This is a genomic window from Flexivirga endophytica (assembly GCF_014640635.1).
GTDB classification, from domain to species: domain Bacteria; phylum Actinomycetota; class Actinomycetes; order Actinomycetales; family Dermatophilaceae; genus Flexivirga; species Flexivirga endophytica.
Window position 1 is genome coordinate 169,879 of record NZ_BMHI01000006.1, and the last position, 56,478, is coordinate 226,356.

The following is a 56,478-nucleotide window of genomic DNA, read 5'->3' on the forward strand; positions in this document are numbered from 1 at the left end:
CCGGCACTGTTCGGCGCGGTCGCCGCTGCGGTCGCCGCTGGTGCGGACGCCGTCGTCCCCGGCCTACCGGTCAGCGACACCATCAAGCAGATCGACGGCACGGCAAGGGTCGTGCGGACACCGGACCGCTCGTCCCTGCGCGCGGTGCAGACCCCGCAGGGCTTCCGGCGGGCAGCACTGCAAGCGGCGCACACCCGCGGCGGTGACGCCACCGACGACGCGATGCTGATCGAGCGCGCCGGCGGCACCGTCCAGGTCATCGACGGTGACCCGCTCGCGATGAAGGTCACCCTGCCGCCCGACATCGAAGCCGCCGAGCGGATGCTGGCACGCGCTAGCGGGTTGAGTAGGTCGGGGGAGCGCAGGCGGGGCCCCCGCGAAGTATTCGGAGGAGCGGAGCGGGGGAGAAACTTCGTGGGGTGCCGGAGCGGAGGGGACCGTATCGAAACCGCGCGGCCGACCCTTGTCATCCTCGGCGGTCTGCCCGGCACCGGCAAGACCACGCTGGCACGAGCACTCGCCCGACGGATCCCCTTGGCGCACATACGTGTCGACACGATCGAGGCCACCCTGGTGCACACCGGGCTGGCCGACAAGATCACCGGGCCCGAGGGGTATGCCGTGGCCTTCCGGATGGCGGGTGACCAGCTGGCCCTTGGCCTGTCCGTCGTCGCCGACACCGTCAACCCGATGCCCGAGACCCGCGACTGGTGGCGTGACGTCGCCACCACCCACCACGCCCGAGTCGTCGAGGTCGAGCTGCACTGCTCGGACAGCGCGCTGCACGAGCGACGGGTCGGCGAGCGGGAGTCCGACATACCGGGCCTGCAGGTCCCGACCTGGCAGCACGTGCTGGATCGCGAATACCACCCATGGTCCCCCGACCTGCGTCTCGATGCCGCGACGTCCACGCCGGACGAGCTCGCCGACACTGTGATCGACTGGATGAGGAGTCACCCATGATGTTGCCGCGCACCGGGATCGGTGTCGACGTCCATGGCTTTGCCGAGGACGATAGGTCGCTGTGGCTCGCCGGGCTGGAATGGCCGGGGGAGCGCGGCGTCGAGGGGCACAGCGACGGGGACGTGGCCGCCCACGCGATGTGTGACGCGCTGTTCTCGGCCGCCGGGATCGGTGACCTCGGCGCACATTTCGGCGTCGACCGCCCGGAGCTGGCCGGTGCCTCGGGCGCCCGCCTGCTGGCCGAAGCCCGAAATATCCTGGCAGACAACGGTTTCCAGATCGGCAACGTCGCCGTGCAGGTCATCGCCAATCGCCCGAAGATCGGCAAGCGTCGCGCCGAGGCGCAGGCGGCTCTGTCCAATGCGCTGGGCGGTGTGCCGGTGTCGGTCGCCGGCACCACGACGGAAGGCCTCGGGCTGACAGGTCGCGGTGAAGGGGTCGCGGCCATCGCGACCGCTCTCGTCATACGCGCCGACTGATCAGCCGTTCAACGACGGCATCGAGCCGTGGTGGACGCTGCGTATGACGTGCGGCGTCGTGGAGCGGTAACGGAGTGCGCTCGACTCGTAGATGAGGTGCAAGCGCCCGGCCGCATATGCGAGGCCCTCGGAGCGCGGAGGGCAGGTGATCCAGTTCCCGATGCGTGCGTCACCGTTGTAGCGCGTATGGCGGGGCCAGACGACCAGCCGGCTGTCGGCCGTTCCCCAGGACGTGGACCAGACGATCCGGTTGCCGACGACCGCGACACCTTGGACCTTCGGCGGTGTCGGCAGCACTTCGCGGCGAGTCAGTGCGCCGCTGCTGGCCACCGCGTAGCGATACATCGAAGAGCGGTGGTAGTGGTCGCAGGTGCCGACCCAGACGTTCTCACCCTGGCCGAACGCGTATGACGCGTCGCTCGCGATGTCGGCGGTGTGGTCCGCACGGATCAGGCTTCCGCTCGGCTTGCTGAGCCTGGAGACGGGGTAGCGGAGCAACCTTCCGTCCATCGCCACCCAGAAGAAGTGACCTGTGGTGGCGATGCCGCCGACGTGCCGCTGGGTGTCCAGGATCAGCGTCTTGATCGGCCTGAGGGTCGCACGGTGCAGGATCACGATCCTGCTGTTGGCCCGCTTCTTCCAGTCGTCGCCCTCGTAGCGCGAGTCGTAGTAACTGATGATCAGCAGATCGCGGCCCCAGTTGGTCAGGCCCTGCGCGGCCCAGTGGGTGTCGTGCATGGGGAAGCCACGGGGTCCCACATCGAAGTAGCGGTAGTACTCCGAGTACTTCGCCGGGTGCGTCGCCGCGAACGACGGCTGCGCTGTCAACGCCGTTGCAGTGGTCGCCGCGGCTGCCGCGAGGCCGCCGCCGAGGAGGGTGCGTCTGGTCAAGCCGGTCATCATGAGTTCCTTCGCCGAGCGTCACGCATCTGCCCGTGGCGCGTTGTTCAGTCGACGGTGAGCGGACGGTGCCGGTTCCCTGGACGGATGGCGGTTAGGCTGCTCGGAACGTCCGAAACGAGAGGAATCCCGGTGAGCGACATACGGATCGACAAGGTGGTCACCTCAGGCACGTTCAGCCTGGACGGCGGCACGTGGGACGTCGACAACAACGTCTGGATCGTCGGCGACGATGAATCATGCGTGGTGATCGACGCGGCGCACGACGCCGACGCGATCAACAAGGCGATCGGTGAGCGGCGCCTCACCCAGATCCTGTGCACCCACGGACACGACGACCACATCGACGCGGTCAGTGACCTGGTCGCGTTGCGTCCGGAGGCGAAGGTGTCGATCCACGACGCCGACCGGATGCTGTGGGACCGGGTGATCAGCGATGCGCCGGACGGTGCGCTGTCCGACGGTCAGACGATCGACATCGGCGGTGCGCAGCTGACCGTGCTCCACACGCCCGGACACTCGCCGGGTGCGTGTTGCTTCCTGCTGGCCGGTGAGGGTCAGCTCTTCAGCGGGGACACCCTCTTCCAGGGCGGGCCCGGGGCGACGGGTCGTTCGTTCAGTGACTTCGACACGATCATCGACTCGATCCGCGCCAAGTTGCTGACGCTGCCGCCGGAGACCGTGGTGCACACGGGGCACGGCGACGACACCTCGATCGGCGCGGAGGCGCCGCACCTGCAGGAGTGGATCGACCGGGGCGAGTGATGCGGGTGGCGGGAGGACCGGCCCACGGCCGTTAAACTCGCCAGGTGACTTTGCAGATATTCGACACCGCCACCGGTAGCCAGCGGCCCTTCGAGCCGCTGCGTGAGGGACATGTCGGCATCTACATCTGTGGGCTCACCACGCAGGGAGCCCCGCACATCGGCCACGTGCGCTTCGCCGTCGCCTTCGACATCCTGCGTCGCTGGCTCACCACCGGTCACGGGTATGACGTGACGCTGGTGCGCAACGTCACCGACATCGACGACAAGATCCTGGCGAAGTCCGCCGAGGCGGACGTGCCGTGGAACCAGTGGTCCTACAACTTCGAGCGCGCCACCAACGACGCACTCGACCTGCTGGGCGTGCTGCGGCCGAGCTACGAGCCGCGGGCCACCGGTCACATCACCGACATGGTGGACCTGGTCCGGATGCTCATCGACAAGGGTCACGCCTACCCGGCGGAGGACGGGTCCGGCGACGTCTACTTCGACGTGAAGTCCTGGCCCGAGTACGGCCAGCTGACCCGGCAGCGCATCGACGACATGGAGCCTGCCGCCGATGCGGACCCGCGCGGCAAGCGCGACCCGCGCGACTTCGCCCTCTGGAAGGGCAGCAAGTCGGGTGAGCCGGCGAACGCCTCCTGGCCGACGCCGTGGGGTGACGGGCGCCCGGGTTGGCACCTGGAGTGCTCGGCGATGGTGCGCCGCTGGTTGGGGGACACCTTCGACATACACGGCGGCGGCATCGACCTGCGCTTCCCGCACCACGAGAACGAGCAGGCCCAATCTCGTGGCGCCGGACTCGGTTTCGCGCGCTACTGGATGCACAACGGCTGGGTCACCATCTCCGGCGAGAAGATGAGCAAGTCGCTGGGCAACAGCCTCGCGGTGCTCGAACTGACCAAGACGGTGCGGCCGCTGGTGTTGCGCTACTACCTCGGCGCGGTGCACTACCGGTCCACCATCGAATATCAGCCCGGTTCGCTCGACGAGGCGGCTGCGGCGGTGGAGCGGATCGAAGGTTTCCTCGACCGTGCGCTGCCGTCCGGCTTGGCCGAGAGTGGCGCCATACCAACGGCTTTCGCGGAGGCGATGGACGACGACCTCAACGTCTCCGGCGCGCTCGCGGTGGTCTTCGACCACATCCGGCAGGGCAACATCGCACTCGACGACGGCGACACCGGCAAGGCCGCCGAGATCGCCGGTCAGGTCGTTGCGATGACCGAGGTGCTGGGCGTCAATCCGCTTGCCAAGCAATGGAATTCCAGTGGTGACGGTGCGACGACGGCAGCCCTCGGCTCCTTGGTCGAGTCGTTGATCGACGCGCGAGCGCGAGCCCGCAAGGACCGAGACTTCACCACCGCGGACCAGATCCGCGACCAACTGACCGCCGCCGGCATCGCCGTCGAAGACTCGCCGGACGGCGCCCGCTGGACGGTCACCGGCAAACCGACGAAGGACGACTGAAGTGCCTGGAAATTCAAGCCGCCGCGGAGCGGTCCGCAAGGGCAACTCACGCAAGGGACCGCAGGTCGGCACCGGCGGCCACAAGCGCCGCTCGCTGGAGGGGAAGGGACCGACGCCGAAGGCCGGCGATCGCCCGAACCACAAGGCCTACAAGGCAGCTCGCAAGTCCGACCCGGGCAAGCAGGGTGCCGCGCGACGTCCGCAGCGGTCCGCCAAACAGTCCGGTGAGCTGATCGTCGGCCGCAACTCGGTGCTCGAAGCGCTGCGCATGGGGGTCCCCGCCACTGCCCTGTATGTCGCAGGGCGCATCGACTCGGACGACCGAGTCAAGGAGGCGCTGAAGATCGCCGCCGATGACGTCATCCCGATCATGGAGGCGCAGCGCACCGAGTTGGATCGTCTGGCCGACGGCACACCGCACCAGGGGCTGGCGTTGCAGGTGCCGGCATACGAATATGCCCACCCCGAGGACCTGGTCAACCCCGAGGCTCCCGGCACGCAACTCGTCGTCGCGCTCGACGGCATCACCGACCCGCGCAACCTCGGCGCGATCGTGCGCTCGGTCGCGGCCTTCGGCGGGCACGGCGTGATCGTGCCCGAGCGCCGATCGGCCGGTATGACGGCCGCCGCCTGGAAGACCTCCGCCGGCGCCGCCGCGCGGATCCCGGTGGCCCTTGCCGGCAACCTGACCAGGACGCTTACCGACTTCCGTAAGGCCGGGTTCTTCGTCATCGGCCTCGACATGGACGGTGACGTCGAGCTGCCCGGACTCGAGCTCGCGACCGAACCGCTCGTGGTCGTGGTGGGTTCGGAGGGCAAGGGCCTGTCCCGGCTGGTGCGGGAGACCTGCGACCAGATCGTGTCGGTCCCGATGAGCTCGTCGGTCGAGTCGCTCAATGCCGGCATCGCCGCGTCGGTCACGCTCTACGAAGTGGCCCGGCTGCGCGCACAGGGCTGACCACGATCCGGTCCGTTCTCGCGGGATGGAACCGCAGGTGCTTCTGCGTGGTCTGACGTATGGTTTCGGGCACATCGCAACGATCGAGAGCAGGACATGAGCAACTACAACGACAATTCCGGCGGCTACGGCGGCAGTTACCCGGGCAACGGTGAGTCGTCGGGCGGACAGTCGTCCGACCCGCAATACGGCAGCCAGCCGCCGCAGGGCAATTACGACCAGCAGGGTGGTTACGGGCAGCAGGCCTACGGTCAGCCCACTTACGGGCAACCGCAGTATGCCGGTCAGGGTGGTTCCGAGCCGATGTTCTTCATCCTGAACATGGGACAGGAGCAGGGGCCGGTCCCCTACTCGCAACTCGGTCAGATGGCCGCGGCGGGGGCGCTCAAGGGTGAGACTCCGGTCCGCGATGCGAACACCGGCGCGGTGTTGCCGGCCAAGCAGCTGCCCGGCGTGTTCTCCAGCAAGGACTGGCTGACCGCGGTGCTGCTGTCGTTCTTCCTCGGCGGCCTGGGCGTGGACCGGTTCTACCTGGGTCAGATCGGTCTCGGCATCCTCAAGCTGGTCACGCTCGGCGCTTGCGGCATCTGGTCGCTCATCGACTTCATCATGCTGCTGATGCACAAGATCAACGACTCCGAGGGCAAGCCACTGGCCTGACCCTCGAACTTCGTGAGATGAAGACGCCCCGCCGGTGTGCAACCGGCGGGGCGTTCGTCATACGGGAGCAGATCACCGCTCGGCGCGGACCGGCATCTCGTCGGTGTCGACGCCCACGACCGTGCTGTCGTCGGGCTTGTCCGGCAGGACCTTGGTGATGTAGTCGGCCACGGCGTCCTCGATCGGGAAGTCGCGCTGGGCGGCTTCGGACATGTACCAGCGGTGCTCGAGGACCTCGTGGAACAGCTCGGCGGGTTCGATCTTGCGCCGCATCTCCGGGGGAGCAGCGCGGGTGACCGGCTCGTAGACCTGCATCAGCCAGTCGTGTGCGACCTGCTCCTCGTCGTCGTTCTGCCGCTCCTTTGAGGCTCGGTAGGAGTCCAGGTCGTTGAGCAGCCGGCGGGCCTGGTTGTCCTCGACATCGAGCCCGGTCAGGCGCAGCAGCCGGCGGCAATGGTGGCCCGCGTCGACGATCTTCGGCTGGATCTGGATCGTGGCGCCGTCGAAGTCAGTGGTGATGTCGAGTTCGCCGACGTCGAAGCCGAGGGAGTTGAGCCGCCTGATGCGCTCGTCGACGCGCCAGCGCTCGCCGACGTCGAACTTCTCGATCTCGGTGAGCTCGCGCCACAGCACCTCGTAGCGGTCGATGATGCGGTCCGAGATCTCCACCGGGTCGTGCTCCTCGCCGAGGAAGCCGCCGGCCTGCAGGTCCATCAACTCACCGGCGATGTTGACGCGGGCGATGTCCAGGTCGTGCTCGCGCTGGCCGTCGGTCAGCCGGTCGTGCAGCTCGCCGGTCTCGGCGTCCACGAGGTATGCCGCGAATTCACCTGCGCTGCGCTTGAAGAGCGTGTTGGACAGCGACACGTCGCCCCACCAGAAGCCGACCAGATGCAGGCGCACCAGCAGTACGGCGAGGGCATCGATCAGCCGGGTCGCGGTCTCCGGGCGCAGGCTCTGGCTGAGCATCGCGCGATAGGGCAGCGAGAACTGCAGGTGGCGGGTGAGCAGGCACGCGTCGAGCGGTTCACCGTCCTTGGTCAGCCGCCCCTTGACCACACCGATCGGCTCGACGACGGGCTGACCGAGCCGGCGCAGCAAGCGAAGCATGTTGTATTCGCGGATCGCGATCTCGGCCTTGATCTCCTTGACCGCCACCACGCGTCCCTCGACGCGCACGAAGCGCACGATGTGCCGGGAGAGGCCGCGGGGCAGCGCAGCGAGTCGGTCCTCCGGCCAGTCCACCAGCCGTTGCCGCCACGGGAGATCGAGCAGCGCGGGCCAGGGCCGGGCCGTGGTCATGTCGAGTGCCACGTCCCCATTCTGCCCGCACCCGCGCCGACAGGCTCAGATACATACCGAGAGGCTCAGCAATTTCGCCCGGAATTCGGGGATTTGCTGAGCCTCTCGGCGAAGGGAACGCGGCGGTGTATGCCGCCGGACGCCGCCTTCGAGGCGGGGTCAACCCGCCATACGGGTCAGGACTCGATGCGCTCGCCGGTCTTGGGGTGGAAGAGGTGCAGGTGGTCACCCTCGCCCTTGGGTGCGAAGTGGATGGTCTGGCCCTTCTCGGGCACCTGGCGGCCGTCGACGCGTGCCACGATCTGCTTCTCGTCCTCGGAGCCGCCGAGCTGCTTCTCGCCGGGCTGCTCGCCGATGGTGGTGCGGCCGTAGATGTAGGCGTCTGCGCCGAGCTCCTCGACCACGTCGACCTCGACCGGGATGCCGCCCTCGGCCGTTGGGACGAGGTCCTCGGGACGGATCCCGACGGTGACGGTCGTCTCGGCCTTGGCCAGCGTGGCCCGGTCGACCGGGTGGACGAGCGAACCCAGCTTGACCCCTGCGTCGGTGACCGGCACCTCCAGCAGGTTCATGGCCGGCGAGCCGATGAAGCCGGCGACGAAGACGTTGTTGGGGTGGTCGTACATCCTGCGCGGTGTGTCCAGCTGCTGTAGGACGCCGTCCTTGAGGACTGCGACGCGGTCACCCATCGTCATCGCCTCGACCTGGTCGTGGGTGACGTAGACCGTGGTGACGCCCAATCGCCTTTGCAGAGAAGCGATCTGGGTGCGGGTCTGGACGCGCAGCTTGGCGTCCAGGTTGGACAGCGGCTCGTCCATCAGGAAGACCTGCGGGGAACGCACGATCGCCCGGCCCATCGCGACGCGCTGTCGCTGACCACCCGAGAGTGCCTTCGGCTTGCGGTCGAGATAAGCCTCCAGGTCCAGGATCTTGGCGGCTTCCTCGACGCGGCTGCGGATCTCGGTCTTGGACACACCCGCGATCTTCAGGGCGAAGCCCATGTTGTCGGCGACCGACATGTGCGGATAGAGCGCGTAGTTCTGGAAGACCATGGCCACGTCGCGGTCCTTGGGGGACAGGTTGGTGACGTCGCGGTCACCGATCATGATGCGCCCCTCGTTGACTTCTTCGAGGCCGGCGAGCATGCGCAGCGCGGTGGACTTTCCGGAGCCGGAGGGGCCGACGAGGACGAGGAACTCGCCGTCCTCGATGTCGATGTTCAGCTTGTCCACCGACGCGGTGTCAGCTCCGGGATAAACGCGGGTCGCTTGGTCATAGGTGACTGTCGCCATGGTGATGCAACTCCTTCACCGGCAGGAACGTGCCGGACGATCCGTTGTGAATGGGATGCGACGCCTGTCCCGCACTACACGGGTGTGACGCCAGCCACACTCTAGCCCGGCCGGCGTTGGGTGCGGCGCGGAGCTGCGAACAGAGTCCGTGAACCCGACGTGAGCCCTGCAAGCCTGCTGCAATGTCGTGAAAGATCTTGCACAAGTATTGCAAGATCGCGTACGGTACGGCGTCGTTGTATGACGCACGTCACATCGCCCAAGGAGTTCCCATGATCAAGCGCACTCTCGCCGTTGCCCTCGCGAGCGCGACAGCCGTCACTCTCGCTGGATGCGGCGGCGGTTCGTCCTCCGGGAAGAACTCGGCCGACGGAACCAAGGCCGGGTCGTCGGCTCCGGCCAAGAGCGGGAAATCGTCTGCGGCCGCTGCACCGACCGCGGTCAGCACCAAGAACCCCTCGCGCGACAAGAACGCCGACCTGGTGATCTGGGCGGATGCGACGTCCGCGCCGTACATCAAGCAGCTCGCGACGCAGTTCGGCAAGGCCAACGGTGTGAAGGTGGCCGTGCAGATCTCCAGCGACGTGCGTGGCCAGTACGGAACCGCCTTCAAGGCCGGCCAGGCGCCGGACGTGATCGTCGGCGCGCACGACTGGCTGGGCGAGCTCGTCACCAACGGCTCCGTTGCGCCGGTCCAGCTCCCCGCCAAGGTCGCCTCCGGCTTCAATCCGAAGGCGATCGCCGCCACGAAGTACAACAACCAGACGTATGCCGTGCCGTATGGCGTGGAGAACCTCGCGCTCGTGCGCAACACGAAGCTCGCTCCGAACGCGCCGAAGACCCTGGACGAGCTGGTGGCGAACGGAAAGAAGCTCGTCGCCGGCAAGAAGGCCACCACGGTCCTGTCCAACCAGGTCGGCAAGACGGGAAACCCGTACAACGGTTACCCGTGGCTGTCCGCCTGCGGTGGTGGCATCTTCGGCACCAAGTCCAACGGGCAATACGACCCGAACAAGCTGATCGTCGACAGCGCCGGATCGGTCAAGGGCGCAAGTTCCTGGGCCGCCATGGGCAAGCAGCATGCACTGTCGACCAACATCGACGACAAGAATGCCGACACCCTCTTCGCCTCGGGCAAGACGGCGTACGAGATCACCGGCCCGTGGTCGATCCCGGCGTTCAAGAAGGCCGGGATCAAGTACGCCATCGACCCGCTGCCGAGCATTGCCGGCTGCGGCGCGATGAAGCCCTTCCTGGGCGTGCAGATGTTCTACGTCTCGTCCAAGGCGAAGAACGCCACGGTGGCGCAGACCTTCGTCACGAGCTTCCTGACGACCAAGTCGGCACAGGAGACGCTCTTCAAGGTCGGGCAGCGTCCGCCGGCGTTGACCGCGGCGTATGACGCGGTCGCCAAGACCGACCCCGACGTTGCCAAGTGGGCAGCCGCCGGCAAGGGCGGTCAGCTCATGCCGAACATTCCGGCGATGAACTCCGTGTGGGGCCCGCTCGGGCAGGCGGAGGCCGACATCGTCTCCGGTAAGTCAGCGCCGAAGGCGCGGATGACCGCAGCACAGAAGGAAATAGCCGCCAACATCGCCAAGGGCTGACACCTGCGGTTCGTCATACCTGCGCCGTAGCCGTCTGGGAGTTTCCATGGCCGTCTCGACCGAGACCAGTTCGTCCGTCATCGGCTCGTCACCGGCTCGCACGCCGGTGTGGGCCCTCGCGCTGAAATGGGTGGCGATAGCCGCCGCGCTGTTGCTCGCGCTGTATGTCGCGAGCAAACTGGCCGACCACGGTCACACCCTCGCAGTGGTCGGCACCGCATTCGTCGCAATGTGCGTGCTGGTGATCTACGGCACGCGCCGCGCGGTGCCGATGAAGTACCTCTTCGTGGGGCTCGCGCTGCTCATCGGCTTGCAGGTGTGGCCGATCGTCTACACGGCGATGACCGCGTTCACCAACTACGGCCAGGGACACCTGGCCTCGAAGGAGGACGCGACCGCACAGGACATCGCGTACTCGGTTCGACAGGTCCCCGGTTCGCCGACCTACACGCTGACCGTGGCTGTCAAGGACGGCACGAGCACCGTTGCCGGCCCGCTCTACTTCCTGCTGGTCGATGAGAAGGGGCACACGTTCGTCGGTGACGCGAAGGGGCTGAACCAGCTCGGCAAGAACGGCCTCACCATCGATGCCGGGAAGATCACGAAGGCGGAGGGTTACACCACCCTCAACCTGCTTCAGGCCAACAAGCGCAAGGACCTGAGCAGCTTCGCCGTCCCGACCGACGGTGGCGGTGGGATCAAAGCGAGCGGGTTCGCTGCGGCATACAACGGCAAGCCGACGTTGGTGTGGGACAAGAAGGCCGACACCATCACCGACACCACCACCAAGCAGGTGTATGTCGCCGAGGGCGCTCAATGGGTGCCCCAGAGCGGCAAGGGCGACGCGTTGCCCGTGGGATGGAAGGAGAACGTCGGCCTCGCCAACTTCCGCACGCTGTTCACCAACTCGACCATCCGTGACGGCTTCCTGGGGATCTTCGCCTGGAACATCGCCTTCTCGGTGCTGTCGGTGCTGACGACATTCGTCCTGGGAATGTTGTTGGCGTTGTTGCTGAACGATTCCCGGATCAAGGGGCGCGGGATCTACCGGTCGTTGTTGATCCTGCCGTATGCGATCCCGGTGTTCGTGTCAGCGCTGGTCTGGGCGTCGATGTTCAACCAACAGTTCGGCCTCATCAACAACCTGACACATCTGAACATCGACTGGTTCGGAAGTCCCTGGGCGGCACGTGCGGCAGTCCTGATCACCAACCTGTGGCTCGGTTTCCCCTACATGTTCGTCGTCTGCACCGGGGCGCTGCAGTCATTGCCGGGCGACGTGATGGAGGCTGCCAAGATCGACGGCGCGGGGGCCTGGCGGACCTTGCGATCGATCACCACGCCGTTGCTGCTGGTCGCCGTCGGACCACTGCTGATCGCGTCATTCGCCTTCAACTTCAACAACTTCGGGCTCATCTACCTGCTCACCAAGGGCGGCCCGTTCACCGGTGGCAACTCGCAACTGGGTTCGACCGACCTGTTGATCACCTACGCCTACCGACTCGCGCTCGGTGGCACGAACCCCAACTACGGGCTCGCGGGCGCAGTCGCCATCATCATCTTCATCATCGTCGGGCTGCTCAGCTTCCCCGGTTTCCTGCGTAGCAAAGCACTCGAGGAGGTCAACTGATGGCTGTCATCGACCCACCCGCTGCGACCGGTCAGACCGCTGCCACCGCAGCCGGAGCCGCACGCCAGACGAGTTCCGGAGGTTCTGCTTTTCGGGCCGTTTGGTGGCGGCACGTGCTGGTCTGGATCGCGATCGCCTTCGCATTGTTCCCGATCCTCTTCGTGCTCTCGGCTGCGCTGAATCCGGCCGGCACACTGTCGACCACCTCGCTGTTGCCCAAGAACGTGTCGGTCAACAACTTCGATGCGCTCTTCAGCGACGGGGCGCGGCCCTACCTGAGTTGGTACAAGAATTCGCTCATCATCGCGTTCGTCGGCTCGGCGATCGCGGTGTTCATCGGAGCATGTGCGGCATACGCCTTCTCGCGGTTGCGGTTTCGCGGCCGTCGCGTCGGCCTGCTGGCGCTGCTCCTGCTGCAGATGTTCCCGGCGCTCCTGGCGTTCGTCGGCCTCTACATCACGTTCAGCAACGTCGGTGAAGTTCTTCCGAAGATCGGGCTCAACACGATCAGCGGATTGGTACTGGCATACCTCGGCGGTGCGATGGGCGCGAACGTGTGGCTGCTGAAGGGCTACTTCGACACCGTGCCGAGAGAACTCGACGAGGCCGCCCGTGTGGACGGCGCCTCGCACGCCCGCATCTTCTTCACGGTGATCATGCGACTGGTGACCCCGATTCTGGTCACCGTCTTCATGATCTCGTTCGTGGGCCTGTTCGGAGAGTTCCTGCTGGCGAGCATCTTCCTGACGGACGTCAACGCACAGACGCTCGGTGTCGGCCTCTACGGCATGACATTGGGCAACGAATCGAACTCTCTGTATGGCGAATTCGCCGCTGGATCGGTGTTGGCGGCCTTGCCGATCATGGTGCTCTACCTCGTGTTCCAACGTCAGCTGGTCAGCGGCCTGACGCAGGGTTCGGTCAAGTGAGTGACATCGACCTGCTCGCCAGGCCGCACCACGACGGTTCGCCGCTCTATGTCGAGAACCAGGCGCCGCAGCTCGGCGAGACCGTGACTGTGCGTGTGCGCGTCCCCCACGCGGCGAACGTCACCGAGCTGCACGTTCGCCAGTTGTGGGACGCCGAGCCGACTTTCGCTGCCGCGACGGTCGAGCGACACACCGACATCGAGGCCTGGTGGACGGCCGATGTCACCTGCCACAACCCCGTCACGCCCTATCGGTTCCTGCTGCAGGGCGCCGACGGCGAGTACCTCTGGCTCAACGGCAACGGGCTGCACCGCCGTGACGTGCCGGACCACAGCGATTTCCGGCTCGTCACCTATCCGGCGCCACCGGCATGGGCGGTGGATTCGATTGTCTATCAAGTGTTCCCGGATCGTTTCGCCCGATCGAAGGCTGCGCCACCCATTGCGGAGGCAGCCCCGGACTGGGCGACGCCTGCCGCCTGGGAGGACCCGGTCGACACGCGCAGTCCGTATGTCGTCGGCACTCAACTCTTCGGCGGTGACCTCGACGGGATCCGTGAGCACCTCGACCACCTGGAAAGGCTCGGGGTGACGGTCCTCTACCTGACACCGTTCTTCCCGGCCCGCTCCAACCATCGGTATGACGCAGCCACCTTCGACGCAGTGGATCCGTTGCTCGGGGGCGACGCCGCGCTGGACCGCTTGGTCGCCGAAGCTCACCGACGAGGACTGCGCGTGCTCGGTGACCTGACGACCAATCACACCGGAGACCAGCACGACTGGTTCCGGGCAGCACGCTCGGACGCAGCTGCCCCCGAGCGTGACTTCTACTTCTTCCACGACGACGGCGACTACGACAGTTGGCTCGGCGTGCACACGTTGCCGAAGCTGAACCACTCTTCGGAGCTCTTGCGGGAAAGACTCTTCGACCGTCCGGATGCGCCGGTCCGTCGTTGGCTGTCCGGAGCGAATCCACTGGACGGATGGCGCGTCGACGTGGCCAACATGACGGGGCGGCACAACGCGGAGGACGTCAACCACGCGGTTGCGGGCCACATGCGGCGTACCCTCGACGATCTCGACGATCCCGACGGCGACAAGCTGCTGGTCGGCGAACACGTCCACGATCACTCCGCGGACGCCCAGGGATCCGGGTGGCACGGTGTCATGAACTACTCCGGCTTCACTCGCCCGCTGTGGACCTGGTTGCGGGACAAGGAGTTTGCGCCGAACTTCCTGGGTTCCCCGCTGGCTGTGCCGCGACTCGACGGAGGGTCCGTCGCCGAGACGATCGACGAGTTCGGCTCGTTGGACCCGTGGCGCTCGCGGATCCACAGTTTCACGCTCGCCGGCTCGCATGACACCACACGCATCAGGACTCTGGTGGGCGAGGACCCGGCGATGGTCGAGGTGGCGGCCGCCCTCTTGCTCACGATGCCGGGCATTCCGATGATCACGTACGGCGACGAGATCGGGATGGAAGGCACGTCCGGTGAGGACGGGCGCCGGCCGATGCCGTGGGACGAAAATTACTGGGACGCAAGAATTTTCGCGACATACCAAGCGCTCGTCGATGCCCGTCGCGAGCTCGACCCGCTACGGACCGGCGGACTGCGATGGGTCTCGGTGACTGGCGATAGCCTGACCTTCGTGAGAGAGAGCCGATCCGGAGCCGTGTTGGTGCACTGTGCTCGGGCTGCTCACGAAGCGCTGACCGTGCCGACCGCGCATCTCGCCGGCATCAATGAGGGGCACTCGGTGGTGTCGTCGGCGGCGCGCATCACGCCGGTCGGTGCCTCGGCGACGCTTCACGCGGATGGTCCGGGTTACGCCCTGTGGTCCTGGGAGCGACAGGTGCCCACGTGACCGGGAGGCTTGCACGCATCGCCGAGCACGCGGGCGTCAGCGAAGCGACGGTGTCGCGTGTGCTGAACAACAAGAGCAACGTCGCCGAGGAAACACGCGCAGCGGTGCTGACGTCGATCGACGTGCTCGGGTTCGAGCGTCCGACGCACTTGCGCAGCCAGATGCGTGGCGGCCCGGTCGGCCTGATCGTCCCGGAGCTGACCAACCCGGTATTCCCAATGTTCGCCCAGGTGATCCAACAGCGGCTGGCCGCAAAGGGATTCACGGCGGTCCTGTGCACTCAGGCGCCCGGTGGTGTCGCAGAGGATGACTACTTGCCTCTGCTGCTCGCGCACGATGTCTGCGGCATCATCTTCGTCAGCGGCAAGCACGCCGACAGCAGTTCGGACGTCTCTGCCTACCAGGGCCTGGTCGCTCAGGGCCTGCCGATCGTCATGATCAACGGGCATCGCCCGGAGATCGATGCGCCGTCGTTGTCCACCGACGAGCGGTCAGCCGTCGCACTGGCCTTCGACCACTTGGCGCAGCTTGGTCACGAGAAGATCGGCCTGGCGACCGGCCAGCCGCGCTACGTGCCGTCGTTCCGCAAGGTCGCTGAGTTCGAGCGGCAAACCGCGGCGGCGGGGATGGAGACGCTGATCGAGCAGACCTGGTTCACGGTGGAGGGCGGCGAACTCGCCGGCCGCACGCTGATCGAGCGTGGCGTGACCGGGATCATCTGCGGCTCGGACCTCATGGCGCTCGGAGTGATGCGCGCCGCAACGCAACTCGGCCTCACAGTGCCGACGGACGTGTCGGTCATCGGCTACGACGGCTCGGACATCACGAAATACACCGGGCCACCGTTGACGACGATCCGGCAGGACGTCTCCACCATGTCGGCCGCAGCCGCGGACGCATTGGCCGAGCAGGTGAAGGGCCACCCGCAGCCGAGCGGCGATGCGCTCTTCGCTCCGGAATTGCTCGTCCGCGGGTCGACCGGGCGCGCACCGAAGCGAAGCCTCAGGTAGTAGACAACAGTCGGCGGGTGTCACGCAGTGACTCGAAGACCGACGGGACGTCCAGCGGATGGTCGATCCGGAAGGCAGCTGCCGTCTCGCCGTCGCCGACCTTGATCGTGATGTTCGCGGGGTCGCCCGCCAAGGCGGCGAAGGCGCGTTCGTCAGTGACGTCGTCGCCGAGGTAGAGGCTCGCCTGAGTGTCGAATTCGTTTGCCATTGCTTGCAATGCGCTGCCCTTCGTGACAGGCAGTGCGCTCAGCTCGACGATCTGCTTGCCGTCCATGACGTCCACGCCGGGTATGTCGATGGCCAGTGCCGCCCGGGTCGCGGCAGCGGCGACATTGGGCGCGACGTTGCGGGTGTGCAGCACCACTCCGGCCGGCTTGCGTTCGATCCGGGTCGGGGGATGGGCGGCGGCAACGGCTTCCAACGCAGTGGACGCCGCGCGCAATCGCTGCCGCGCCGCGTCGTCGAAGCCGACGTCCAGTGGTAACGGGCGGTCCGACTCCGCGCCGTGCGAGCCGACCAGCACGATGGCGTCCTCGGCGCTCACGCCCGTCAGTACCTGCAGTGCCGCCAGGTGGCGGCCCGACACGATGGCGACGAAAGTGCCTGGCAGTTGGGCGAGTTCGCGCAGAAGGTCCATCGAGCCGGCGATGGGTGTCGATGTGGACGGGTCCGCGACGATCGGCGCCAGCACCCCGTCGAAATCGGTGGCGACCAGGATCGGCCCGGAGCCGGCGAACGCGCTGAGCGCACCCTGCAGTCGAGGATCGAGACTCACGGCTGCCTCGGAGCCGCCGCGAGGTTGCTGAGGAAGCGCTCCGCCCAGTGCTGGACGTCGTGTCGCTGCACCTGCCGGTGCATCGCCCGCATGCGTCGGGCCCGCTCCTCCGGCGATGCCTCGATGGCCCGCGTGATCGTCCGCTTGGTGCGTGCGATGTCATGCGGGTTGCACAAGTAGGACTGCTTGAGTTCGTTTGCGGCACCGGTGAATTCGCTCAGGACCAGTGCACCGCTGTGGTCGTGCGCGGCGACATACTCCTTGGCGACGAGATTCATCCCGTCGCGGAGCGGCGTCACCAGCATGACGTCCGCGGCGACGAACATCGCGGCCATCTCCTCCCGTGGGAACGACCGGTGCAAGTAGGTGACAGGCGGCGCTCCGAAGATGGCGTGCTCACCGTTGATCCGGCCGACGGTCTGCTCGACCTCACTCTTGATGTGCTGGTATGCGTCGAGCCGCTCGCGGCTCGGCGTGGCCACCTGGATGAACTTCGTCTCGGTCGGATCCAGCGTTCCCTCCCGGTACATCTCCTCCAGTGCTTTCAGGCGGTGCCGGATGCCCTTGGTGTAGTCGAGCCGGTCGATTCCGAGGAGCAGGTGCTCGGGGTTGCCGAGCTGTTTGCGGATCTCGGCCGCGCGCTCCTGCACCCCGGACGTCTCCGCAAGCTCTGCCATCCCGGCCGTGTCGATCGAGATCGGGACGGCTGCAGCCCGGCACTCATGCCCGTCCGGGGCGTGCACGACGTCGGCCTTCACCGATATGTCGTCGTCCACGAGAAGCTGACGGCAGGCACGCAGGAAGTTCTGTGCATCCGTGCGGCGTTGAAAACCAAGGAAATCGGCGCCGAGCAGACCCCGCAGCATTGCGTCGCGCGCCGGCAGCTGCATGAAGAGCTCGACCGGCGGGAACGGGATGTGGTTGAACCAGCCGATCCGCAGGTCCGGCCGCAACTCGCGCAGGAGCTGCGGCACCTGCTGCAGCTGGTAGTCGTGCACCCAGACCGTGGCGTTCTTCGCCGCGAGACCGGCCGCGGTCTCCGCGAAACGCCGGTTGACGCCGTCATACGCCGACTGCCAGCGGCGTCGGAAGGTCGGGGGCACGATCACGTCGTGGTAGAGCGGCCACAGCGAGGCGTTGCTGAAGCCCTCGTAGTAGTCGCGGACCTCCTCGGCGCTCAGTGCGACCGGGTGCAGTGACATGCCGCCCTGCTCGAACGCGGCCGGAGCCTTGCCGGGGACACCGGACCAACCGATCCATGCGCCGTCCCGGCCGCTCATGACCGACTCCATCGCGGTGACCAGGCCGCCGGGGCTGCGGCGCCATACCGAACGGCCACCCTCACGGACCCGGTCGACCGGAAGTCGGTTGGCGGCGATCACCAGATCGAACGTGTCCTGTGGCAACTGGCACAACCCTTCTGAGTTGATGCGGCGTCGATGCGGCACGGCGCCGCCGTCGCCCACACTGTATGACGACGAGGTAGCCACCTACCCCGCCGGCAGTCCGCCGCCAAGGGCGCCTGGAACTCGGTGTGAACGCAGGAGGGCGACATACCGCGGCAGCCTGATCATGGCCACTTCACCGTCGGGGGCGTTACCGTGGAACATGCGCATCCAAGAGTTGCTCAAGGGCAAGGGATCGGACGTCGTCACCGTCACGTCCGACACGACCGTCGGCCAGCTGGTGCGGACGCTCGCCGATCACCGGATAGGTGCCGTCCTCGTGATGGACGGTGACACCATCGCCGGCATCATCAGCGAGCGCGACGTGGTGCGTGCGCTGCCTGATGGTGTCGAAGGACTGCTGGAGCGGCCTGTGTCGACCCTCATGACCAGTGATGTCGTCACGTGCTCGCCGGGCGACGAGGTCAGCTCGCTGGCTGCCTCGATGACCGAGCACCGCTTCCGGCACCTGCCGGTCGTGCAGGGCGACAAACTGGTCGGCATCGTCAGCATCGGCGACATCGTCAAGTTCCGGCTCGAGGAGCTGCAGGGCGAGCGCGACCAGCTGGAGTCCTACATCACCTCCTGAGGAACCCACTGACACCGGGACTGATCAGGACGTGGGCCCGGTCACTCCGGGCGGTCCGGGGCGTCATACACGGGGTCTCGTTCGTTGTCGCATACCGTGGACTTCATGACTGCAGATCGCCACTCGGACCCCGGCATACCCGGGGACAGTGGCACGCACCGACTGCCGGTCATCCAGAGCACGGATGACAACGACCGACGGGTCGACCAGGGCCGCATCGGCGACTACGAGCTGATCCGCAAGATCGGCGAGGGCGGCATGGGTGTCGTCTACAAGGCGCTCGATGCCGACGGGCAGGCCGTCGCGCTGAAGGTGCTGCGAGCGCACATCGCACACGACCGTGGCGCCCGCGAGCGGCTGCGCCGCGAGGTCAGCACACTGGTGCGGGTGCGGTCGCCGCACGTCGCGGCCTTCCTCGACGCGGATGTCGACGGGGACAACCCCTATCTGGTCACCAGTTTCGTGCCCGGCGCCGCACTCGACGAGGTCGTCGAGGGCGACGGGCCGTTCGGCGCCGCCCGGTTGGCCCGGCTGGGTCGAGGGTTGGCCGACGCGCTCGGTGAGATCCACGACGCCGGCATCGTGCACCGCGACCTCAAACCCGGCAACGTGCTGATGGTCGGTGACGACCCGGTGCTGATCGACTTCGGCATCGCGCACGTCGCCGACGACTCCCGACTGACCTCGACGGGCCTGGTCATGGGCACGCCCGGTTATCTCTCCCCGGAGATCGTCGAAGGTGACGCGGTCACCGAGGCGACCGACTGGTGGGGTTGGGCGGCCACTCTCGCGTATGCCGCCAGCGGCCGTGCGCCCTTCGGTCGTGGCCCGATGCCGGTGGTGCTCGATCGCGTATGCCGCGGCGAATACGACCTCAGCGGAGTCGACCCGCGCCTGCGGCCGTTGCTCGAAGCGGCTCTGGATCCTGACGCGTCACGACGGCCGGCGGCGCGGGACGTGTTGTCCGCGCTCGACCTCTTCGCGACCGGCGGTCACACCGGCGAGCTGCCGGTCCTCGGACAACGTCGACCACCCGCCGAGCGTCGCGACCGGCGCGCGCCGTCGACGGAGCGACTGGCCAACGCACGGCCGCTCACGGATCACTCGAAAGCGCCCGTGCAACCGGATCCGACCGAGCGATTCGGTCCGCAGGTCGGTCCGCATGCGCGCGGACACGTGGTCCGCCCGGCCGACGATCGGCCGGTCCCCTCGGTAGCGCCGGGGCGCTTCGTGCCGCCGCGGGACCCGCGCATCGGTCAGCCCTCACGCACCGGGACGCTCGCCGCACTGCTGGTGGCGGTCACCGGCATCAGCGCGGTGTTGCCGACGGTCGGCATCACGCTGCTGGTGCTCTGGGCGATCGCGGCGCGCTGGTGCGACAAGTCGATCACCTCGATGGTGCTGCGGCGCTACAGCTCCGGGCCGCGCAGGTCCGACACGTTCGTCGCGGCCGTCGCGTCGCCGTGGCACGGCGTGATCGCGGCGCTCGCGACCTTGCTGACCGTGCTCATCCCGGCCTTCGTCGGAGGATGTACGGCGGCGGCCGTCGCGCTGATCTATTCGATGGTCGAGGACGACTCGGTCTACCTCGGCCGGCCCCTGCCTCTTGCCGTCGGCGTGCTGATCGGTGCAGTGGTGATGTGGTGGGGACCTGGCGGCATACCCCTGCGACGTGGGTCGCGCAGCATCGTGCGTGGGGTCGTGCGCGGTCAGCCGTTGACCCAGATCATCATCGGGCTCTGCGTCGTGCTTGCCCTGGCGGGAACCGTCTTCGCGCTGACCCACCTGACGTCAGGCGCCGCCTGGTGGCCGATCAGCAGCGATTCGAGCCTGCAGTTGCAACTCGCCCTCGGCCGGCCGATCGGCAACTAGCCGATATCAGGCCACGCTCAGCTGACACATACCGCGCACCGGCCGTCGGTCCTACGCTGAGCGGGTGGACGAGGTTCAGGACACCGACCCCGGCGGGCTGCCGGTCACCGGTCGCCGCATGCGCTTCCTGCAGGGCGAGCCGGTCACCGAGCCGTTGCCGATCGCGGACAGCCTGCGGCACACGCCATACCGGGACCCTCGCACGATGGAGGCGCCCGAGCAGGAGGCGTCGGTCCGTGGCGCCCTCGAGTTGTCGGTCCGGGTCGGTGAACTACTGCTCCGCTGCGGTGCCGGCACCCGCGATGTCGAGGCGGCCGTGGTGGCCGTCGCCGCTGCGGCCGGGCTGCGGCGACTGGAGGTCGACATCACGAACCAGTCGCTGCTCGTGCAGGCACCGACACCTGCCGGGGTGCCGGTCACGCTCCTTCGCGTGGTGCGCTCCAACACCCGAGATTTCGCACGCCTGACCGCCATACACGGTTTGGTCGAGGAACTGGTCGCCGGCGGCATCGACGACGTGGATGCCGCGACGCGCAAACTGCGCCGGATCCAGCGCACCGCCCGGTTGTACCCGCGCTGGTTGGTCGGCCTCGGGTATGCCGGGCTGGCCGGATCCGTCTGCGCGCTGCTCGGCGGGCACGTTATGGCGATCGTTGTCGCCGTCATCTCGGCACTCGTCGTCGACCGCATCGGGCGTGCGTTGGGCAAGCGCGGGGTGCCGTCGTTCTACTCAGCGGCGGCGGGTGCCGCTGCGTCGGTGTTGCTGGCGTGGCTCGGTTACCTGGTGGCCATCCACGGCTGGCTCGGACTGAGCATGCCCCCAACGGATTTCGCGTATGCCGTCGCAGCGGGAATCGTCGTCCTGTTGCCGGGGCGCGCGATGGCGTCGGCGGTCGAGGACGCGATCACCGGCTATCCGGTGACCGGTGCGGGACGACTCCTCACGGTGCTGCTCTCGACGTCGGGCATCATCGTCGGCATCGCAGCCGGGCTGTCCTTCACACTCCGACTGGACCGGGCTCTGGATCTCGATCTCACCGCGCCGAAGGCGCTGTCCTTCGGCTCCGAGCCGGCCGTGCTGTGGCTGCGGGTGATGTGTGGCGCCATCGGTGCCACCTGCAGTGCGGTGACGGCGCGGGTGCAGCCGCGGCACCTGTTGCCGGCCGGGCTGCTCGGCGCGATCGGGCTCTTCTTGTCGGGAGGGCTGTCGAGCTCGCTCGGGCTGGGCGGCTTCCGGCTGGGGGCGACGACCTCGATCGCGGTGGCGGCGATCGCGATCGGTATCGCCGGCCGACTGATCGGCCTGCGTCTCGGTGCGCCGGCGCTCGTGCTGGTCGTCCCGGCCGTCTCGCCGCTGCTGCCCGGCCTGCGCATCTTCCGGGGCATGTATGACGCCGTGACCGGCAGCATCGTCGGTAACTCGGTCGCCACTCAGGGGCAGGCGGTCAGCACGCTGATGGGCGCCGCCGCGGTGGCCCTGGCGATCAGCACCGGCGTGGTGATGGGCGACGTGCTCTCGGCGCCGTTGGATCGCCAGGCGTTGCACCGGCGACGGGTCCGGCGGCGCTGAGTTGCGCCGGCCGCGTCCACAAGTCTCAACGATTGCGGGCCGGGCACGTGACTTCACCGATTCGGGTGCACAAGCCTCGACGGTCGCGGGAAGAGGCCCGTATGGCGCCGTCCGGCGTACTTTTTCGCGCGCAGTCGCGCAGCAACAGCTCAAAGGCATCGCATGCCGCGCCAACAGCGGGAACTACACGCTTGTAATTTTACCTTTCCACCCGGCGTGTCGGCTTGAGTTTTCCACCGAAGCTTCACTCGTACCTTGTGTCACATGCGTCATTCCCGTAACGTGCGTGACGCTTCGGGGCCCGAGAACCGACCGCCAGGTTCGTCAGGAAAGGACACGACCTTGCCTTACACACCGCGTCACAAGACGGATCGACCGTCCGTCGCAGGCCGGCGCGCCATGGGTGCCGTCATGGCGTCCGCGACCACTGTCGGAGCCGGATTGGCAACGGCTGCGCATGCCAAGGCGGACGCACCGTGGAACGTCTGGGACCGGGTCGCGAGCTGCGAGTCCGGCAACAACTGGTCCATCAACACCGGCAACGGTTTCTACGGTGGTCTGCAGTTCACCAAGTCCACCTGGCAGGCGTTCGGCGGCGCGAAGTACGCCTCCAGCGCGCAGTACGCCACCCGCGATCAGCAGATCTATGTCGCCCAGGCGACGCTGCGGGTCCAGGGCCCGGGCGCCTGGCCGGTCTGCTCCAAGAAGGCCGGGCTCACCCGCGCCAACGGGGCGGCCGTGCGGGTCGACCCGGGCAGCGGCACCAAGCCGGCGCCCACGCCCGCACCTCCGTCGCGTGGCGGAAACCGTGCGCTGGTCATCGACGGCATCATCGGCCCGCTCACCACGGCGTCGACGCAGCACTGGCTAGGTGTCCGCCAGGACGGCGCCAACCGGCTCAACTCGCGCACGATCGTCGCCCTGCAGGCGCGGCTCGGTGTGCACCAGGACGGTGTTGTCGGTCCGGTCACGACCGCCGCGATGCAGCGTTACCTCGGTATCGCCCGCGATGGCGGTAGCCACTTCAACTACCGCACCGCCGTTGCGCTGCAGAAGTACCTCAACTCGAAGGGCATGTAGCTGATCCAGTCCGAGCTCTGTGCCGAGAGGATAGGCAACGCACCGAAAGGATAGGCAATTCGAGCGATCAGAGCCCGAATTGCCTGTCCTCTCGGCGATGGGGTGTCCTCTCGGCAAGAGGTGGCGGCGGCCTACGCGAGAGCGGCCCGTGCACGGAATGCACGGGCCGCTCTTCGTGGGTATGACGAGAGGTCAGCTGCTATAGCGGTCGTTCAGGGCGTCCCAGGCCGGCTTGTCCACCAGGCGCTGCCGCTCGGCGAAACCGACGACGAGGTTGTCCTCCTCGGTGACGCGGCCGGTGTCGCGCAGCGCGGTGAGGGCGTTCTGCATGCCGAAGACCGCTCCCTGCAGCGCAGCGTTGGCGTAGAGCACGATGCCGTAACCGGCCTCGGCCAGCTCCGCCGCCGACACCAGCGGCGTCTTGCCGCCGATGACCAGGTTGGCGATCAGCGGCTGGTCGACCATGCCCGGCAGTGACAAGACCTGCTCGCGGTCGGTGAGTGCCTCGACGAAGAGGATGTCCGCGCCGGCCTCCCCGAACTGACGAGCACGCTCGACCGCTGCCTCGAAGCCGTCGACTGCGGCAGCGTCGGTGCGGGCCATGATCAGCAGGTTGTCATCCGTGCGAGCATCGACGGCGGCCTTGATCTTGTTGACCGCCTCGTCGGTGCGGATGACCGACTTGCCGTCGAAGTGACCGCAGCGCTTGGGGCTGACCTGGTCCTCGAATTGGATGCAGTCGGCGCCGGCGCGCTCGAGCACGCGGACCGTGTGCCGCACGTTGAGCGCGTTGCCGAAGCCGGTGTCGGCGTCGACCAGCAGCGGCAGGTCCACCGCGTCACGGATGCGGGCGGTGTGGTCGGCGATCTCCGCCAGCCCCATGAAGCCCTGGTCCGGCAGACCGAGCGACATGTTGGTGACACCTGCACCCGTGACGTATGACGCCCGGTAGCCCAGGTCTTGAATGACCTTGGCGGACAACGCGTTGAACGCGCCGGGGACGACGACTCCGGCGCGCTCCTGCACCAGCGCCTTGAGCTTCTCCTTGGTGGAGGGTTCCATCACTTTTCCTTCGGTCCGAAGTCGTTGTCGGCCGTGACGAAGAGGTCGACATACTCGTGCACCGGGGTGGCGGCGAGCTTGGCCTGGTCGAGCGACACCTCGGCGAGTTCCTGCTGACGGGCCTCGTCGAAGCGACGAGCCAGGTTGCGGCGGAACTTCTCCTCCAGGAGCGGCAGACCCTCCTCGCGGCGGCGACGGTGACCGATCGGGTACTCCACGACGACCTCGTCCAGTGTGGTGCCGTCGGTGAACTTCACGGTGAGCGCGTTGGCGATGCTGCGCTTCTCCGGGTCGTGGTAGTCCTTGGTGAACTGCGGGTCCTCGACGCAGTGGATCTTGGCGCGCAGCGCATCGATCCGCGGGTCGGCGGCGACGCTGTCCTCGTAGTCACCGGCGGTGAGCCGGCCGAAGATCAGCGGCACGGCGACCATGTACTGGATGCAGTGGTCGCGGTCGGCGGGGCCGGTCAGCGGGCCCTGCTTGTCGATGATCCGGATGCACGCCTCGTGGGTGCGGATGGTGACCTCGTCGATGTCGTCGATCGTCTTGCCGGCGGCCTCGATCTTGTCCTTCAGCGTGTGCGCGGCCTCGACCGCGGTCTGGCTGTGGAACTCGGCCGGGTAGCTGATCTTGAAGAGGACGTTCTCGGCAACATACGAGCCGTAGGGCCGCTGGAAGGTGAACGGCTTGCCGCCGAAGCTGACGTCGTAGAAGCCCCAGGTCGGCGCGGTGAGCACGGTCGGGTAGCCCATCTCGCCGGTCTGCGCGATCAGGGCGAGCTTTACCGCGCGGCTGCACGCGTCGCCGGCCGCCCAGCTCTTGCGGCTGCCGGCGTTGGGGGCGTGTCGGTAGGTGCGCAGCGACTGGCCGTCGACGAACGCCAGTGACACCGCGGCGAGCGTCTGCTCGCGGCTGAGGCCGAGCAGGGTGGACACGACGGCCGTGCTGGCCACCTTGACCAGGACCACGTGGTCGAGACCGACTGCGTTGAAAGAGTTTTCGAGGGCGATGACACCCTGGATCTCGTGGGCCTTGACGATGCCCTCGATGACGGCCTGCATGGTCAGCGGCTCCTCGCCACGTGCCACGCGCTCGCGGGAAATCCAGTCGGCGACGGTGAGGATGGCGCCCGAGTTGTCGCTCGGGTGGCCCCATTCGGCGGCCAGCCAGGTGTCGTTGAAGTCGAGCCAGCGGACCAGCGCGCCGTTGTCGAACGCCGCCTGCACTGGGTCGAGGACGTAGTTGGTGCCGATGACACGGGCGCCGTTGGGCACCTCGGTGCCGGGCACGATCGGGCCGAGCAGCTTTGTCGCGGCTGGGTATTCGAGCGCTTCGAGGCCGCAGCCGAGGGCGTCGATGAGGATGTTGCGTGCGGTCGTCAGCGCCAGGTCGGAGTCGATCCGGTAGTCGCGCACGTAGTCGACGATGTCGACCAGGACGTCGTCCCAGGCGCGGCCGGCGGTCGCGGATTTCGTTGTGGTGGTGTCGGTTTCACTGCTGGACAAGGTATGCGCCAATCGTTGGTGGAGCGGATCGAAAGGATGCGGGTCGAGAAGGAGAGGTCAGGTCTCCAGGAATCATTCGGCATAGGAAGTCGGGCCAAAACTATCGCCGCTCGGCGAGGGGGACGAACTTCTGGTCCTCCGGGCCGATGTAGTTGGCGCTGGGCCGGATGATCTTGTTGTCGGCGCGCTGCTCGAGCACGTGTGCGGCCCAGCCGGTCGTGCGGGAGATCACGAACAGCGGGGTGAACATGTCGGTCGGCACACCGAGCGCGCGGTAGCTGACGGCACTGAACCAGTCGAGGTTCGGGAACATCTTCTTGGCGTCCCACATGACCGACTCGATGCGCTCGGCCACGGCGAAGAGTCCTTCGTCGCCAGTGCCCTTGGACAGATCCTGGGCGACCTTCTTGATGATCTTGTTGCGCGGGTCGGAGATCGTGTAGACGGGGTGGCCGAAGCCGATCACGACCTCCTTGTTGGCGACGCGTTCGCGAATGTCGGCCTCGGCCTCGTCCGGTGTGGCGTAACGCTGCTGGATGTTGAGTGCGACCTCGTTGGCGCCACCGTGCTTCGGGCCGCGCAACGCGCCGATCGCGCCGGTGATGGCGGAGTACATGTCGGAGCCGGTGCCGGCGATGACGCGACCGGTGAAGGTGGAGGCGTTGAACTCGTGCTCGGCATACAGGTTGAGCGAGATGTTCATCGCGCGGATCTGCTCGTCGGTCGGCTCGGTGCCGTGCAGCAGGTGCAGGAAGTGGCCGCCGATCGAGTCGTCGTCGGTCTCGACGTCGATGCGCTTGCCGCTGTGCGTCCAGTGGTACCAGTAGAGGAGCATCGAGCCGAGCGAGGCGATCAGCCGGTCGGCGATGTCCCGGGCGTCGGCGGCGTTGTGGTCGTCCTTCTCCGGCAGCGTGCAGCCGAGCACCGAGACGCCGGTGCGCATGACGTCCATCGGGTGGCTCGCGGCGGGCAATGCTTCCAGAGCCTGACGTACGGCCAGCGGCAACGCGCGCTTGGCCTTGAGCTGCGCCTTGTAGGTGTCCAGCTGCGCGGCGGTCGGCAGCGCGCCGTGGATGAGGAGGTGGGCGACCTCCTCGAAGCTGCAGTTCTCCGCCAAGTCGTTGATGTCGTAACCGCGGTAGGAGAGGTCGTTGCCGTGCTGGCCGACGGTGCACAGTGCGGTGTTGCCGGCCGGCACCCCGGACAGGGCGACGGACTTCTTCGGCTTGGGTTTGGCGGCTGCTTCGGCCATCACGACTCCTAGAGGTGGATCAGTGCGGGATCTCCCGCGTTGTTAACAAGATAAGCAACCCCACGCGCTGCGGAAACCAGCGGGCTACTGCGAATCTGCGGCAGTTTGAGGTGCCCGGGTGCGAAGTTTGCGAAGATGAGCGGGTGGTGACAGGAGAGTACGCAGGGTTCGTCGTGCGGCGCGCCCGTGAGGAGGCGGGCTTCACCGGGGCCGCGCTGGCCCGCCGCTGCGCCATCTCGGCCAGCTACCTGAGCCAGATCGAGCACAACGCGCGGGTGCTGACACCGCAACTGCGCACCCGCATCGCCGGCGTGCTGGGCATCGAAGTCCAGCAGCTGACCATCGACCCGCGAGCGCGCACGGCCGCCGCACTCGTCGACAGCTTCGCCGAGCACCCGGAGTTGCGTGCGTTGTCCTTGGCCGAAGTACGGTTGGTCGCCGACCAGTTGCCCGGCGTCGCGTCGGCGCTGCTGAGCCTGGCGAACGGCCGCAACGCCGACCGGGAGCGGATCGAGGCGCTCGAGCTGCGCCTGGGCGGCGATCGCGGGGACGATGTCGGCCCAGTGATGCCCTTCGAGGCGGTGCGTGACTTCATCGCGTTGCACCGCAACTACTTCGACTCGCTGGATCGCGCTGCTGAGGAGTTGGCTGCGACTCTGGCGCTGCAGCCCCGCACGCGCTACGAGCAGATGCGCCGACACCTGCAGACCCTCGGTGTCGAGGTCGAGGAGCGTCCTCGCGAGGTCCTGGACGGGCAACGCCTCTTCGAGCCTGCGACGAACCGGTTGCTGGTCGCTGCCGAGCTGCGGCCCGCGCAGAAGGCCTTCCAGCTCGCGAGCCAGGTCGCGTTGCTGACCATGGAGGAGCCGATCGCGACATACCTGCGCACGGCGCCATACACCGACGAGGTCACGACCCGGCTCACCAGGATCGGGCTGGCGAATTACTTCGCCGGTGCGCTGCTGCTGCCCTACCGCAGCTTTCTGACCGCCGCGCGGCGCCTGCGCTACGACCTCGAAAAGTTGTCCGAGGAGTTCGACGTCGGCTTCGAGACAGTGTGCCATCGACTGAACACCCTTCAGCGACCTGATGATTCGGGCATTCCGTTCGCGCTGGTGCGTGTCGATCGGGCCGGCAACATATCCAAGCGGCAGTCGGCGACGCCTTTCCACTTCTCGCGCACCGGCGGGACCTGCCCGCTGTGGACCGTGTATGACGCCTTCACCCGTCCCGGGCAGGTGTTGCGGCAGATCGCCGAGATGCCCGACGGCCGGGCCTACCTCTGGATCGCGCGCACGGTGACCAGCGGATCCGTCGGGTTCCGCGCGCCGAACAAAGCATTCTCGGTCGGCCTCGGATGCGACCTGTCCTACGCGCCGCAGACCGTGTATGCCGCCGGCCTGGACCTGGAGGACCGCACCCTGCGGGCCAAGATCGGCATGGGCTGCCGGGTTTGCGAGCGGCCGGCCTGCCCCCAACGCGCGGTGCCGTTCGCGGGGCGGACGCTGCAGGTCGACGAGAACCGCGCACATCTGTATCCCTATGTGCACGAAGGGGATCCGGACTGAGTGCGGCGTCGGTCCTGAGGCTCAGGCCGTGCCGGAGGACATCGAGCCCGCCGCGAGGTGGTCCGCGGCCGAGGCGACCATCCCCGTCATGTGCGACGAATACAGCGACACCGCAACGAAACCGACGGAGTCCAGGACCCCGGCGAACGCGGCGAGGATCACGGCCAACTGAAAATTCGCCGCGACGGAGCGTTCCGAGGCCGCGGCCGTGACGAGGAAGCGGGCGACCACGAGCAGCAAGTATGACGAGCGGGCGCCACAAACGGAGAATCGTCTCGACGCCGGGCCTCAGCCGATGAACTGGAAGTGGTAGCTCTCGCCGTCGGTGCCGTAGGGGAACGGGTTGGCGAATCCCCAGCGGTGGGCGTTGGCCGACAACCATTGCTGCCCGGTGCCGCCCCAGCCGAACTCCTCGCCGGGCTTGTCGGTCTCGCGGAAGTCGACGGCGAGACCGTAACCGTGGTTGGAGGTGCCCGGGTATGCCGCCCGTGGGCTGCCGAATTTGTTGTACCAGTACCACTGTTCGTCGATGTCGCGGTAGGTCAGGTCGATCGCGGCATAGTGACCGAACGCCGCCCGATAGCTCGCCTGCAAGGACTTCAGGTAGGGCTGGTTGTCGCAGTTGAGGTAGCGCTGCGTCGTCGGCGTGTATCCCGGCTCGAACGTGTCGGGCGAGTTGTATGCCATCGGAACCTTGCACAGGCTGCCGGTCGGGGTCCGACCGTTGATCGACGACGGGTCGGAGGTCGTCCACTCCAACGTGCCCTTGTGCACGTAGCCCGAGCTGGTGTGCAGCCAGGGGCCGGTGCCGACCCGGGTGCCGGTCACCTTGGCGTGTGGCCCGTAGGTGCCGACGATGCTGTATTTCAGTCCGGGGCCGGAGCGGATGTTGGCCTTGGATCCGGCGGCGCCGGCGTCGGCCATCACATAGCCGGTGATCGTGGTGCAGCCGGGGAAGCCGCCGAGCAGGTCCCACGTCATCGGTCCGACGATGCCGTCGGCATCCAGGCCGCGTGTGGTCTGGAAGGCTTTGACCTTGGCCAGGGTCCCGTTGCCGAAGATGCCGTCGACGGTCAGCCCGCCGAGTCGTTGCTGCAGCGTCTTGACGAGGTCGTGGTGCGTGTCGCCATACGCGAGGGTGATGACCGAGCACGACGACGTCGTGGCTGCGCGTGCGCTGCCGGCTCCCGTCGGGCTCAACCCGCTGAGTGTGAGCGCCGCCGCGCCGGCCAGGACGAGTGATGCCATCTTCTTCATGCGACCCACCTCGTGACGAGTGTGACCACTGGGACTGCTGAGATCGCATCACTGTAGGGGAACCGGCGTCATACGTCAGCCCGGCGGTGCCGCCGTGATCGCCGGTGCCGCGCCACAACGTTGGAAGCGTCGATGCCAACGGCCGCCGTCCCCGCTGGCCCAGCCCGGATCGGGAAGCTCAGTGCGCCAGCAGTGCGACGCGGCCGCAGCCGGCAGATCTGTCGTCAGGCCGAGCTCCGTGATCCGGTCGCCCAGCCAGTCGACGGCGTCGATTCCGCGAAAGAGCGGCCCGTCGGACGGCTGCAGCACGGGAACGATCTGTTCGCCGGTCTCACGCCACTGGTCCGACCAGTCGACGACGAGCCGGTATGCGTCGGCCGACATCGGGGCGCCAGTCATGGCCACGGGCGCGCCCCACTCGCGCACCGACCGACTCGGCGAGGCGCTCCCGCGCAGCTCGTCGGTCAGCAACGTCCGCAGGGTGTAGAGGTCGCCGACGTCGATCCCGTGCTGCCAGTACGACTCGAACAGCACCCGGGCGACGGGACCTGCGACGTCGGCGGCACAGCCCTCTGCGTACGCAGCAACAGCGGGAGCGGTCCGCGACACGATGCGGGGCGGTTCGTGAGGCAACTCCTCCGCGGGCAGCAACCTCTGCAGCACGAGCTCCAGTTCGTCGCGGAAGGCGGCGGACGGTGCCGACGGGCGCCCATGGGGGAGGAGCGGTAGATGTTCGACCGCCCGCCATTCGACCTCGACGCCGCTTGCGGCCAGGGTCTGTGCGCGGCGGAAAGCCAGATAGCTCCAGGGACAGTTGAAGTCGCCATACAGCGTGATCGCCGGTAGCGGTGGTTCATGGATGCCTGGGGCGGCAGGACGTGGCAGCGTCGTGCTGGACATGGTGCATTTCCCTTCCGGATCGGTGGTCGATCCCACGGGGACGACTCTCGATCGGTCGAGGCACGAGCGGCAGGGCCGATGGTCCCGACATCCGGAGCGCGCGCATGCAGGGACCTTGGTCACTGGCAGTTCGGCGCCGCACGACCTTGACTCTGTGTAACGACCAACCGACCAGCAGAGGAGCCCGCGCGATGAACAGGACCTGGAACGTGACCATATTCATCGAGGAGGACGACATCGCGGCATCGGCGCATGCCCGACTTACCAGCGGCAACACCTTGGGGCACCTGGTGGGTCACGGCGTATGTCGGGTCACGCCCACCGCGGTGCAGGACGCCGGCCAGCGAGCGGCCCTTCGCGCTCTGGAGGATCTGAGCCACCTGCTCGATCACGTGGTGCTCAGTCAGCGCGCAGGCGCTGACACCGGCGAGGTCGCCGCCGGATCGTCGGCTCGCCCGCCGACTGCTCGGTCACAGCGGCACCAGTCGGTCCCGCCCGGTCTCTTGTCCGCGGAGTTCCACACGGCACCCCGGTCCGCGTCGTGATCGAAGCAGCGGCCACCGCACCGCCCACGGCAGTAGAGTCGGGGGACCGAGTGGATGCGCGGGAGGCGGGAGCGCGAATGCAGAAGCTGAGTCTGGATGCGGTTGCCCGCGAGGCCGGCCATCGCGCTGCGGAGGCCGGCAGCGGACGAGCAGCGACAACGGTCTACGGCGGCCACGAGAAGCGGTTGCGGCAGACCGTGATCGCGGTGCGAGCCGGAGCGCGGCTCGCCGAACACGTCAACCCGGGAGACGCCACGCTGCTGGTGATCAATGGCCGACTGCGGCTGTGGTCCGGAGAGACCAGCTGGGAAGGCCGTGCCGGCGATCTGCTGATCGTCCCCGATGCACCGCATTGGGTCGAGGCACTCACCGACACGGCGTTCTTGCTGACCGCAGCCCACCGCTGACCGGACCTTAGTTCACGCCCGCTGCGCGCACCTCCCAGTGGCCAGCCGAGGTCGTCAGCTGGGAGAGGCGGCCGATCGATGGGGCGCTTCGCCCCTCGGTCGCGTCCAGGATGATCGCGGCCAACTGCTCGCCGGTGGCATCACGCCCGGTTCCCATTGCGGTCAAAGCGTTCTCGGTCTTCGTGTACTGCTCGTCGCCCGTGCTGTGGCTCTTGATCGCAGCGGTCGACGCCTTGAGCGTGTGCATCGCGAAGGTGCCGGTCGGCGCCACCAGTTGCTTGTATGCCGCCTCCGCAGTCGTCAACTGGGACCGGTGTGTGCGAGCGGCCGGCGGGAGGGCCGAGTCGGCGAGGATCGGAAGGATCGGCACGCCGTCGACCTGATAGCCGTCCCGTAGCCCGGTCAGCAACAGCACCGTCGGGCGCATGTCGACCTGGTCGGTGAAGGTGTCGTCCGTGCCGCGGGCCGAGACGCCCGGCCCGGCATACATCGCCCAGATGTTCTGCATGTCGGGCCAGTAACTGCCGTGGTTCCAGGCGTACCCGGCGTCAGTGGTGTAGACGCAGGGTCTGTCGCAATTCAGTTGGCCGCCGCCGACATACGAGTCCTCACCGGAGAAGGCGGTGAAGGTCGGGGTGCGTGCGGGGTCGGCGCTGACGAAGTGCAGGATGCGTTGCTCGACGGAGTCTGCGATGTCGTAGGCCACCGGCTGCTTCTCGCCGGTGTAAGGATCGGTGAGACTCAGCGCGCCGAGGTCGCGTCCGAAGGTGCGGGTCTGCGGCGCGGTCCGCTCCGGGTTGCCGTTCAGCCAGATCGCCGGTGCCGGGTCGGAGTGGATCGCGAACGGCGTGGTGTTGCCTCGCTGCCTCGCGAGCAGTCCGGGCAGGTTCACATTGACCTCGGAACGGGTCGCGTAAGTGCAGTAATTGCCATCGTTGCCAGTGCAATTCGCCGGTGTCGGTGCGCTCCCCGCGAAGTGGTCACCTTCGTCGGTGGTGACGGTGAACAGCGTGTTCTGCGCCGTCATACCGTCCTCGGCGAGCCGGGCGAAGAAGGTCTGGAACGCCGAGTTGTATGCCGCGAGCTGTTGCTCGTAGGTCTGCTGTCCCGGTCCCAGGTCACCGGTGTGCGCGGCCGTGTGGTCCCCGTGCACGTCGGAGATGTAGAGGTTGACCGCCTGGACGCCGTGCTCGAGCAGTTGGGCGGTGTAGCCGAGTGAGTTGTTGGCGGTCTCGGAATCGAAGCCCGGGAACCCGGGGTTGCCGCTGCTGTCGGCGATGACCGAGCCGTCGGTGGCCTTGACCGGTCCGGACGGACTGATCTGCGGCTGGATCTGCGCGTTGCCGAAGAGCGCCTTGTGGCCCGCATAGCCGCCCGGCTCGTCGGGCAGCGCGTCCTGCTGGCCGGAGGCGCAGAGCGCGGCGCCCTTGGCGCAGTGCACTGCGAGGCCGACCATGTCGGCCTGCGCCTTGACCGGATCGGCCTTGGCCTCCGCGGCCTGCGGCGAGTCGGGACCGAAGACCGTCGTCACATCGGTGCCGGTGTTCTCGAGCACCGTGTTGGGACTGCCCACCTCGCCGACGTTGCAGCCGGCTTCGGTGAAGGGCGTCCACGGCGCGGGCACGTTGACGCTCTGCGCCGGTGCGGGCGCGGTCCGTGACGGCAGGTAGTCGAGGTTGTAGCGGTCGGTCGTGGTGCCGCTGAAGGTGGACAGCTTGTCGGTCCAGTAGGAGAACGACGAGTAGCCGACCGGCTTGCCGGTCGCGTCATACAGGTCCCCGCTGTTGGACTGGGTGATCGCGTTGCGGTCCGGGTAGAGACCGGTCGCGTTCGAGATCATGTTGGTGCCGGTGTGGACCAGGTCGTCGTGGGTGTTCGTCATGACGACGCCCTGGTTCTTCATGAAGTTGAGCAGCGCCGGCATCTGCTCGAGGTCACTGGCGACGTTCGGGTTGTCACGAGTGAGGTGCACGTTGTCGAAGTCGATCTGGACGACGTGCTGGATCCCGTTCGCCAGGTGGCAACCCGATGACGGGGAATGGGCAAGGTGTTGACCAGGGGCGGCGGCCAAGGCCGGCGACGTGGCGCCGAGACACAAAGCTGCTGCTGCGAGGGCACCGAAAAGCGTTGTACGCATTGATGACTCCTTCGAGCGTCCTGTCCCGCCTGTGGAACAGCGACGTTCGATCATCCACCCGCAGCGGCCTCGGCGGGGCGTGTTCGAGCCACGATTTGCGGCAGGTTCCGACGGGCCGGCAGCACCCTGTCGTGCCGGCCCGTCCGGGGTGTCGCAGCGACCTCCCACGCAGTTGTCAGCGTGCTTGCAGCCCCGCGCGCATCGTCGCTGCGGTGGTGGTCGCGCGATAGGCCTCGGCCACGCCCTCGACGGTCAGGATGGTCGAGTCCGAGTGCTCGATCCGCAGTGGAGCGATGGCCCGGTAGGGCTCGGAGTCGAACCACTCGCGGACCGCCGTGATCGAGGGGAACGCGATGATGACGACGTCGCCCGGGGCCGACCCCTCGTGGGTGACGTGTGGCTTCGCGTGGACGAGCCACCGCCCGCCATACGGCTCGAACGTTGCCTCGATGCGCTCGATGTATTCGACGATCTCCGACCCGACGTCGATGTTTTCCAGGTAACCGATCGCGTAGCCGGGTGCCGCGCCGGTCACGCCGGGACCTTGTCGAGGAAGCCGCGCACGTCGGCGATTCGGCCGTCGTCGTCGAGCACGATCACGTCGAAGCCGATCACGATCGGCCCCTCGCCAGCCGGGCCGAGCCCCCACTGGAAACGCAACTGCTGGTGGTGGCTGTCGACGTCGCCGATCTGGGTGAAGGTCATCCCGGGGAACTGCTGCTGGACCGCCCCGATGACCGCATCCAGCTCGGCTGTGCCTGCCGCAGCTGCCATCGGGTCGGTGTAGGTGGCGTGATCGGCGAAGTGCTTGTGCAGCAACGAGTTCCGCTCCTCACCCTGGGCGTTCCAGGTGGCGAGGTAGTCGGTGGCGATGGTGTCCATGGTGGTCTCCTTCGAGGTGTCCGTTGTCGTTGAACACCACGAGCTTGCGTCGGCGGAGTGCTCGGTGGCCATGACCTCGGAGGTCATGACCCTCGGCTCGTCCGCGCTTACGCTGATGCACATGACTGCAGCAGTGGGAGTGATGCTGCGCGAATGGCGGGAGAGCCGTTCGCTCAGCCAACAGGCCCTGTCCGAGGTGTCCACGGTGTCGACGCGGCACCTCAGCAGGGTGGAGACAGGTCGGGCGCAACCGACGCCGCAGATGATCCTGCACCTGGCAGAACATCTGGAAATCCCTCTGCGCGAACGTAATCGGATCCTGCTGGCCGGAGGCTACGCGCCGAGGTATGCCGACAGTGCCCTGGACGACGCGTCGCTGGCAAGCGTCATGAGCGGCCTGCGCGACCTGCTGGACGCGCATCTTCCGTACCCGGCGCTGCTCCTCGACGACCACTGGGACGTGGTCGACGCCAACAGCGCGGTCGAAACGATGCTCGAGGGCTGCAGCGCCGAACTCCTCGAACCGCCGATCAACGTGATCCGGTTGTGCGTGCACCCCGATGGCCTCGCACCGCGGATCGGCAACCTGCCGGTATGGGCAGCGCACCTGCACCAGCAGTTGCGCCACCGCGCCGCGCAGACCCGGGACGAGCGGCATCTCGCCCTCACGCAGGAGGTCGCCGATCTAATTGACGTGGACACCCTGCCGCCCGTGGGCGGCCCGGTCGTCGTACTCGAACTGGCAACCGAGACAGGCATGTTGAGCTTCTTCAGCACCGCAGCTCGGCTGACGACGGCGACCGATGCCGCGCTCGAAGGGTTGCATCTGGAGACGTTCCTGCCGGCCGACGAGCACACGCGTGCGGTGTATGGCGCCACGGCGCGCTGACCTCGTCGCGGCACCGCTGCAGGGCCACCGCTGCCACGGCCCCGGTGGCCGTGACAGCGGATCCTCCTAGGCGTTCTCGAGATTCGCCTCGAGACTCTTGAGCACCGACCAGGCGGGGATCGGCATCTTGATCACCTGTTTGGCGTCCCCGCCGCGCTTCGTCCACGCGCTGGTCACGACGCGACCGGCCTGACGGTTGATCTGATAGTCCGCGGTGTAGATGTCGCCCAGCATGCCGACCAGCAGTGTCCCGTCGACGCAGGGGAACAACGACTTCACCTCGGGAGCGCGGAACTGCTTGTCGAAGTCGTGATAGATCCACCTGGGTCGGGCGATCTTGCCCTGCCGGCAATTGATCAGCGACGCGTGCGAAACGCAGGCGATGCCGCCCTTCCCGAACACCCACACGTAGTAGGGATCGACCTCGATGCCGTTGTAGCTCGTCCAGTTCTCCGGGCCGTCGACCGTGGCCCAGGAGTTCCACGCCACGACATGGATGACATTGCGATCCCGGACTCCGCCATACACGACGAAGGCGTTCTGGGCTCGAAGTGGCGGCCCGGGCGGACGGATCGACGGTGGCGCCATACGCCTTGAGCCGCGTGATGACACCGCGGCTCGGTCGGTGAGTCCGCTCGGCGTGCCAGCAGGCGACTCTGGGGTGGGTGGAGCCGGTGACAGGAGTCGAACCCGCGACATCTTCATTACAAGTGAAGCGCTCTACCAACTGAGCTACACCGGCATGCGCGCAGGAGCTGGTCCCGCGAGCGGCCCAATGCTACCCATGGTGGGGCGGTCCCACGAATCCAGCCAGGGGTCGGCACCGGTGATGTTTGAATGTATGGCGTGACGATGCATGCAGACGACTACCAAGCAGACCGTGGCCGCTACGACTCGATGACCTACCGGAGGTGTGGCGCCAGCGGTTTGGACCTGCCGGCCCTGTCGCTCGGGCTCTGGCACAACTTCGGGGACGATGTCCCGCTGGAGCGGCAGCGAGCGATCCTGCGCCGAGCCTTCGACCGGGGCGTGACGCACTTCGATCTGGCGAACAACTACGGGCCGCCCTACGGCTCGGCGGAGCGCAACTTCGGCACCATCTTCGCCCAGGACTTCAAGCGCTACCGCGACGAGCTCATCCTGTCGAGCAAGGCCGGCTACGACATGTGGCCGGGCCCCTACGGTCAGGGCGGCGGCTCGCGCAAATACCTGCTTGCGTCGCTCGACCAGTCGCTGCAGCGGATGGGCGTCGACTACGTCGACATCTTCTACAGCCACCGGTTCGACGAGACGACACCGCTGGAGGAGACACTTGGCGCGCTCGACACCGCGGTCCGGCAGGGCAAGGCGCTGTATGTCGGGATCTCGTCATACAGCGGACCCCGGACGGCGGAAGCGGTGCGGATCCTGCGCGAGATGGGCACGCCGCTGCTGATCCATCAGCCGTCCTACTCGATGCTCAACCGGTGGGTGGAGGAGGACCTGCTGGACACGCTCGGCATGAACGGTGTTGGCTGCATTGCCTTTTCGCCGCTCGCGCAGGGGATGCTGACGTCGAAGTACCTCAAGGGTGTGCCAGAGGGGTCGCGTGCGGCCCAGGGCAAGTCGCTCGACCCGAAGATGCTCACCGAGCAGACGATCAAGCACGTTCAGGCGCTGAACCGGATCGCCAAGAAGCGTGGTCAGACACTCGCGCAGCTTGCGCTGTCCTGGGTGCTGCGCGACGAGCGCGTGACGTCGGTGCTGGTCGGGGCGTCGAGTGTCGAGCAGCTCGACGACAACCTCGGTGCGCTCGACAATCTCGAGTTCACCGACGACGAGCTGAAGAAGATCGACAAGCACGCCGTCGAGGGCGGCATCAACCTCTGGGCGAAGTCCTCCAACAGCTGATCCCGCTCCCGCTGACGTTGCATGGTGCCGAACGCTCTCCATACGGCGCGCTCGGCACCATCCAGCATCGGGAGGCGGCTACCGAGGAGGCATCCGGAGTGCGCCGTCGAGCCGGATGACCTCGCCGTTGAGCATCTGGTTGTCGACGATGTGTGCGACGAGCGAGGCGTATTCGTCCGGGCGACCCAGCCGCGACGGGTGCGGCACCTGTGCCTCGAGGGTCGACTTCACGTCGTTCGGCAGACCGGCGAGCATCGGCGTCTCGAAGGTGCCCGGCGCGATGGTCACGACGCGAATTCCCTTGTCCGCCAGGTCGCGTGCCGCGGTCAGGGTCAGTCCGACGATGCCCGCCTTGGACGAGGCGTATGCCGCCTGACCGATCTGGCCGTCATACGCGGCGACCGATGCGGTCATCGTGATGACTCCGCGGTCGCCGTCGACCGGCTCGTTGCCGACCATCTGCTCGGCGGCCAGCCGCAGCACGTTGAAGGTGCCGATCAGGTTGATCTGCACGACCTTGCTGAAGGCTTCGAGCGGCAGCACACCGCGCTTGCTGATGACCCGGCCGGGTGTGGCGACGCCGGCGCAGTTGACCACGATGCGCAGCGACCCGAGCGCCGCGGCGGCGTCGACGGCGGCCTGGACCTGGTCCTCGTCGGTCACGTCCGCCGCGACGAACTTCGCTCTGTCGCCGAGGGATTCGGCCACCTCGGCGCCCTTGGACGAAGGCAGGTCGAGCAGGACGACGGAGGCGCCGTCGAGATAGAGCTTGCGGGCGGTCGCCTCGCCGAGGCCGGAGCCTGCGCCGGTGACCAGTGCGACCGTGGTGGAGTCGATCCTCATTGTGCGGTGCCCTTTCCGTGAAGTTCATTCAAAACATGCTCAGGAGGCTCGTAACCCGCTGGCGTTGCAGGGAGCTAGCGACCAGCAACGCCAACGGAGAATCAGCCTCATTGGGTGAGTTCGCGCAGCAGGTGCCGCGAGATCACCAGTCGTTGGATCTGGTTGGTGCCCTCGAAGATCTGGGTCACCTTCGCCTCGCGCATGAAGCGCTCGGCCGGGAAATCCTGGGTGTAACCGGCGCCGCCGAGCACCTGCACGGCGTCGGTGGTCACCCGCATCGCAGCGTCGGTCGCGATCAGCTTGGCCACCGCCGCCTGCTTGGAGTACGGGCGGCCGGCATCCTTCAGCCGGGCCGCGTGCAGATAGGTCGCGCGCGCGGAGGTCGTCGCGGCCTCCATGTCGGCGAGCAGGAACGCCATACCTTCGAAACTCGCGATCGACTGTCCGAACTGTTTGCGTTCCGAGGCGTATGACGCGGCGAGGCTCAACGCGGACTGCGCCAGCCCGGTGGCGGCAGCGGCGATGCCGAGGCGTCCGGCGTCCAGTGCCGCCAGCGCGATCTGCATGCCCTGACCACGCTCACCGATCATCCGATCCGGGTCGAGGGCGACCTTGTCGAAGTGCACCTCGGCGACCGGATCACCGGCCAGGCCCATCTTGCGCTCCGGCGATCCGAAGCTCACACCTGCGGCGCCCGCCGGGACGACGAAGCACGAGAGGCCCTTGCCGCCCGTGTCGTCGGTGCGCGCGAACGTCGTGTAGTAGTCGGCATGCGCCGCGTGCGAGATCCAGCTCTTCGTGCCGCTGAGCGTCGCGCTGCCGTCATCGGCGAGCACGGCACGCGTGCGCATTGACGCGATGTCGGAGCCGGCCTCGCGCTCGGACAGGCAATAACCGCCGAGGGTCTCGCCATCGAGGATGTCGGGCAGCAGCGCGCGGCGTTGCTCGTCGGTGCCGAAGTGGTCGATCGGGTATGCCGTCAGCGAATGTACCGAGACACCGATCGCGACGCTCATCCAGACCGTCGCGAGCTCCTCGACGACCTGCAGGTAGACCTCGTACGGCTGCCCGCCACCACCGAACTCCTCGGGGTAGGCCAGCGAGAGCAACCCAGCGCGGCCCAGGGTGCGGAAGGTATCGCGTGGCGGTGAGCCCGTGCGCTCCGCCTCGTCGACACGGGGCGCCAACTCGCGTGCGGCGATCTCACGGGTGAGTTCGATCAGGTCCGCAGCATCGGCCGTGGGAAGGATGCGATCGACCGGCATGTCTTGGAGCGTAATGCGCGTCACAATCGCGGACGCGACCGGGTTGAGAACCACAACATTTGCGGTCTACCATGTTTATAACAACAAAATCTCCTCCGTCGGATGAAGGATGTGACTGAAATGAGCGTCTTCCCCAAGGTTGTCGTCGAGCAGGCCCACAGCAGTGCCTGGGCGCTGACCCGGGCGACCGCCGCCACGATGAATCCCGCCAATCCGGCGGATTCGTCCCTGGAGAAGGCGGCAAACACCCTGCGGGGACGCGGATTCGAGGTCGTCGGTCACGAGTCGGGTCACCTGGACGAAGCTGCGCTGTCCGGCGCGGACGTCCTCGTCATCGATCACCCTGCCGAGCGGGCCGCCGAGAAGACCACCGGTGACCTCCCACCCGTCCTGGAGGCCGCGGAGATCGACAGTGTCGTCGGCTTCGTCGAGCAGGGCGGCGGTCTGGTCGTCCTCGCCGAGTGCGACCAGGACGTCTACGGCAACAACCTCAACGAGTTGCTCGCCCGCTTCGGGCTGCACGTCACCAGCACCACCGTCCACGAGACCGTCGAGGGCGGCCGCCGTTTCCACGACAACGCCACCTGGGTGCTGGCCGACATCGAAGGCGGGCTCGGCCAAGGACTGCTCGCCGGGGTCGACGAGCTGTGCTTCTACCGCGCCGGTGTCATCGACATCTCGGGCGCACCCGAGGCCAAGGTGCTCGCGCGCACGAGCGGGTCGGCATACCCCGCCCGTCAGCCGTTGGCCGTCGCCCTCCCGTATGGCGCCGGCCGCGTCGTTGTGCTGGCCGACTCCGACATCGTCGGTGACGACTCCATCGATGAGCTCGACCACCGCCGTTTCTGGTCCAACCTGGTGACCTGGGCGAGTGCGGCTCGCAAGCAGTCGGGCACCGTCACCTCGATCGGCTCCGGCATCGACCGCAGCCCGGAATGGCTCGCGCTGAAGGCTGCCGTCGAGGAGTTGCGGCTGATGCAGGCCAAGGATGGCTCCGTCGAGGACGGTTCCAAGCACGCTCGTGCTGCCGAGCTCGTCGACACGATGAAGGCCGAAATCGCGGCGCTGGCACCGCGATTCCCGCACGACGCGGACTATCTGGCGCAGCTGCCGAACGACTTGGCGAAGTGGGTTGACAACGGTTTCGTCGAGCCCGACTTTCTCGACTCACTGATGAAGTTCCGCCCCGACCTGTCCCGTGCGGACGGCATCGAGCACCTCGTCGTCTTCCCGATGTACACCCAGAACGGCAACCTCGACCGCGTGTTCGAGGCGCTGCTGATCTCGGTGCAGTGGCCGGACTGGCTGGCCGAGCTGGAGCAGACCTACGACAACAAGATGTTCCTCGCGGTCAACTTCATCGACTTCACGCCCGGCTACGACACCAACTCTGCCGTGCTCTTCCCGGAAACCGTTGCGGTGCGCGAGGTTCCGAAGTTCAGCTGGGGCGCCATCTTCTGTGACCGCGAGGGTGCTCGCTTCCGCCGCGTCGTGTCCGCCGCGTCCGAGCTGCTGTCGCTGCAACTCCCACCGGATGCCGAGCGGCTGATCGCATCCCAGGAGCTGGTGCAGTCGACCTTCGCCATGTGGGACATGATCCACGACCGCACGCACAGCCACGGCGACCTGCCGTTCGACCCCTTCATGATCAAGCAGCGGATGCCGTTCTGGATGTACGCGCTCGAGGAGCTGCGCTGTGACCTCAACACCTTCCGGCAAGCGGTCAAGCTGGAGGCCGAGGACCAGCCGTACGCCCGATTCGTCCAGCTGGCAATCCTTTTCGACCGGCTCTTCCGCTTCCCGATCACCGGTGATCGCCACCGCAACTACGACGGGCTGGGCGGGCAGCTGATGTTCGGCTACCTGCACAAGCACGACGCGCTGCGGTGGACCGACAACAAACTGTCCTTCGACTGGCGGCGAGTGCCCGAGGTCATCGTGCAGCTGTGCGACGAAGTGGAGGTGCTCTACCGCAGCGGCATCGACCGGTCGCGCGTCGGACACTGGCTGGCCGCGCACGAGTTCGTCGCGACCTATGTCGTGCCGAACCCCGGCTCGACGTGGGCCAAGGGCGCCGAGGCGCTGCCCTTCGACGGCACCAAGACCAAGGCGCTGAACGACCTGGTGCTTGATGACGAGTTCCCGCTCAACGTCTTCTACGAGGCGCTGCGTAAGCAGATGGCGTCGGTGATCGCCTCCACCTCCGGCATCACCGCGTCCACGGCTGATGCCGCATGAGCGGCACTGATCTGACTGGTTCCGTTGTCGTCATCACCGGGGCTGCCGGCGACCAGGGCAAGCCCACCGCTGCGGCGTTCGCGGCGGCGGGTGCCACGGTGATCGCGGCCGGTCGCGACGCAGACCGACTGGCCGACGTTGTCGCGTTCGACCCTGACCGCATCGTTGCCTCGGTCGTGGACCTCTCGGACGAGAGCGCGGCCAGGGAGTGGGGGAAGGAACTGCTCACCGAGCACGGCCGCGTCGACGGCCTGATGCACCTGGTCGGTGGCTGGCGCGGCGGCAAGGGCATCGTCGACGGTGACCTGGCCGACTGGGATGTCTTGGAGGCCAGTCTGATTCGCACGCTGCAGCACGCGACGAGGGCGCTGCACGATCCGATCCTGGCCTCTCCGCACGGCCGGATCGCGATCATCTCTTCGACCGGTCTGGACAAGCCGCGCGCGACGAACGCGGCATACCTGACCGCGAAGGCCGGCTCGGAGATGTGGCTCCGCGCAGTTGCCGACTCCTACAAGGAGTCCGACGCGGCGGCGACGATCGGTCGGATCATGGCGCTGGTGACGCCGCAGATGCAGGCCGAGAAGCCGGACGGTTACAAGAAGTTCACTCCAGTCGCCAACATCGCCGACTGGTTGGTCGGTCTCTATGGTCGGCCCGCCGCCGAGATCAACGGCGTGATTGAGACGATTACCCGGTGAACGACAACGACACCTTCCCCAAGCCTTTGCACGACCCGAGCGTTCGTGGCTTCGCCAGCGACAACTACTCCGGCGTGCACCCGGAGATCCTCGCGGCGATCGTCCGCGCGAACGGCGGGCACCAGGTCTCGTATGGCGAGGACGTCTACACCGAGCAGCTGCAGGATGTCTTCGCCGAGCACTTCGGTCCCGGTGTCGAGGCCTTCCCGGTCTTCAACGGCACCGGCGCGAATGTCGTTGCGCTGCAGTCGGTCACGAAGCGCTGGGAGGCGGTGATCTGCACCAGCACGGCGCACATCCACGTCGACGAGTGCGCGGCGCCGGAGCGGATGGGCGGGCTGAAGCTGATGGTCGTCCCGACTCCGGACGGCAAGCTGACGCCGGAGCTGATCGCGACCGTGTCGCTCGGTCGGGGCGACGAGCACCACGCGCAGCCGCGGGTCGTGTCGATCACCCAGACGACCGAGCTGGGCACGGCATACACAGTTGACGAGATTCGGGCCATCGCCGAGCACGCGCACGCGAACGACATGGTGCTGCACGTCGACGGCTCCCGGTTGTCGAATGCCGCTGCCAGCCTTGGGGTTTCGTTCCAGGAGATGATCACCGACACCGGCGTCGACATCGTGTCGTTCGGTGGCACCAAGAACGGCCTGATGGTCGGTGAAGCGGTGCTGGTGCTCAACGCGGACGTTGTCGACGGCATGAAGTTCCTGCGCAAGCAGTCGATGCAGCTGGCCTCGAAGATGCGCTTCGTGTCCGCGCAGCTGATCGCGTTGCTGTCCGACGACCTCTACCTGCGCAATGCAGGGCACGCCAACGCCATGGCGCAGCGGCTGGTCGAGGGTGTGCGGGATCTTCCGGGTCTGACCGTGCCGCTGCCCGTGCAGTCGAACGGCGTCTTCCCGATCCTGCCGACCGAGGTTTCGGAGCGGCTGATGGAGAAGTTCCGGTTCTACTTCTGGGACGAGGCCACCGGGCAGGTCCGCTGGATGTGCTCCTTCGACACCACCGAGGCCGACGTCGACGCGTTCATCGCCGCTGTGCGTGCGGAGCTCACTGCCGCACGCTGATCGAGTAGCGACGAAGGAGCGTATCGAGATCGAGTGCGAGCGGACACGTGGTCTCGATACGGCTCGCCCTTGGGGGCTCGCCTACTCGACCCACATGGTTGACTCACTGCCTGAACCTCTCGGCGAGCGGAGGGTGGTCAGTTGTCGATCGGCGTCCGCTCGTCCACCGAAATAGCCTGCAGCTCAGGCCTTTTCGCGGCACGGTTGTCACCGGAGCTCTCGTGCTTGAGGCGGCGCTCGATCCACGGTGCGAGGTGCGTGCGCGCCCACGCGGCGTGCGCCTGTGCTGACTCCATCCGGGACAGAGCCGGCGCGGGCGGCAATGGCACGACCCAGTCGCGATCGCCCTCACGCAGGCCGAGCGTCCACGCCGCCTGCTCGGCGACCCGCTGGTGCCCGAGCGTGGACAGGTGCAACCGGTCCGGACCCCACATGCGCACGTCCCGCAACGACCGGAGCGTCCACGTGTCGACGACGAATGCGCCATGGCGTTGCGCGATGCCCCACACGTTCAAGCTGTGTATGGCGACCCGGCGCCCGACCACTTTCAGGAAGGGCGCCCAGGTCGGATCGCAACTGGTCGCCATCAGCACGTCCGCACCGGTGGCTCGGATCCGCGCGACCGCGGACTCCAGCTGGTCGGCCAGTGCGTCGAGATCCGCGTGCGGGCGCAGGCAGTCGTTGCCACCGGCGACGATGCTGACCAGGTCCGGCTGCAACTCCAGCGCGGCGTCGGTCTGCTGGTCGGCGACGTCGGCCAGCAGCTTCCCGCGGATGGCGAGGTTCGCATAGCCGAAGGGCGTTGCGGCAGAGGCGTTCTCGGCCGCCAGTACTGCGGCCAGGCGGTCGGCCCAGCCGACATACTCGTCGTCCATGGTGGGGGACGGGTCGACCATGCCCTCGGTGAACGAGTCGCCGATGGCGACGTAGCGCTGCCAGCGGCGCGGCTGCGGGCTCACGGCAGACTCCAGTCGATCGGCTCGGCGCCTTGGTCGGTGAGCAGCTTGTTGGCCTGACTGAACGGTCGCGAGCCGAAGAAGCCGGAGTGCGCCGACAGGGGAGAGGGGTGCGGGCTGGTGACATAGGGGACCGACCTGAGGTGCTGCGCGAGACCGCGCGCGTCCCGTCCCCAGAGGATCGCGACGAGTGGGCCGCCACGCGCGACCAGCCCGTTGATGGCGGCGGCCGTCACGTGCTCCCAGCCCTTGCCGCGGTGACTGGCGGGGTTACCGGACCGCACGGTCAGGACCCGGTTGAGCAGCAGCACGCCACGGTCCGCCCACGGCGACAGGTCGCCGGTGGTCGGGCGGGCACAACCGATGTCGTTGGTCAGCTCCTGGTAGATGTTCTGCAGGCTGCGCGGGATCGGCGAAACCTCAGGCGCGACAGCGAAAGACAGGCCGACGGCGTGTCCGGGAGTGGGGTAGGGGTCCTGGCCGACGATGAGCACCCGCACGTCGTCCAGCGGGCGTTCGAAGGCACGCAACACCTTGTCGCCGCTGGGTAAGTAGCCGTGCCCGGCGGCGACCTCCGAGCGGAGGAATTCGCCACACGCGGTCACCTTGTCGGCCACGGGTTGCAGCACCGGCAACCAGGACGCATGCACGAGTTCGTCGAGGGGTCGGACCGTCATACCGACAACTTAACCGGACGGCGACAGTGAACGCTTCACCCCTAGCTCGTTCGGGCCCCCGCGAAGTATCGGCGGGGAGCGAAGCGGAGGAGACGAACTTCGTGGGGTGTCCTTACACTCGCAGAGTGCACCGTTTCACCGAAGACACCGCAGAGCTGGGCCGATCGATCCTGAGGTATGCCGCCGAGCGGCTCTCGCTGGATCCGGTGCCGCTGGACTTCAGTCGCACCGTCGAGGAGCTGGATGCCGTTGCCGGCGGGGCGATCTCGTCCGAGGGCATCGGCGGCCAGTCGGCGTTGCGCCTCTTCGAGGAGGAGCTGGCACTCGCGTGCCTGTCGATCGATCACCCGCGCTATCTGTCCTTCATCCCGTGCGCTCCCACCCGTGAGGCGGCGATGTTCGACCTCGTCGTCGGGGCGTCGTCCATCTACGCGGGTTCGTGGCTCGAGGGCGCCGGTGCCGTGTATGCCGAGAACCAGGCGTTGCGCTGGATCGCCGATCTCGCCGGGATGCCGGAGGGAGCGGGCGGCGGCTTCGTGCAGGGCGGCACGATCGGCAACCTGTCCGCGCTCGTCGCGGCGCGGGCTACCGCGCGAGCCAATGCTGCCCGGAGCCGTGACGACGCCCGGCCCTACCGAGTGGCCGCGACGGCCGGCTCGCACTCGTCGATCGCGTCGGCGTGCGAGGTGATGGACGCCGAGCTGATGCCGGTGCGGCTCGACGCCCAACTGCGGCTCACCGGTGATGCGTTGCGCGAGGTGCTGCTGCGCGAGGGGCCGGAGACCTTCTTCGCGGTCGTCGCGACCGCAGGCACGACCAATCTCGGTGTCATCGACGACCTGGAGTCGGTCGCGGCGGTCTGCCAGGAGCTCGGCATCTGGTTCCATGTCGACGGTGCGTATGGCGGGGCGGGTCTCGCCGCGCCGAGCGTGCGTGATCGTTACAAAGGTGTCGAGCAGTGCGACTCCTTCATCGTGGACCCGCACAAGTGGCTCTTCGCGCCGTTCGACTGCTGCGCGCTGCTCTACCGCGACCCGGCGCTGGCGCGGGCCGCGCACACGCAGCACGCGTCATACCTCGACGTCCTCAACGAGACCCCCGACTGGAACCCGACTGACTACTCGGTGGGGCTGACCCGCCGGGCGCGTGGTCTGCCGTTCTGGTTCTCCCTGGTTGCCAACGGCACAGACGCCTACACAGCGGCCATTGAGCAGACGCTGGAGGTCGCGCGCTATGCCGCCGACCAGATCAACCAACGGCCGTATGTCGAGCTGGTGCGCGAGCCGGATCTGTCCGTGGTGGCGTTCCGCCGGGTCGGCTGGAGCCCGCAGGACTACCAGCAGTGGTCCGACGGGCTGCTGCAGCGGCAGGAGGCGTTCGTCGTGCCGAGTTCGCACGACGGCGAGACGATCGCGCGGTTCGCAATCGTCAACCCCAACACCACCCGTGAGGACATCGCCGCGATCCTGGATTCGATGAACGCGGCCTAGAGCGGGCCGCCGCGGGCGCCGAACGCCTCGCGCAGCACGGCCCAGGCATCGGCGACCGGGCCGACGTGCGCGAGCTTGTCCGGGTTGAGCACCGTGCGGATCGCCTGCACCTGACCGTCGAGGATCTCCAGCGTCCAGGTGTTGACGACCTGCCCGTCGCGATCGCGGAAGATCGCGCCGGGCTCGCCGTTCAGCTCGTGCAGCTCGAGCCTGCCGCCGATCTGACGGAACGGACCGATCAGCGCCACGAGCACGCGCGCCACCTTGTCGGTGCCGAAGATGCCCGCGCCCCATTGCGGCGCCCGGCCGCCGCTGTCGCTGACCAGGTGGACGTCGGCGGCCAGGAGCTCGCGCAGGGCGTCCACATCGCCGTCCCGGAAGGCGCCGAAGAAGCGACCGGCCAATTCGTCGCGCTCGCGCCGGTCGACCGCGAACCTGCTGCGGCCGGCCGCCATGTGCCGCCGCGCGCGGCTGGCCAGCTGGCGGCAGGCGTCCTCGCTGCGGTCCACGGCCGCGGCCACGTCGGCGAAGTCGAACCCGAAGACGTCGCGCAGCACGAAGACCGCGCGTTCCAGCGGCGAGAGTCGCTCCAGCAGCAACAGGGCGGCCATCGACACGGAGTCGGCCAACTCCGCGGCACGCTCGGGATCCTCGTAGGGATCGGTCAGCAGCGGCTCGGGGAACCACTCTCCGACATACGATTCGCGACGTTGGCGTGCCGAGCGCAGCACGTCGATGGCGAGCCGGGTCACCACCGTGGAGAGGAACGACTTGGGCGATTCGACGGTGTCGGCGACGCGCTCGAAACGCAGCCAGGCGTCTTGTACGACGTCCTCGCTCTCAGTGACGCTGCTGGTGATGCGATAGGCGATCGAGAAGAGCAACGGCCGCAGGTCCTCGAAAGCCTCTGCGGGATCGGGGGATTCGGTCATCGGAGCTCCTTCTCGAACCCGTCACGCCACGACTTGTATGCCGGAGACCAGCCCAGCTCGCGCTTCGCCTTGGTGTTGGCGAAACCGCGCCCCTTGGTCATCATGACGACCGCCTGGTCTCCTGCCAAGAGTCGACCCAGCCAGACGGGGATCCGCATCGGGGGCTTGGCACCCGCGCACTTCGCGAGCCAGGGCAGCCATTCGGCTGCCGGCGCGGGTTCGTCGTCGACGATGTTGAACAGGCCGGTCGCGCGCTGCTCGATCGCGAGCACGGTCGCGCTGCCTGCGTCGTCCAGGTGGATCCAGGAGCTGATGCCGGCAGCGCCACCGATCAGCGGGTACTGCCGCTTGCGGAGCAGCGTGACCTGGTCGTCGATGGCCCCGGGGCCGTAGAGCGCGCCATACCGCAGCACTGCGCCGCCGACGGCGAGCACCTTCTCCTCGAGGTCCCTTGCGATGCGCAGGCCGGCGTATGACGCGGTGCCCGGCATCAGGTTCTGCGGGACGTCCTCGGTCTGGACCGGCCCGCTGTCGGGGTCGCCGTTCCAGCTGGCGTAGCCCTGGGCGACCACGTGTCCTACCCCGGCCAGCCGCGCGGCGGCCAGCAGGTTGTCGGTGCCCTCCGACCGGAGTCGATTGGTGATCGCGAACCACTTGTCCGGATGTTTGATGTCCGGTTTGCCGGCGTGCGGCACCGAGATCGCGGTCCTCTGGTGGACGACGACGTCCGGAGCCGCTGCCGCCACCGCGGCCCGGACCGCGTCCGCGTCCAAGCCGTCCATCACCACGGGCTCCGCGCCGAGATCGGCCAACAGGTCAAGTTTGGCTGCGCTCGTCGTCGTTGCGGTCACTGCGTGCCCGCGGGCGACGAGTTGCGGGATCAGCCGCCGCCCCAGCACTCCGCTGCCACCTGCCACAAACACTCGCATTGCGTACTCCTTCGTGGTTCTTGCGTTTGCTGCAGGAGACGAGATGGGTCATCGGGTTGTGACATCGCGCAGTTGCGTGGGTCTGGCTCGGTGCGTGTGGGTCTCCACTGGGTCGAGGTATGTGCGGGCGTGCGGCCCTGGGGCGTGCACAGGTCTCCACTGGGTCGAGGTAGGTACGGTGGTGCGGCCCTGGGGCGTGCGGGGGTCCCCACTGGGTCGAGGTAGGTACGGTTGAAGCTGGAGCCGACGTGCACAGGTCCCCACTGGGTCGACCGATGCGCACGTGGAACGTAGGCGCCGAGTCACAGGCGCCACATGCGTCACGACATGCCGACAGTGGTGCTTGCCGGAATGACATCGGTGTGATTTACCGCCTATCATCGGTCTCGGACATCCGCTGACGAGCTGAAGGGACATTCATATGGGCGAGCGCAGCGAGCTACAAAAGGCTCAGGCGAATGCCAGCGCCCGAGGCACGAGGGGACTGGCATGAACGCCGCCGCGGAACAGCAGGTCATGCCGTCGGACAACTGTGAACTCAGTGAGCGTGACGCCTCGATCCTGTCGTTCGAGCGCAACTGGTGGAAGCTCCAGGGCGCCAAGGAACAGGCCATCCGCGAGACCTTCAACATGAGCTCGACCCGCTACTACCAGGTGCTCAATGCCGTCATCGACACTCCTGCGGCGCTGAAATACGACCCGATGCTGGTCAAGCGGCTGCAGCGACTGCGCTCCGGCCGGATGCGCCAGCGCACCGCCCGCCGACTGGGCTTCGACCTCGACTGAGTCCTCCGACTTCGCTCTCACACAACAGGGCGACGCGCGCAACGAATTGTTCGTGCGCGCGTCGCCCTGTTGTGATCGTCGCTACGTCGGCGGTCGGCGGATACTGCGGTCGCCTCATCTGCGCCGTCGCCGCTGCGCCCGTCCCCCCCCCATTTCTCGAATGACGGCTCCCTCGGCGAGTGACGGTCAGTTCAGACCGTCACTCGCCGAAGAAGCCGTCAGTCGGCGTCAGTGTGCGGTCGGTGAGGTGGCTCGGGCGTCCGCTTGGCGGCGCAGCTCACGGCGGGCCAGCGACGCCTTGTGCACCTCGTCCGGGCCATCGGCGAAGCGCAACGTGCGGATCCCGGCATACGCACGCGCCAGCGGGAAGTCCTGGGAGAGGCCGGCGGCGCCATACAGCTGGATCGCCTTGTCGAGGATCCACTGCACGGTCTCCGGAGTCGCGATCTTGATCGCCTGGATCTCCGTGTGCGCGCCCTTGTTGCCGACAGTGTCCATCAACCACGCGGTCTTGAGCACCAGCAGGCGCAGTTGCTCCAGACGCACCCGGGACTCGGCGATCCAATCGCGTATGACGCCCTGCTCCGACAGCGGCTTCCCGAACGTCGTCCGGGCGTCGGCACGCTCGCACATCAGCTCGATCGCCTTCTCCGCCAGGCCGATCGAGCGCATGCAGTGGTGGACGCGTCCGGGGCCGAGGCGGGCCTGAGCGATCGCGAAGCCGAGTCCTTCGCCGGCGATGAGGTTGGTCGCCGGCACTCGCGCGTCGTGGAACTCCAGCTCGGCGTGGCCGCCGTGGTCGTGGTCGTCATACCCGAAGACCTCCATGCCGCGTTTGACGACGAGGCCGGGGGTGTCCCGCGGGACGAGGATCTGCGACTGCTGGCGGTGCCGGTCGGCGGTCGGGTCGGTCTTGCCCATCACGATGAAGATCTTCGCGTCCGGGTTCATCGCTCCGGTGATCCACCACTTGCGCCCGTTGAGGACGTATTCGTCGCCGTCGCGCTCGATGCGGGTGGCGATGTTGGTGGCATCGGAGGAAGCGACGTCCGGCTCGGTCATTGCGAAGGATGAGCGAATCTCACCGCGCAGCAACGGCTTCAGCCACTGCTCCTGCTGCTCCGGCGTCCCGAACTCGTTCAGCACCTCCATGTTGCCGGTGTCCGGCGCTGCGCAGTTGAGTGCGGCCGGGGCGAGGAGGGACCGGCCCGTGATCTCGGCGAGCGGCGCGTACTGCAGGTTGGTCAGACCCGCGCCCTTGTCGCCGGGCAGGAAGAGGTTCCACAGCCCGGCCGTCCTGGCCTTGTCCTGCAGGTCGAGGAAGACCGGCACCCGCGTCCACGCCCATGGGTCGTCGGAGGCCGCGAGCTGCTCCTCGAAGACCGGCTCTGCCGGTGTGACTTCGTTGTCCAGGAAGTCACGCACGCGCGCTCGGAGGTCTTCGGTTTTGGGGTCGAATCCGAAATCCATTGTGGCTATTCGCCTTTCGATCCAGAGGTGTAGTGCTGCATGACGGCGAGACCTGCCGCGAACAGTGGCTCCGTCGAGGCGCCGATGTCCTCGAAGCCGGCGCCGACCGTCTGACCGTGCTGGTGCCGGAAGTAGATCCCCTCGAGGATCGCCGCGAGTTTGTAGTAAGCCAGTGCCTCGTGGAAGGCAAGGTGGCTGACGTCGCGGCCGGACCGCTCGCTGTAGCGCTGCACGATCTCCGCGCGCGTCGGATGACCGGTGGCGCGGGACACGGTCGAGACCGCGCCCGGCGCGACATCGGCGAGTGCCTGGTAGACCAGCATCAGCGCCACATCGGCCAGTGGATCGCCCAATGTCGCCATCTCCCAGTCGAGTACGGCGGCCACGCGGTCCGAGTCGTCGATGAGCGTGTTGTCCATCCGGTAGTCGCCGTGCACGATCGTCGCGCCGCTGGACGCGGGTATGGCGGAAGCGAGTCGCTGGTGCAACTCCTCCTCGCCAGCCAGCTCGCGGGACTTCGAGTCCTGCATCTGCCGGCGCCAACGGTGGACCTGTCGCTCGAGGTAGCCGTCCGGTCTGCCGAAGTCGCCCAGTCCGACCGCTGCCGGATCCACGTCGTGCAGCGCAACCAGCGTGTCCGTGACGGCGTCCGCAATCGTTCGAATCCGTTGTTGGCCCAGCGGATTGAGCTCATCCGCGGTGCGGAAGGGAGTGCCGGCCACGCGTTCCATCACGTAGAACGGCGCGCCGATCACGTCGGTGTCGGTGCACGCGGCATACATCCGGGGGACCGGGACCGGAGTGTCGGCCAGTGCCGCCATCACGCGGTGCTCGCGGGTCATGTCGTGCGCGGTCGCCAGCACGTGCCCGAGGGGTGGGCGGCGTACGACGACCTCGCGCGCGCCGTCGGTGACGATGTAGGTGAGGTTGGACTTGCCGCCGACGATCAGCTCCGCGCTGAGCGGACCGTTGAGCAGCCCGGGGGTGGCATCGGCGAGAAACCGTTGCAAACCCTGCAGATCCAGCCCTGGCAGGTCGTCGGCGCCCTCGGTCATCAGATGCCGCCGGCCAGCAGCACGCCACCGTCGACCGTGAGGGTCTGCCCGGTCATCCAGCCGGCGGCGTCGGAGAGCAGGAACGCGACCACGCTGCCGATGTCGGTCGGAACGCCCAGCCGCTTCAACGCGTATGGCGCCGCGACCTTCTCCTCACGCCCCTCGTAGAGAGCCTTGGCGAAGTCGGTCTTCACGATCGCCGGTGCGACCGCGTTGACGCGCGTGTTCGGACCGAGCTCGACCGCAAGCTCCTCGGTCAGGTGGATCAGGGCTGCCTTGCTGACGCCATACATCGCGATGCCGGGGGCGGGCCGCAGTCCGGCGACGGATGCGATGTTGACGATCGCGCCGCCGTGCTCGGCCTGCCAAGCGGCGCGGACCTTCTGAACCCACGACAGTGCGGCAATCACGTTGACATCCATGATTTTTCGGGCAACTTCGGGGTCGATGTCCATCAACGGTCCGTACGCCGGATTGATGCCGGTGTTGTTGACCAGGAAGTCCGCGCCGCCGAAGGTGTCGAGCGCCTTCGCGACGACCTCGTCCTGGTGCTCGGGGTCGTCGGCGCGGCCCGCGACATACGTGGCGCGCTCGCCCAGGCTCGTGGCCGCCGCAGCGAGGGCTTCCTCCTTGCGGGCGGTGATGACGACGTTCGCGCCCTCGTCGATGAGGTGCTGCGCGATGGCCTGGCCGATGCCGCGACTGGCACCCGTGACGATCGCTGTCTTGCCGGAGAGGCCCTTCATCAGCTGCTGACTCCTGTCATTTCGGCGGTCTGCCGCACTACATTAGGTGCTAAGCAAGCGCTTAGTCACTGATATCGATTCTGCACTGGCCCACCAGCTGGAGGCGTGATGCCCGGTCCTTTGGACGGCGTGCGTGTTGTCGAGCTCGCGGCGATCGGTCCTGCGCCGTTCGCGGGGATGCTGTTGTCCGACCTGGGCGCCGAAGTGATCAATGTCGGCAGGCTCGACGGTGGTGCAGGAGGTATGACGGCCGCCGCGCACCGGGTGCTGCTGCGCGGGCGCCGGTTCGTCCATCTCGACCTGCGGCACCCCGCAGGCGTCGAGGTCGTGGAGGACCTGGCGCGCAGCGCGGACGTGCTCACCGAGGGATACCGCCCGGGGGTCGTCGAGCGGCTCGGCATCGGCCCGGACGAGTTGCTCGCGGTCAACCCGCGGCTGGTCTACGGGCGGATGACCGGCTGGGGGCAGGACGGTCCGCGCGCCGAGCAGGCCGGGCACGATCTGGGCTACCTGGCGCTGTCCGGTGCGCTCGCTCCGAGTGTCGGCGACGGCGGCCGGCCGATCGCCCCGCTGAACATGCTCGGTGACTTCGGCGGTGGCGGGATGCTGCTCGCCGTCGGCGTGCTCAGTGCGCTCTTCTCGACACAACAGACCGGCGAGGGCCAGGTCGTCGACGCCTCGATCCTCGACGGCGCGGCGCTGCTGACCGCGATGCACCAGTCGATGCTGGCGTCCGGGATGTGGCAACAGCCGCCGGGCGGCAATCTCTTCGACGGCGGTGCGCCGTTCTACCGGGTCTATCGGACCGCGGACGACAAATGGCTGTCGGTCTCCGCGATCGAACCGAAGTTCTACGCGACCCTGCTCGACGGTCTCGGGGTGGACGCCGCCGCCGCGGACCAGTACGACCAGTCGCACTGGTCCGAACTGCGCGTCACCATCGCGACCCGCATCGCCTCGCGCGCACGCGATGACTGGGTCGACATCTTCGCCGGCCGCGACGCGTGCGTCGTGCCGGTGCTGGACCCCGACGAAGCCGCTGCTGATCCACACGTCATCGCCCGGGAGGTGTATGCCGACCGCGGCGGCATACGACATCCGGCGCCTGCGCCGCGGTTCAGCGAGACGCCCACCGAGCTCCCGGACGCGTCACCCGACGACGAGACCGCCGACGTGCTGGGCGAATTCGGCTACACGCATGCCGACATCCGACGCCTGGCGGAGGCGGGAGTCATCGCGGCCGACACCGGCAACGACCACCCCCATCGCGAATGACGGCTTCTTCGCCGAATGACGGTCAGATCGCACCGTCATTCGGCGAGGAAGCCGTCACTCGGAGGTCTGGTTGCGCTCGAAATAGCTGCGGACGTCCGGGGCGATCTCAGGCACGTGCACCGGGCGGCTGCCGGAGCGGATGGATTCGGCTCCCGCGACTCCCGCAGCGACGGCGTCCCGTGCGGACAAGGGAGACGTGTCGGTCGGCGTCCCGTTGCGGACGAACTCGACGAACTCGCCGACGGTCAGCACATCCGCGTCGCCATGGCCGTTCGCGTCACCGACGATCGGGTACTGCACGTGACCGTGCTCCAGGAAGCCGGAGCGCTTGTTCCAGACGCGCACCTCGCCACCCTCGCCATCGCCGAAGTTCTCCAGCCGTCCCTCGGTGCCGATCACGGTGTAGTTGCGCCAGTAGTCGGGCGTGAAGTGGCACTGCTGGTAGCTGATGAACGCGCCCGAGTCGAGCCGCGCGAGCATCATCGAGATGTCCTCGACGTCGACGACGGGGTTGAGCTCGGTCTGGGTCAGTGGCGGCCAGTTGTCCGTCGAATACCAGTCACGCATCCGCCGGTCGCTGTTGTCGCGACGATCGGTGACTTGGCCGTAGATCATCAGATCACCCATGCCGGTCACCTCTCGGCTGGCCGACCCGGCGAGCCACTGCATGACGTCGAGGTCGTGAGCGCCCTTCTGCAGCAACAGACTTCCAGCGCGCGAGCGGTCCGCGTGCCAGTCCTTGAAGTAGAAATCGCCGCCGGTCCCGACGAAGTGCCGGCACCAGATCGCCTTCACCTCACCGATCTCGCCGCGGTCGATGATCTCCTTCATCAGCCGCACCACGTGCATGTGTCGCATGTTGTGGCCGACATACAGCTTGGTGCCGGTGCGGTGCGCAGTCGCCAGCACCCGATCGCAGTCCGCAGTGGTGATCGCGAGCGGCTTCTCCAGATACACCGGCACGCCCGCTTCCAACAGCTGTATGGCGATAGCCGCGTGCGTGTCGTCCGGGCTCGCCACGATCGCGCCGTCCAGAGCGGAGAAGTCCCGCAGCAACGCGTCGATGTCCGGCAGTAGCGGAATGTCACCGAAGAGGTCGGCGGTCGCGCTCGCGGTTCTCGGGTCCGGGTCGACCGCCGCGACGACGGAGCCGCCGAACTGCTCGACGTTCTTGGCCAGGTGCGCGCGGGCGCCGACGCCGATCACGGCGGCGGCGAAGGGCGTGGACGTGGGAGTGGGAGAGGTGTCGGAAGTCATCGCGACCATTCAAGCCGACCCGTCGCTGATCGCGTGCCGGGGCGGCCGAGTCGCGAGTGTGCCGATCGCGCTGTATGGAGCGCGATCGGCATGCTCGAAGTCGTTCGCAGATCGCGATATTCGGATGCGCCCGCTGAAGGACGTTGCTTGGGTCGGAGCGTGGACACCGAGGAACGAATCGCGTTGGTGGCGGCGACTTGGACGGCGACACAGCGGCTGCATCCGGGCAACGTCGCGTGGCACGGCAGCGGTTGTGACGGCGCGCCGCCGGAGCACGAGCGCAAGGGGCTGTCCCGTTGTGTCTGCCGGGCCGTCATGAGTGGCGCCCGGGATATCGGGGCGTCGACCGCGGTCGTCGGTCCGCGTGGTGACAACGCCTATCCGGTGCCGCGACAGCTCTACGCCTCGATGGGCTTTCGAACTGTCGGCAGGACGGAGGCGCTCACGTGGGCCTGAGCAGAATCCGGTCGTCCGAGGACCCCGTGACCTGCTTGAATCGCCGAGTGGGGAAGCAGCAGAGTCGCGTCCTCTTCGTCACCGGGACCGTCGGCGCAGGGAAGACCACGACGGCATACGCGGTGGGCGATCTGCTCCGTGAGCGAGGTGTGCCGCACGCGGTGCTCGATCTCGACGAGTTCCACCGCCTGTGGCCGCCTCCCCAGGGCGATCCCTTCAAGCAGGAGGTCGAGCTTGCGAACCTGCGCGCGGTCGCGACGAACTATCGGAAGGCCGGTGCGACATACCTGCTGCTCGCAGGTGTGGTGGTGCGCGATCGGGCGCGCTACGAGGCGGCGCTCGGCGAACCGATCCTGCTCTGTCGCCTGCGGCCGCCGCTGGACCGGGTGACCATGCGCCTGACCGGCCGGCACGAGCCCGGCGACGAGCGCGACTGGCACGTGCGTCGGGCACCGCAACTCGACGCGATGCTCGACGAAGCAGGAAGCGCGGACCTCACCATCGACCTCGATGAGGAGACACCTGCGCAGGTCGCGGCCCGGGTTCTCGCAGCCACCGGTTTCGTCGAATGACGGCTCCCTCGCCGGGTGGCGGTCGGATCGGACCGTCAGTCGGCGAAGAAGCCGTCATTCGCGATGTGTTCACCCCGTTTGCACTCGCCCTCGGAGAGTGCCAATAATGGGCCTTAGCACTCTCCTAGTTAGAGTGACAGTTCGGATGTATGGCGAGGGTCGGACCTCGCGGGGCTCAGACAGTCCCGGCAGGACCCGGCTCGTCCGTCGCGGGCGCCATACGACTGACTCCGCAACAACACGTGAGGATTGGACTGCACATGGCCAAGACCATTGCATTCGACGAGGAGGCCCGGCGCGGGCTCG

At 67.5% G+C, this 56,478-nt stretch carries 54 protein-coding genes and 1 tRNA gene (2 of these 55 cut by a window edge); 29 read left to right on the forward strand and 26 right to left on the reverse strand.

Going from position 1 to position 56,478, the window contains the following annotated elements:
* Together IEX71_RS19125 and ispF are read left to right on the forward strand one after the other, a co-directional pair.
* Positions 1-963 carry the 3' portion of a 2-C-methyl-D-erythritol 4-phosphate cytidylyltransferase gene (locus IEX71_RS19125; protein WP_188838672.1) on the forward strand. 366 nt of this gene lie to the left of the window's left edge, so the window shows 963 of its 1,329 coding nt (coding positions 367-1,329); its start codon lies beyond the left edge, outside the window; its stop codon occupies positions 961-963.
* Complete coding sequence (gene ispF / locus IEX71_RS19130) at positions 960-1,442, forward strand: 2-C-methyl-D-erythritol 2,4-cyclodiphosphate synthase (protein WP_188838673.1); 483 nt, start codon at positions 960-962, stop codon at positions 1,440-1,442. The genes IEX71_RS19125 and ispF overlap by 4 nt, the downstream gene beginning before the upstream one ends.
* Here the strand turns inward: ispF and IEX71_RS19135 are convergent, their stop codons facing one another.
* A complete protein-coding gene (locus tag IEX71_RS19135; RefSeq protein WP_188838674.1) occupies positions 1,443-2,342 on the reverse strand; it encodes a hypothetical protein in 900 nt (299 codons plus the stop codon).
* 126 nt (positions 2,343-2,468) lie between these two features.
* Here IEX71_RS19135 and IEX71_RS19140 point away from each other — a divergent pair, with 126 nt between their 5' ends.
* The 4 genes from IEX71_RS19140 to IEX71_RS19155 all read left to right on the forward strand — a co-directional run bounded on the left by IEX71_RS19140 (position 2,469) and on the right by IEX71_RS19155 (position 6,191).
* Positions 2,469-3,107 (forward strand): MBL fold metallo-hydrolase, encoded by a 639-nt coding sequence (locus IEX71_RS19140; RefSeq protein ID WP_373284663.1) that lies wholly within the window; start codon positions 2,469-2,471, stop codon positions 3,105-3,107.
* 44 nt (positions 3,108-3,151) lie between these two features.
* Entirely contained in the window at positions 3,152-4,573 is a 1,422-nt protein-coding gene (gene cysS / locus IEX71_RS19145) for a cysteine--tRNA ligase (protein WP_188838676.1), read from the forward strand.
* Between the two features lies 1 nt (position 4,574).
* A complete protein-coding gene (gene rlmB / locus IEX71_RS19150) occupies positions 4,575-5,531 on the forward strand; it encodes a 23S rRNA (guanosine(2251)-2'-O)-methyltransferase RlmB (protein WP_188838677.1) in 957 nt (318 codons plus the stop codon).
* A gap of 96 nt (positions 5,532-5,627) precedes the next feature.
* Positions 5,628-6,191 (forward strand): TM2 domain-containing protein, encoded by a 564-nt coding sequence (locus IEX71_RS19155; protein WP_188838678.1) that lies wholly within the window; start codon positions 5,628-5,630, stop codon positions 6,189-6,191.
* Between the two features lie 72 nt (positions 6,192-6,263).
* Here the strand turns inward: IEX71_RS19155 and IEX71_RS19160 are convergent, their stop codons facing one another.
* The gene (locus IEX71_RS19160; RefSeq protein ID WP_188838679.1) at positions 6,264-7,505 is read right to left on the reverse strand and encodes a DUF4032 domain-containing protein; all 1,242 of its coding nucleotides are present in this window, start codon (positions 7,503-7,505) and stop codon (positions 6,264-6,266) included.
* A gap of 164 nt (positions 7,506-7,669) precedes the next feature.
* Positions 7,670-8,785 (reverse strand): ABC transporter ATP-binding protein, encoded by a 1,116-nt coding sequence (locus IEX71_RS19165; RefSeq protein WP_188838680.1) that lies wholly within the window; start codon positions 8,783-8,785, stop codon positions 7,670-7,672.
* Between the two features lie 272 nt (positions 8,786-9,057).
* On the opposite strand from IEX71_RS19165, the gene IEX71_RS19170 reads away from it, so the two are divergent.
* Genes IEX71_RS19170 through IEX71_RS19190 form a run of 5 tightly spaced genes read left to right on the forward strand, consistent with a single transcriptional unit; the run spans position 9,058 to position 15,826 of the window.
* Positions 9,058-10,392 (forward strand): sugar ABC transporter substrate-binding protein, encoded by a 1,335-nt coding sequence (locus IEX71_RS19170; RefSeq protein ID WP_188838681.1) that lies wholly within the window; start codon positions 9,058-9,060, stop codon positions 10,390-10,392.
* 46 nt (positions 10,393-10,438) lie between these two features.
* On the forward strand, positions 10,439-12,022 hold the full coding sequence (locus IEX71_RS19175) for an ABC transporter permease subunit (protein WP_188838682.1): 1,584 nt from the start codon (positions 10,439-10,441) through the stop codon (positions 12,020-12,022).
* Entirely contained in the window at positions 12,022-12,951 is a 930-nt protein-coding gene (locus IEX71_RS19180; RefSeq protein ID WP_188838683.1) for a sugar ABC transporter permease, read from the forward strand. Before IEX71_RS19175 ends, IEX71_RS19180 begins: the two co-directional genes overlap by 1 nt.
* The gene (locus IEX71_RS19185; RefSeq protein WP_229749876.1) at positions 12,948-14,816 is read left to right on the forward strand and encodes a glycoside hydrolase family 13 protein; all 1,869 of its coding nucleotides are present in this window, start codon (positions 12,948-12,950) and stop codon (positions 14,814-14,816) included. The genes IEX71_RS19180 and IEX71_RS19185 overlap by 4 nt, the downstream gene beginning before the upstream one ends.
* The gene (locus IEX71_RS19190; RefSeq protein WP_188838684.1) at positions 14,813-15,826 is read left to right on the forward strand and encodes a LacI family DNA-binding transcriptional regulator; all 1,014 of its coding nucleotides are present in this window, start codon (positions 14,813-14,815) and stop codon (positions 15,824-15,826) included. Before IEX71_RS19185 ends, IEX71_RS19190 begins: the two co-directional genes overlap by 4 nt.
* On the opposite strand, the gene otsB is transcribed toward IEX71_RS19190, so the two are convergent.
* Positions 15,819-16,601: a trehalose-phosphatase gene (gene otsB / locus IEX71_RS19195; protein ID WP_188838685.1), complete on the reverse strand. Its 783-nt coding sequence runs from the start codon at positions 16,599-16,601 to the stop codon at positions 15,819-15,821. The two genes, IEX71_RS19190 and otsB, sit on opposite strands and share 8 nt — an antisense overlap.
* The gene (locus IEX71_RS19200; RefSeq protein ID WP_229749877.1) at positions 16,598-18,049 is read right to left on the reverse strand and encodes an alpha,alpha-trehalose-phosphate synthase (UDP-forming); all 1,452 of its coding nucleotides are present in this window, start codon (positions 18,047-18,049) and stop codon (positions 16,598-16,600) included. Before IEX71_RS19200 ends, otsB begins: the two co-directional genes overlap by 4 nt.
* Before the next feature lie 124 nt (positions 18,050-18,173).
* On the opposite strand from IEX71_RS19200, the gene IEX71_RS19205 reads away from it, so the two are divergent.
* The 4 genes from IEX71_RS19205 (at position 18,174) to IEX71_RS22755 (ending at position 23,157) form a co-directional block, all read left to right on the forward strand.
* Complete coding sequence (locus IEX71_RS19205; protein WP_229749878.1) at positions 18,174-18,635, forward strand: CBS domain-containing protein; 462 nt, start codon at positions 18,174-18,176, stop codon at positions 18,633-18,635.
* A gap of 105 nt (positions 18,636-18,740) precedes the next feature.
* On the forward strand, positions 18,741-20,507 hold the full coding sequence (locus IEX71_RS19210; protein ID WP_188838686.1) for a serine/threonine-protein kinase: 1,767 nt from the start codon (positions 18,741-18,743) through the stop codon (positions 20,505-20,507).
* Between the two features lie 64 nt (positions 20,508-20,571).
* Complete coding sequence (locus tag IEX71_RS19215; protein ID WP_229749879.1) at positions 20,572-22,077, forward strand: threonine/serine exporter family protein; 1,506 nt, start codon at positions 20,572-20,574, stop codon at positions 22,075-22,077.
* Positions 22,078-22,488: 411 nt separating this feature from the next.
* Positions 22,489-23,157, forward strand: a complete 669-nt coding sequence (locus IEX71_RS22755) for a transglycosylase family protein (protein WP_308420997.1) — start codon at positions 22,489-22,491, stop codon at positions 23,155-23,157.
* Between the two features lie 192 nt (positions 23,158-23,349).
* Here IEX71_RS22755 and IEX71_RS19225 read toward each other — a convergent pair whose 3' ends face one another.
* From IEX71_RS19225 to prpC, 3 genes are all read right to left on the reverse strand, one after another.
* On the reverse strand, positions 23,350-24,219 hold the full coding sequence (locus tag IEX71_RS19225; RefSeq protein ID WP_188838687.1) for an isocitrate lyase/PEP mutase family protein: 870 nt from the start codon (positions 24,217-24,219) through the stop codon (positions 23,350-23,352).
* Positions 24,219-25,724, reverse strand: coding sequence for a bifunctional 2-methylcitrate dehydratase/aconitate hydratase (locus IEX71_RS19230; protein WP_188838688.1), 1,506 nt, complete (start codon positions 25,722-25,724; stop codon positions 24,219-24,221). The genes IEX71_RS19225 and IEX71_RS19230 overlap by 1 nt, the downstream gene beginning before the upstream one ends.
* A 100-nt stretch (positions 25,725-25,824) precedes the next feature.
* A complete protein-coding gene (prpC, locus tag IEX71_RS19235) occupies positions 25,825-26,976 on the reverse strand; it encodes a bifunctional 2-methylcitrate synthase/citrate synthase (protein ID WP_188838689.1) in 1,152 nt (383 codons plus the stop codon).
* A 143-nt stretch (positions 26,977-27,119) separates the two neighbouring features.
* On the opposite strand from prpC, the gene IEX71_RS19240 reads away from it, so the two are divergent.
* Positions 27,120-28,544, forward strand: coding sequence for a helix-turn-helix domain-containing protein (locus IEX71_RS19240; protein WP_188838690.1), 1,425 nt, complete (start codon positions 27,120-27,122; stop codon positions 28,542-28,544).
* Between the two features lie 21 nt (positions 28,545-28,565).
* Here IEX71_RS19240 and IEX71_RS19245 read toward each other — a convergent pair whose 3' ends face one another.
* The 3 genes from IEX71_RS19245 to IEX71_RS19255 all read right to left on the reverse strand — a co-directional run bounded on the left by IEX71_RS19245 (position 28,566) and on the right by IEX71_RS19255 (position 30,701).
* Positions 28,566-28,775: a DUF1275 family protein gene (locus tag IEX71_RS19245; RefSeq protein ID WP_188838691.1), complete on the reverse strand. Its 210-nt coding sequence runs from the start codon at positions 28,773-28,775 to the stop codon at positions 28,566-28,568.
* A 57-nt stretch (positions 28,776-28,832) separates the two neighbouring features.
* The gene (locus IEX71_RS19250) at positions 28,833-29,801 is read right to left on the reverse strand and encodes a peptidoglycan-binding protein (protein ID WP_188838692.1); all 969 of its coding nucleotides are present in this window, start codon (positions 29,799-29,801) and stop codon (positions 28,833-28,835) included.
* A gap of 75 nt (positions 29,802-29,876) precedes the next feature.
* The gene (locus IEX71_RS19255; RefSeq protein WP_188838693.1) at positions 29,877-30,701 is read right to left on the reverse strand and encodes a DsbA family protein; all 825 of its coding nucleotides are present in this window, start codon (positions 30,699-30,701) and stop codon (positions 29,877-29,879) included.
* Between the two features lie 209 nt (positions 30,702-30,910).
* Here IEX71_RS19255 and IEX71_RS19260 point away from each other — a divergent pair, with 209 nt between their 5' ends.
* Together IEX71_RS19260 and IEX71_RS19265 are read left to right on the forward strand one after the other, a co-directional pair.
* Entirely contained in the window at positions 30,911-31,246 is a 336-nt protein-coding gene (locus IEX71_RS19260) for a hypothetical protein (RefSeq protein WP_188838694.1), read from the forward strand.
* Positions 31,247-31,323: 77 nt separating this feature from the next.
* The gene (locus IEX71_RS19265; RefSeq protein ID WP_188838695.1) at positions 31,324-31,653 is read left to right on the forward strand and encodes a cupin domain-containing protein; all 330 of its coding nucleotides are present in this window, start codon (positions 31,324-31,326) and stop codon (positions 31,651-31,653) included.
* A 7-nt stretch (positions 31,654-31,660) separates the two neighbouring features.
* On the opposite strand, the gene IEX71_RS19270 is transcribed toward IEX71_RS19265, so the two are convergent.
* The 3 genes from IEX71_RS19270 to IEX71_RS19280 form a co-directional block, all read right to left on the reverse strand.
* Positions 31,661-33,790 carry a hypothetical protein gene (locus IEX71_RS19270; protein ID WP_188838696.1) on the reverse strand — a complete coding sequence of 710 codons (2,130 nt, stop codon included), beginning with the start codon at positions 33,788-33,790 and terminating at the stop codon, positions 31,661-31,663.
* Positions 33,791-33,965: 175 nt separating this feature from the next.
* Entirely contained in the window at positions 33,966-34,325 is a 360-nt protein-coding gene (locus tag IEX71_RS19275; protein ID WP_188838697.1) for a DUF1330 domain-containing protein, read from the reverse strand.
* The gene (locus IEX71_RS19280) at positions 34,322-34,672 is read right to left on the reverse strand and encodes a nuclear transport factor 2 family protein (RefSeq protein WP_188838698.1); all 351 of its coding nucleotides are present in this window, start codon (positions 34,670-34,672) and stop codon (positions 34,322-34,324) included. Before IEX71_RS19280 ends, IEX71_RS19275 begins: the two co-directional genes overlap by 4 nt.
* A gap of 121 nt (positions 34,673-34,793) precedes the next feature.
* Here IEX71_RS19280 and IEX71_RS19285 point away from each other — a divergent pair, with 121 nt between their 5' ends.
* On the forward strand, positions 34,794-35,561 hold the full coding sequence (locus tag IEX71_RS19285) for a helix-turn-helix domain-containing protein (RefSeq protein WP_188838699.1): 768 nt from the start codon (positions 34,794-34,796) through the stop codon (positions 35,559-35,561).
* Between the two features lie 66 nt (positions 35,562-35,627).
* On the opposite strand, the gene IEX71_RS19290 is transcribed toward IEX71_RS19285, so the two are convergent.
* Together IEX71_RS19290 and IEX71_RS19295 are read right to left on the reverse strand one after the other, a co-directional pair.
* Complete coding sequence (locus IEX71_RS19290; protein WP_188838700.1) at positions 35,628-36,149, reverse strand: hypothetical protein; 522 nt, start codon at positions 36,147-36,149, stop codon at positions 35,628-35,630.
* Between the two features lie 78 nt (positions 36,150-36,227).
* Positions 36,228-36,303 (reverse strand) — tRNA-Thr (locus IEX71_RS19295).
* Between the two features lie 110 nt (positions 36,304-36,413).
* Here IEX71_RS19295 and mgrA point away from each other — a divergent pair.
* Entirely contained in the window at positions 36,414-37,451 is a 1,038-nt protein-coding gene (gene mgrA / locus IEX71_RS19300) for an L-glyceraldehyde 3-phosphate reductase (RefSeq protein WP_188838809.1), read from the forward strand.
* 78 nt (positions 37,452-37,529) lie between these two features.
* Here the strand turns inward: mgrA and IEX71_RS19305 are convergent, their stop codons facing one another.
* Together IEX71_RS19305 and IEX71_RS19310 are read right to left on the reverse strand one after the other, a co-directional pair.
* Positions 37,530-38,294 (reverse strand): SDR family NAD(P)-dependent oxidoreductase, encoded by a 765-nt coding sequence (locus IEX71_RS19305; protein WP_188838701.1) that lies wholly within the window; start codon positions 38,292-38,294, stop codon positions 37,530-37,532.
* 107 nt (positions 38,295-38,401) lie between these two features.
* A complete protein-coding gene (locus IEX71_RS19310) occupies positions 38,402-39,559 on the reverse strand; it encodes an acyl-CoA dehydrogenase family protein (protein ID WP_188838702.1) in 1,158 nt (385 codons plus the stop codon).
* 120 nt (positions 39,560-39,679) lie between these two features.
* Between IEX71_RS19310 and IEX71_RS19315 the strand changes: the two genes are divergently transcribed.
* From IEX71_RS19315 to IEX71_RS19325, 3 genes are read left to right on the forward strand one after another with little or no spacing between them, the layout of a single operon-like run.
* Positions 39,680-41,797, forward strand: a complete 2,118-nt coding sequence (locus IEX71_RS19315; protein ID WP_188838703.1) for a DUF6421 family protein — start codon at positions 39,680-39,682, stop codon at positions 41,795-41,797.
* A complete protein-coding gene (locus IEX71_RS19320) occupies positions 41,794-42,498 on the forward strand; it encodes an SDR family NAD(P)-dependent oxidoreductase (protein WP_188838704.1) in 705 nt (234 codons plus the stop codon). The genes IEX71_RS19315 and IEX71_RS19320 overlap by 4 nt, the downstream gene beginning before the upstream one ends.
* On the forward strand, positions 42,495-43,571 hold the full coding sequence (locus IEX71_RS19325) for a threonine aldolase family protein (RefSeq protein ID WP_188838705.1): 1,077 nt from the start codon (positions 42,495-42,497) through the stop codon (positions 43,569-43,571). The genes IEX71_RS19320 and IEX71_RS19325 overlap by 4 nt, the downstream gene beginning before the upstream one ends.
* Positions 43,572-43,708: 137 nt before the next feature.
* Here the strand turns inward: IEX71_RS19325 and IEX71_RS19330 are convergent, their stop codons facing one another.
* Entirely contained in the window at positions 43,709-44,530 is an 822-nt protein-coding gene (locus IEX71_RS19330) for an SGNH/GDSL hydrolase family protein (RefSeq protein WP_188838706.1), read from the reverse strand.
* On the reverse strand, positions 44,527-45,204 hold the full coding sequence (locus IEX71_RS19335) for a uracil-DNA glycosylase (protein ID WP_188838707.1): 678 nt from the start codon (positions 45,202-45,204) through the stop codon (positions 44,527-44,529). Before IEX71_RS19335 ends, IEX71_RS19330 begins: the two co-directional genes overlap by 4 nt.
* Before the next feature lie 125 nt (positions 45,205-45,329).
* Between IEX71_RS19335 and IEX71_RS19340 the strand changes: the two genes are divergently transcribed.
* Positions 45,330-46,694 carry a pyridoxal phosphate-dependent decarboxylase family protein gene (locus IEX71_RS19340; protein ID WP_188838708.1) on the forward strand — a complete coding sequence of 455 codons (1,365 nt, stop codon included), beginning with the start codon at positions 45,330-45,332 and terminating at the stop codon, positions 46,692-46,694.
* On the opposite strand, the gene IEX71_RS19345 is transcribed toward IEX71_RS19340, so the two are convergent.
* Both IEX71_RS19345 and IEX71_RS19350 read right to left on the reverse strand, forming a co-directional pair.
* On the reverse strand, positions 46,691-47,626 hold the full coding sequence (locus IEX71_RS19345) for an RNA polymerase sigma-70 factor (RefSeq protein WP_188838709.1): 936 nt from the start codon (positions 47,624-47,626) through the stop codon (positions 46,691-46,693). The genes IEX71_RS19340 and IEX71_RS19345 overlap by 4 nt on opposite strands.
* Positions 47,623-48,555, reverse strand: coding sequence for an NAD-dependent epimerase/dehydratase family protein (locus IEX71_RS19350; protein WP_188838710.1), 933 nt, complete (start codon positions 48,553-48,555; stop codon positions 47,623-47,625). Before IEX71_RS19350 ends, IEX71_RS19345 begins: the two co-directional genes overlap by 4 nt.
* Before the next feature lie 489 nt (positions 48,556-49,044).
* On the opposite strand from IEX71_RS19350, the gene IEX71_RS19355 reads away from it, so the two are divergent.
* A complete protein-coding gene (locus IEX71_RS19355; RefSeq protein ID WP_188838711.1) occupies positions 49,045-49,341 on the forward strand; it encodes a DUF3263 domain-containing protein in 297 nt (98 codons plus the stop codon).
* A gap of 228 nt (positions 49,342-49,569) precedes the next feature.
* On the opposite strand, the gene IEX71_RS19360 is transcribed toward IEX71_RS19355, so the two are convergent.
* From IEX71_RS19360 to IEX71_RS19370, 3 genes are read right to left on the reverse strand one after another with little or no spacing between them, the layout of a single operon-like run.
* Positions 49,570-50,811 carry an acyl-CoA dehydrogenase family protein gene (locus IEX71_RS19360; protein ID WP_188838712.1) on the reverse strand — a complete coding sequence of 414 codons (1,242 nt, stop codon included), beginning with the start codon at positions 50,809-50,811 and terminating at the stop codon, positions 49,570-49,572.
* Positions 50,812-50,816: 5 nt separating this feature from the next.
* Positions 50,817-51,866 (reverse strand): phosphotransferase family protein, encoded by a 1,050-nt coding sequence (locus tag IEX71_RS19365; RefSeq protein WP_188838713.1) that lies wholly within the window; start codon positions 51,864-51,866, stop codon positions 50,817-50,819.
* Positions 51,866-52,612 carry an SDR family oxidoreductase gene (locus IEX71_RS19370; protein ID WP_188838714.1) on the reverse strand — a complete coding sequence of 249 codons (747 nt, stop codon included), beginning with the start codon at positions 52,610-52,612 and terminating at the stop codon, positions 51,866-51,868. The genes IEX71_RS19365 and IEX71_RS19370 overlap by 1 nt, the downstream gene beginning before the upstream one ends.
* 108 nt (positions 52,613-52,720) lie before the next feature.
* Here IEX71_RS19370 and IEX71_RS19375 point away from each other — a divergent pair, with 108 nt between their 5' ends.
* The gene (locus IEX71_RS19375; RefSeq protein WP_188838715.1) at positions 52,721-53,887 is read left to right on the forward strand and encodes a CaiB/BaiF CoA transferase family protein; all 1,167 of its coding nucleotides are present in this window, start codon (positions 52,721-52,723) and stop codon (positions 53,885-53,887) included.
* A gap of 54 nt (positions 53,888-53,941) precedes the next feature.
* Here IEX71_RS19375 and IEX71_RS19380 read toward each other — a convergent pair whose 3' ends face one another.
* A complete protein-coding gene (locus IEX71_RS19380; RefSeq protein ID WP_229749880.1) occupies positions 53,942-55,144 on the reverse strand; it encodes a Gfo/Idh/MocA family protein in 1,203 nt (400 codons plus the stop codon).
* Between the two features lie 159 nt (positions 55,145-55,303).
* Between IEX71_RS19380 and IEX71_RS19385 the strand changes: the two genes are divergently transcribed.
* The 3 genes from IEX71_RS19385 to groL all read left to right on the forward strand — a co-directional run.
* Entirely contained in the window at positions 55,304-55,600 is a 297-nt protein-coding gene (locus IEX71_RS19385; RefSeq protein WP_188838717.1) for a GNAT family N-acetyltransferase, read from the forward strand.
* A gap of 47 nt (positions 55,601-55,647) precedes the next feature.
* Positions 55,648-56,172: an adenylyl-sulfate kinase gene (locus tag IEX71_RS19390; protein WP_188838718.1), complete on the forward strand. Its 525-nt coding sequence runs from the start codon at positions 55,648-55,650 to the stop codon at positions 56,170-56,172.
* 260 nt (positions 56,173-56,432) lie between these two features.
* A protein-coding gene (gene groL / locus IEX71_RS19395; protein WP_188838719.1) for a chaperonin GroEL crosses the window boundary here: on the forward strand, positions 56,433-56,478 show its beginning. The gene runs 1,586 nt beyond the window's last position; 46 of the gene's 1,632 nt are visible here — the first part of the coding sequence; it begins with the start codon at positions 56,433-56,435; the stop codon falls past the right edge of the window.

Bases quoted from the DNA above. Each gene is read 5' to 3' on its own strand.
- ispF (WP_188838673.1), top strand. From the start codon at position 960: ATGATGTTGCCGCGCACCGGGATCGGTGTCGACGTCCATGGCTTTGCC.
- IEX71_RS19135 (WP_188838674.1), bottom strand. From the start codon at position 2,342: ATGACCGGCTTGACCAGACGCACCCTCCTCGGCGGCGGCCTCGCGGCA.
- IEX71_RS19155 (WP_188838678.1), top strand. From the start codon at position 5,628: ATGAGCAACTACAACGACAATTCCGGCGGCTACGGCGGCAGTTACCCG.
- IEX71_RS19165 (WP_188838680.1), bottom strand. From the start codon at position 8,785: ATGGCGACAGTCACCTATGACCAAGCGACCCGCGTTTATCCCGGAGCT.
- IEX71_RS19170 (WP_188838681.1), top strand. From the start codon at position 9,058: ATGATCAAGCGCACTCTCGCCGTTGCCCTCGCGAGCGCGACAGCCGTC.
- IEX71_RS19175 (WP_188838682.1), top strand. From the start codon at position 10,439: ATGGCCGTCTCGACCGAGACCAGTTCGTCCGTCATCGGCTCGTCACCG.
- IEX71_RS19180 (WP_188838683.1), top strand. From the start codon at position 12,022: ATGGCTGTCATCGACCCACCCGCTGCGACCGGTCAGACCGCTGCCACC.
- IEX71_RS19205 (WP_229749878.1), top strand. From the start codon at position 18,174: ATGGCCACTTCACCGTCGGGGGCGTTACCGTGGAACATGCGCATCCAA.
- IEX71_RS19210 (WP_188838686.1), top strand. From the start codon at position 18,741: ATGACTGCAGATCGCCACTCGGACCCCGGCATACCCGGGGACAGTGGC.
- IEX71_RS22755 (WP_308420997.1), top strand. From the start codon at position 22,489: ATGGCGTCCGCGACCACTGTCGGAGCCGGATTGGCAACGGCTGCGCAT.
- IEX71_RS19225 (WP_188838687.1), bottom strand. From the start codon at position 24,219: ATGGAACCCTCCACCAAGGAGAAGCTCAAGGCGCTGGTGCAGGAGCGC.
- prpC (WP_188838689.1), bottom strand. From the start codon at position 26,976: ATGGCCGAAGCAGCCGCCAAACCCAAGCCGAAGAAGTCCGTCGCCCTG.
- IEX71_RS19250 (WP_188838692.1), bottom strand. From the start codon at position 29,801: ATGAAGAAGATGGCATCACTCGTCCTGGCCGGCGCGGCGGCGCTCACA.
- IEX71_RS19255 (WP_188838693.1), bottom strand. From the start codon at position 30,701: ATGTCCAGCACGACGCTGCCACGTCCTGCCGCCCCAGGCATCCATGAA.
- IEX71_RS19265 (WP_188838695.1), top strand. From the start codon at position 31,324: ATGCAGAAGCTGAGTCTGGATGCGGTTGCCCGCGAGGCCGGCCATCGC.
- IEX71_RS19270 (WP_188838696.1), bottom strand. From the start codon at position 33,790: ATGCGTACAACGCTTTTCGGTGCCCTCGCAGCAGCAGCTTTGTGTCTC.
- IEX71_RS19280 (WP_188838698.1), bottom strand. From the start codon at position 34,672: ATGGACACCATCGCCACCGACTACCTCGCCACCTGGAACGCCCAGGGT.
- IEX71_RS19285 (WP_188838699.1), top strand. From the start codon at position 34,794: ATGACTGCAGCAGTGGGAGTGATGCTGCGCGAATGGCGGGAGAGCCGT.
- IEX71_RS19290 (WP_188838700.1), bottom strand. From the start codon at position 36,149: ATGGCGCCACCGTCGATCCGTCCGCCCGGGCCGCCACTTCGAGCCCAG.
- mgrA (WP_188838809.1), top strand. From the start codon at position 36,414: ATGCATGCAGACGACTACCAAGCAGACCGTGGCCGCTACGACTCGATG.
- IEX71_RS19305 (WP_188838701.1), bottom strand. From the start codon at position 38,294: ATGAGGATCGACTCCACCACGGTCGCACTGGTCACCGGCGCAGGCTCC.
- IEX71_RS19310 (WP_188838702.1), bottom strand. From the start codon at position 39,559: ATGCCGGTCGATCGCATCCTTCCCACGGCCGATGCTGCGGACCTGATC.
- IEX71_RS19315 (WP_188838703.1), top strand. From the start codon at position 39,680: ATGAGCGTCTTCCCCAAGGTTGTCGTCGAGCAGGCCCACAGCAGTGCC.
- IEX71_RS19320 (WP_188838704.1), top strand. From the start codon at position 41,794: ATGAGCGGCACTGATCTGACTGGTTCCGTTGTCGTCATCACCGGGGCT.
- IEX71_RS19335 (WP_188838707.1), bottom strand. From the start codon at position 45,204: ATGACGGTCCGACCCCTCGACGAACTCGTGCATGCGTCCTGGTTGCCG.
- IEX71_RS19345 (WP_188838709.1), bottom strand. From the start codon at position 47,626: ATGACCGAATCCCCCGATCCCGCAGAGGCTTTCGAGGACCTGCGGCCG.
- IEX71_RS19350 (WP_188838710.1), bottom strand. From the start codon at position 48,555: ATGCGAGTGTTTGTGGCAGGTGGCAGCGGAGTGCTGGGGCGGCGGCTG.
- IEX71_RS19355 (WP_188838711.1), top strand. From the start codon at position 49,045: ATGAACGCCGCCGCGGAACAGCAGGTCATGCCGTCGGACAACTGTGAA.
- IEX71_RS19360 (WP_188838712.1), bottom strand. From the start codon at position 50,811: ATGGATTTCGGATTCGACCCCAAAACCGAAGACCTCCGAGCGCGCGTG.
- IEX71_RS19365 (WP_188838713.1), bottom strand. From the start codon at position 51,866: ATGACCGAGGGCGCCGACGACCTGCCAGGGCTGGATCTGCAGGGTTTG.
- IEX71_RS19370 (WP_188838714.1), bottom strand. From the start codon at position 52,612: ATGAAGGGCCTCTCCGGCAAGACAGCGATCGTCACGGGTGCCAGTCGC.
- IEX71_RS19375 (WP_188838715.1), top strand. From the start codon at position 52,721: ATGCCCGGTCCTTTGGACGGCGTGCGTGTTGTCGAGCTCGCGGCGATC.
- IEX71_RS19380 (WP_229749880.1), bottom strand. From the start codon at position 55,144: ATGACTTCCGACACCTCTCCCACTCCCACGTCCACGCCCTTCGCCGCC.